Below are 56245 nucleotides of genomic sequence, written 5' to 3'. Positions count from 1 at the left end.
CATGATGCGCAGGCAACCGTTCTGGGTAAGCGGACAACTGGCCCAGCCATGCGCGATGTGCGTGCGCAGCCAGGCCGAGGCCGGGTGATGGTGGACGTGGTCGCTGTCGTGCAGTGCGATCAGCACGTTCACGTCGAGCAACGCGCGCATCAGATGCCCTCTTCGTCGCGCAGGCGGTCGATCAGTTCATTGCTGACCACCACGCCGCGTGGCGGCAGCGGATGAATGCCGTAATCGGCCAGGGGTTCGGCCACGCCGGTCGTGCCCCAGGGGGCATCGGACTGGGCGAACGCCCGCCGCGCCAGCTCGCTGATCACCTGGCCGAGTGGCTTCTTCTCGCGGCGTGCCAGCTCCTTGGCGGCAAACAGCACGTCGTCGGCGATATCGAGGGTGGTGCGCATGAGGCTTTCCCTGATGATTGATGCGTGATGCTGTCGCATCAGCTGTCCTGGAGCCTCCGCTCCCGCGGGGCAGGCGCCCGGCAATGCCAGAATGGGCCCATGACCTTGCCGATTTCCGACCCGCCCCCGTCCGTGGCCGCCCTGCTTGACCGCGCCATCGCCCGCCTCAGGCTCGCCGCGCCGGACCCGGCGCACTGGCCGCAGGCCCCTGACCTCGAGGCCGGCCTGCGGCGGCTGGCGCTGGCCAGCGATTTCGCCATCGACACCCTGTGCCGGCAGCCGGAGCTGCTGGCGCAGCTGGCCGTCGACGCGCCGCTGCCGCTGCCCGTGCTCGACCCGCTGCAGCCCAGCGCCTGGCCGGTGCAGCTGCGCCGCTACCGCGCCGCCGCCTCCACCCGGCTGGTCTGGCGCGACGTGAACGGGCTGGACGACGTCGACGCCACCCTGCGCGGCGCCACCGCCCTGGCCGAGGACTGCCTGCAGCTGGCGCTGGCCGCGCTGGAGCAGGAGTTCGCCCAGCGCCACGGCGTGGTCCGCGCCGACGACGGCAGCGCACAGCGGCTGGTGGTGTTCGGGCTGGGCAAGCTGGGCGGCGGCGAACTCAATTTCTCCTCCGACATCGACCTGGTCTACGCCTACCCGCAGGCGGGCGAGTCCGACGGCGCGCGGCCGCTGGCGGCCGAGGAATACTTCGCGCGGCTGGGCCAGCGCCTGGCGCGGCTGCTGGACGAAACCACCGCCGACGGCTTCTGCCACCGCGTCGACCTGCGCCTGCGCCCGTTCGGCAGCGCCGGGCGGGTGGCGCTGTCCTTTGCCGGCATGGACCAGTACTTCCAGCGCGAGGGCCGCGACTGGGAGCGCTATGCGTGGATCAAGGCGCGCGCGCTGGCCGGCGACATCGCCGCCGGCGAGGCCTGGCTGGAAACCCTGCGCCCGTTCGTCTACCGCCGCTACCTGGACTTCACCGCGCTCGACGGCCTGCGCGAGATGAAAGCCGCGATCACCGCCGAAGTCGCACGCAGCGACCGCTTCGACGACATCAAGCGCGGCCCCGGCGGCATCCGCGAGATCGAGTTCCTCGCCCAGGCGCTGCAGCTGATCCGCGGTGGCCGCGAACCGGCGCTGCGCGAACGGCGGCTGCTGCCGGCGCTGCAGGCGCTGGTGGAATCCGGGCAGATGGACGCGGCCGACGGCGCCGCGCTGGCCCACGCCTACCGCTTCCTGCGCCGCCTGGAGAACCGCCTGCAGATGCTGCGCGACGCGCAGACCCACCGCCTGCCGGCCGATGCCGACGACCGCCTGCGCATCGCGCTGGGCCTGGGCCATGCCGACTGGGACCAACTGCTGGTGGCGCTGGACGAGCAACGCCAATGCGTGGCCACCGAATTCGCCGCGCTGCTGGCGCCACGCCGCGGCCAGGCCGCGCCCGACGCGCTGTCCAGCTACTGGCGGGTGCTGCCCGGTGGCGGCGACGCCGAGGTGCTGGCCGCGGCCGGCTTCGCCGACGCCGCCGGCGCCGACCAGTCGCTGCGCGAGTTCGCGCAGTCGCTCGGGGTGAAATCGCTGTCCGACGCCGCGCGCGCGCGCCTGGACCGGGTGCTGCCGGCATTGCTGCACGCGGCCACCCGCTCGCCGCAGCCCGACGCCGCGCTGCGCCGCGTGCTCGGCCTGCTGCAGGCGATCCTGCGCCGCACCAGCTACCTGGCGCTGCTGGACGAACAACCCAGCGCGCTCACCCGGCTGGTCAACGTGCTGGCGCGCAGCGCGCTGCTGTCCGAACGCCTGGTGGCGTTCCCGCTGCTGCTGGACGAACTGCTGGATACGCGCGTGGCCGGGCCGCTGCCGGAGGCGCAGGAAATGCGCGACGCGTGCGCCGCGGCACTGGCCATCGACGACCCGGAAGCCGCGCTGCGCGCGCTCAACGAGGTACGCCTGGCACTGAGCTTCCGCATGGCGCTGGCCTTCCACGATGGCCGCCAGCGCGCGGTGGACTGCACCCGGCAGCTGGCGCAGCTGGCCGACGCCGTGGTCGACACCGTGCTGGCCATGGCGCACGCCGACCTGGCCGCTGCGCATGGCCAGGTGCCGGGCGGGCGCTTCGCCATCATCGGCTACGGCAGCCTGGGCGGGCTGGAACTGGGCTTCGGGTCCGACCTGGACCTGGTGTTCCTGTACGACCACCCGCCCGCGGCCGAGGAAAGCGACGGCCGGCGCCCGCTGGAAAGCAGCCGCTGGTTCGCGCGGCTGGCGCAGAAAGTGATGGCGCTGCTGTCGGCGGTCACCGCCGCCGGGCGCCTGTACGACATCGACGTGCGCCTGCGCCCGGACGGCGGCAAGGGCGCGCTGGTGTCCTCGCTGGCCAGCTACACCGAGTACCAGCGCGAGCGCGCCTGGACCTGGGAACACCAGGCGCTGGTGCGCGCCCGCGGCGTCGCCGGCGACGCCGCCCTGCTGGCCGCGTTCGAGCAGGTGCGCGGCAGCACGCTGGGCCGCACCCGCGACCCCGGCACCCTGTTCGACGACGTGTTGAAGATGCGCGCGCGCATGCGCGCCGAGCTGGACCGCAGCGATGCCGCGCGGCTGGACCTCAAGCAGGGCGCCGGCGGCCTGGTGGACCTGGAGTTCCTGCTGCAGACCGGCGTGCTGGCCGGCGCGGCGAGCGCCCCGGCGCTGTGCGGGCCGCGCGAAACCCCACGCCTGATCGACGCGCTGGCCACCAGCGGCTGGCTGCCGCCCGCCACCGCCACGGCCCTGCACGACGCCCACGCCACCCTGCTCGATGCCGGCCTGTCGTGCACCCTGGACCGGCGCCCGCGCATCACCGTGCCGACCCCGGACATCGAAAGCGCGTGCGCGGCGATCACCGCCGCGGCGGTGGCGCAGGGCCTGCCGTTCGAAGCGTAGGTACCGGGCTCGCCCGGCACGGGCTTCACCGGGAAAGCCGAATGCGGGGCGAGCCCCGCATCTACGCCGCGATCGCCATTGCCGCAGGGGCGCAGGTTGCCGATGCGTTGTGCGGGTTGGGATGGCACGACGCAGGTGCAGCCATGCCCCGCGGTACCGTAGGTGCCGGGCTCGCCCGGCACGGGGCCTCACCGGCAAAGCCGAATGCGGGGCAAGCCCCGCATCTACGCCGCGATGGTCATTGCCGCAGGGCCGCAGGTTGCCGATGCGTTGTGCGCGCTGGCGCAGGCGCAGGTGCGCCCCGCGGGACCGTAGGTGCCGGGCTCGCCCGGCACGGGGCTTCACCGGGAAGGCCAAATGCGGGGCAAGCCCCGCATCTACGCTGCGATGGTCATTGCCGCAGAGAGATTGCCGATGCGTTGTTCGCGCGGGGGATGGCACGACGCAGGTGTACTCGCCACCGCGGGACCGTAGGTGCCGGGCTCGCCCGGCACGGGGCATCACCGGGAAAGCCAAATGCGGGGCAAGCCCCGCATCTACGCCGCGATGATCATTGCCGCAGGGACGCACGTTGCCGATGCGTTGTTCGCGCGGGGATGGCACGACGCAGGTGTACTCGCCACCGCGGTACCGTAGGTGCCGGGCTTGCCCGGCACGGGGATTCACCGGGAAGGCCAAATGCGGGGCAAGCCCCGCATCTACGCTGCGATGGTCATTGCCGCAGGGGCGCACGTTGCCGATGCGTTGTGCGGGTTGGGATGGCCTGACGCAGGTGCAGCCATGCCCCGCGGGACCGTAGGTGCCGGGCTCGCCCGGCACGGGGCTTCACCGGCAAAGCCACACGCCGGGGGCAAGCCCCGCCGCCGTGAAACACGCCGCCGCGGCGCCTTACATCCGCGCCGGTGCCATCTTCCACAGCAGTGCGCGGAACGGCACCAGCAGGCACAGGCCGATGCCGAGCTTGACCAGCCAGTCGCCCACCGCCCAGCTCACCCACGGCAGCGGCGCGCCGGCGAAGGCGATGGTCCAGAAGATCGCCGTGTCCAGGGTCGCGCTGCAGCTGGTGGCCACCGCCGGCGCGCGCCACCAGTTGCCGCGGCGCAGCCGGTCGAACACGGTGATGTCCAGCAGCTGCGCGCAGATGAAGGCCATGCACGAGGCGACCGCGATGCGCGGCGTGGCGATCCACACCGACAGCAGCACCGCCACCGCGAACCCGGCCCAGGCTACGCGCCGCGCCGCCTGCGGGCCGAAGCGGCGGTTGATCAGGTTGCTCACCAGGAACGCCACCGGGTAGCTGAAGGCGCCCCAGGTCAGCCAGTCGTTGATCGGGTACTGCACCAGAACGTTCGAGCCCAGCACCACCGCGCCCATGGCCAGCACGGCCAGCAGCAGCGACAGCGGAGTGAGCGGGGCGAAACGGATCGGCGGAGTCGGGGGCATGGCGGCAGACAGGCAACGGGCGGCAACGCCAGGGGGCGTGGCCGCCGGCGGGCGGGGAAAAGTGGGTGGCGGTGCCGGAACAGGCAGGCAACAACGGGCCGGCATTGTACCGGCCGCCGGCTTTACCGCCCTTCACCCGCTGCCGGTGGCCGGGTACGGGCCTACAGCGTGGCGCTGTGGCTGTCGTCGGCCGCCTCGATGGTCGGCACGAAGGTCAGCACCGCGCCGTCCTCGGCGCGCAGCATCCAGCCGCTGCCGCGCGGGCTGGGGGTGAAGGCCACGGTCTGGCCGGGCACGAAATTGGCGGCCGGGTTGTCCTCGCGCTGCGGCCACTGCAGGCGCGCGCTGTTTGCCGGGTCGTGCGGGTCCACCAGGGTCACGCTGCGGCCGCCATCGGCGGTCGGTGCGATCGCCTTGACCTGCATGTCCGGCAGCGGCCCGGCACTGATCCGGCGGCGGCCGTCGCCTGGGGCGTCCGCCGTCCTGGACAGCTCGCTGGCGCGGTTCACGCCCGCCGCCGACAGGAACACCGGCCCGGAGACCACCATCACCGCGCTGCCGCTGACCAGCAGCACCGAGACGTCGGAGGTGTTCAGGTTGTCGCCGGCGCGTGCCGGGGCAGTGGGCAGCAGCAGGGCCAGGGCGAAGGTCAGGGCGAAGGTCAGGGCGGCAGCGGCGGGCAAGGGCTTCATGGGGGCGTTCCTGGGGTCACGGGGAAGAAGGGGCGGGCGCGGCGGCCGCGTCGCCCTGGTGGGGAATGCTCAGCTCGCGCTCCAGCGCGCCACGGTGGTGCAGGAAATCGAACACCGACTCCACCGTCACCACCGAGTAGTTGCCGGAAAGGCGCTCGCTGGCCGGGTGGTCGGTGACCGCCACGTTGTCGGCGAACAGCCGCGCGCCCAGCCGCTTGCCCAGGCCGATGTGCAGCCGCGCGGGGCGGTAGTCGTTGCGCTGCAGCCAGTCACGCGTCGCGCTGCGCCCGTCCAGCACGCGGCCCTCGCCGGCGCGCGCCATCGCCGCGGCCAGCACTTCCAGCACCCACTGGTTGGAGTTCTGGTAGTCGCTGCTGCCGGGGTAGGCCAGCATGCTGTAGCGCGGCTGGTGCAGGGCACGCGCCGGCGCGGCATCGCCGTCCAGCAACTGCGCCAGCGCCGCGCGTACCGCGGCGCTGGGAATGCCCACGCGCAGGTCGGTGCGGATGGCGCTTTCGCCCACCAGGTTCACCAGCCCCTCGCGGTACAGCGCCGAGGTACCGCCCTGGCAGCGGTTGAGCAGGTGCAGTACCTCCCAGCGGCCGGCGGCGTCGCGGCGCAGGAACGCCAGGTGGCTGTGGCGCAGCCCATACCGGCTCAGGTCCTGGCCGCCGCGCGCGGCAATGGCCACGTCCACCCCGGGCAGGGCGTCCAGGGTGTCGGCGGTGAGCGCGGCCATGTCGAACATCGCCGCCATCGTGGTGGGCGGCGGGTAGCGCGGGGCGCAGGCCGGCGGCTGCGCCAGCGCGGCCGGCGCCAGCGTGGCCAGGCCCAGCGCCAGCAGGGCGGGAAGAGGGCGGTTCATCGGCGGCGCATCCTTGCAGGGGGCACGTAAGAAAGAGTTACAGGCCAAGCCTCGCCTTCACCTCGGCGGCGATGCGCGGGGTTTCGCGCAGCGGTTCTATCGGCTGCCGCGGATCGGCCTGCAGCGCGTCCAGCCCGTCCAGCAGGCGCCCGCGCGCGCGCAGCGCGCGCTGGAAGCGCAGCATCCGCGCCTGCGCGCGCTGGCCCAGCAGCACGCCCACCGGCACCCGCGTGGCGCAGGCCTCGGACAGCAGGTTCACCGAATCGGGCGTGCACACCACCCGGTCGGCCCAGCCCAGCAGGCCGGCATACGGGTTGCTGCCGTCGCCGCCGTCGCTCCAGATCACCCCGGGCACGTCGTCGAACGCGCGCAGCAGCGCCTGGGTCACCGGTCGCGGCGTGCGCCGCGAGGTGGTGGCCAGCACGCTGCCGCCCTCGGCGCGGATGCGCGCGGCCAGTTCGCGCAGCACCGGCACGATCTCCGCCTGCTGCCACGGCGCATGGTCGGTGGGGCCGCCCACCAGCAGCGCGGTGCGCGGCCCGGGCAACTGCTCGAAGCTGGCGAACGCGGCGCGGCCGCAGGCCAGCCAGTCGTCGGTCACCGGGTTCAGGCTGCCCAGCAGGGTCAGCACGTTGCCGCCGCGCAGGCGGTCATGCTCGGGCACCACCACCAGGTCCCAGTGGCGGGCATTGATGCGCGGGTCCAGGATCTGCACCGTGCGCGTGCCACGCGCGCCGAGCACCCGCAGCGCGCCGGCGGCCTGACGGCCGCAGCCGATCGCCAGCGCCGGCGCCGGCCCGGTGGCCAGGCGTTCGAACGTTTCGCCAAAGCCGCGCGCGGCGCCGGGCAGGGTGCGCGGCGCCAGCCAGCGCCACGGCGCGCGCGGTGCCAGCTGCAGCCGCTGCTGGCCGCCCAGGCGCAGCGCCGACGCCAACGCCACGGCCTGGCGCACGTTGCCGGCGCGGCCGTCGGTGATCGTCCAGGGAAGCGTCGATCGTTTCGCGTGTGGCATTAATTCGTTTCAGTCAGGCCGGGTGTTGCAACAGTCACGACGCCCTACACTGCGGCCTCTGCTGCGCTGGCATTGTCCGGGGCTTGCCCGTACAAGGCCACGACCGTAGCCAATCCATCACGGAGTTTCCATGTCTGATGTTCTTGCCGATGCCGCGCTCGACCAGCTGTTCCGCACCGCGCGCACCCAGAATGCCTTCCAGGACCGCCCGGTCGAGGACAGCCAGCTGCGCGCGCTGTACGACCTGCTGAAGTGGGGCCCGACCGCGGCCAACTCCACGCCGGCGCGCTTCGTGTTCGTCAAGTCCGCCGAAGCCAAGCAGAAGCTGGCCCCGGCGCTGTCCGAAGGCAACCTGGCCAAGACCCTGGCCGCGCCGGTGACGGTGATCGTCGGCTACGACGAGGACTTCCACGAAAAGCTGCCGTACCTGTTCCCGCACACCGACGCCAAGTCCTGGTTCGACGGCCCACGCGAAGGCCGCCACGAGGCCGCCTTCCGCAACGGCAGCCTGCAGGGCGCCTACCTGATGCTGGCCGCGCGCGCGCTGGGCCTGGACGCCGGCCCCATGTCCGGCTTCGACAACGCCAAGGTCGACGCCGCGTTCTTCGCCGGCACCGCCATCAAGTCCAACTTCCTCGTCAACCTGGGCTATGGCGATCCGTCCGGCGTGTTCCCGCGCCTGCCGCGCCTGTCCTTCGACGAAGCCGCGCGTATCGTTTGACCGCTCCACCCGGCGCCGTCACGCGCGCGCCGGCATGCTGAAAAGACCGTTCCCGCCTTCCCATTCCGCATCCCAGGAGACACCCATGTCCACCGTCACCAAGCTGCTGCTCCCGCTGGCCCTGGCCGCCGCCATCAGCGCCTGCTCCAAGCCGGCCGATACCGCTGCCCCGGCCGCCCCGGCCGACACCACCGCCGCCGCCCCGGCCGAAGCCGCCGCCGCCCCGGCCGCGCCCGAAGTCGCCCCGATCCAGGTCGCTTCCGGTACCTACAAGCTCGACCCGACCCACACCGACGTGCTGGTGCAGTGGACCCACATGGGCTTCTCCAACCCCAGCGCGCACTTCGGCAACGTCGACGGCACCCTGGTCTACGACGCCGCCGACGTCACCAAGTCCAGCGTGGAAGTGACCCTGCCGCTGTCGGGCCTGAACGCCTTCACCGCCAAGTTCGACGAACACCTGCGCAGCGCCGATTTCTTCGACGCCGCCAAGTTCCCGACCGCCACCTTCAAGAGCACCAAGGTCGAAGCCGCCGGCACCAACAAGCTCACCGTCAGCGGCGACCTGACCGTCAAGGGCACCACCAAGCCGGTCACCCTGGACGTCACCATCAACGGCGCCGGTGAGCACCCGATGCTGAAGCTGCCGTCGGTCGGCTTCGACGCCACCACCACGCTCAAGCGCAGCGACTTCGGCGTGGGCGCCTACGCCCCGGCCGTGAGCGACGAGGTCAAGGTGCGCATCACCACCGAAGCCTCGATCCCGAAGGCCGAATAAGCCGCCGGGCACCTGGCCCGCACGCAGTACGCACAAGGCCCGCCAATGGCGGGCCTTGTGCTTTTCATCGCGGCCGCCGCGGCGCCGCGCCGCGGGCGCGCCGGTGGCTCAGCGCAGTGCCTGTAGCCACGCCAGCACCGCCTCGCTGGGCGACTGCTTCGGCTTCAGCGCCAGCCCGCTGGCCTGCACGAAGGTCTGCGCCACCTGCGCCAGCCGCTGCCGCGCGATCAGCATTACCTGCTTTGCGGCCGCCTGCTGCTTGCGCAGCTGCACGATATGGATCGACGGCCGCCCGGCCGGCGCGTACTTCTGGTCGCGGCGCAGCACGTCGGCCACCTGCGCCACCTCGTGCTCGGCCTGCAGCAGCTGCTGCTGCGCCTGCACCAGCGCCCGCAGCGGCGCGCGCAGCGCCTGCGGCTGCGCAAACCCGGCCAGCAGCGTGTCGCACTGGCCATCGTCGGCCACGCGTGCCTGCAGGGTATCCATCACCGCCATCGTCAGCTTGCCCACGTTGCCGCCTGTTCCGTCATGACCGGGCGCGATTGTCGCATCGCCCATGCGCAAAAGGCCCGCCGGGGGCGGGCCTTTGCTCGTTTGTCGTTCGTCGCGGGTCGGGCCGCGCGGCGCCTATTCGCAGCGCACCGCGGTGATGGTGTTGCCCGCGTCCAGGAACACCCGCAGCCGGTCCTGGCGGATATCGCGGCTGACGATGGTGGCCGGGCCGATCGGATTCACCAGCCCGGCGCCGCTCTCGCGCGCCAGCCGGCGCATGTTGGCCTCGTTGCCCGGTTGGCCCACCGCCCACTGCAGCTGCGTGTCGCTGCAGCGGCCGTCGCCGGCCACCGTCGGGCCGGGGGTGGACAGGCAGCCACCCAGGCCGGCGGCGAGCAGCACGGCGGTGGCGGGAACAAGCAGCAGGTTCAGCGGGCGCGGGGTCATGGCAGGCAACCGGATCAACTGCCCGCAGCATAGCAGCGGGCGTCCGCGCCGGCGTCGTGGCGCGGGCGGCTCAGTCGGCATCGCCGGGGTGCGCCTTCCAGTACCCGGTGGCGCGGATCCAGTCGGCCGGCACCTGCAGGTGCCCGGTAAAGAACTGCCGCATCGCCCGCGCGCGCCGCGATTCCAGCGCGATCCAGTAGAACGCATCGCCGTCGGGCACTTCGAAATCCACCAGCGCGTCCTCCAGCAGGGTGCTGCTGGCCGCGTCCACGCCATTGCGCTCCAGCCACGACACCCGCACCTGCGCGGCGCTGGGCAGCGGCTGCCGGTCGGCCTCCTCGGGAATCTCGACCAGCACTTCGGCCTGCGCGTGCTCCGGCAGTTCCGCCAGGCGCCGGGCAATGGCCGGCAGCGCGGTCTCGTCGCCGATCAGCACATAGGCGTCGTAGTCGTCGGCTACCTGGAATGAACCGCGCGGCCCGGCCACCACCAGCGCATCGCCCGGCTGCGCACGCAGCGCCCAGCCCGACGCCACGCCGTGGCCGTGCAGCACGAAATCCAGCACCAGCTCACCGGCCGCGGCGTCGTGCAGGCGCGGGGTGTAATCGCGGCTGGGCGAGGGCGCCAGCCCGTCCGGGTAGCGCGGGCCCTGCGCGGTCAGCTCCGGCAGCACGAACGCGCCCTGCGCATTGGGGAAGAACAGCTTGACGTGGTCGTCCGGCCCCGGGCTGTCGAAGCCTTCCAGCTCGGCGCCGCCCACCACGATGCGCTGCATGTGCGGGGTCAGGCGCTCGCTGCGCAATACCTGCAGCTGGCGGAAACGCGGGGTGAGGCGAAGGGTGCGGTTTTCGTGCAATGACATGGGCATACCTGGGGGTCGGTGGGCGCTGTGCGCCGGGGTGACCTGGCGGGAGGCGTCTGGCTCGGTCGTGGGGAAACAGAAAGATCAGGCGTCGGCGTCGCCCTGGCGTACCAGCGCCGCGGCCTGTTCCAGCAGCGCGGCCACGCGCCCGGCATCGACGTCCTGCCAGCGGCCGCCGCGCAGCACCAGCGCCTTCTTGAGCCGGTGCATCGCCTCGCGTACCGGCGGCGGCAGGTTGGCCTTGGTGATGGCGCGGGCGCTGTGGTGGGCGCGCAGCTGCGCCGCTTCCACCTCGGCCTGCCGCAGCTTCAGCTGCGCCTGGCCGAGGGCGGTAATGCGGTAGCGCCGGCGGCCGCCGTCTTCCTCGGCCACCACCCAGCGCTGCTTCTCGAAATCGGCCAGCAGCGGGTACACCGAGCCGGCACTGGGCGCATACACGTGCATGAACATCTCACCGACCTGCTGGATCAGCTCATACCCATGCCGCGGCGCCTGCCCCAGCAGCGACAGCAGCAGCAGGCGCAGGTCGCCACGGCCGAGCGGGCGCGCGTTGGGGCGTTTACGGGCGGTAGGCGGCGGCGCAGACGGCATGATTTCGATATATCGAATTTGGTCGTGACGATATATCGAAAACCACCCTGTCGCAAACCGGCCGCGACAGCCAGCGCCTGGCCGCATCGCACCGCCCGTCGCATTCACGGAGCAAGGAGGCGCAAACGCCCGTAGGTGCCGGGCTCGCCCGGCACGGGGTTCGCCGGGAAGGCCCCATGCGGGGCAAGCCCCGCATCCACGAAATGCGCGGCTCCCCACGCGGCAAGCGCCGCATTCACGGGCCAAGAGAGCGGGCAAACGCCCCCGTAGGTGCCGGGCTTGCCCGGCACGGGGCTTCGCCGGGAAAGCCCCATGCGGGGCAAGCCCCGCATCTACGGTGCCGGGCTCTCCGCGCGGCAAGCGCCGCATTCACGGGCCAAGAGAGCGGGCAAACGCCCCCGTAGGTGCCGGGCTCGCCCGGCACGGGGATTCACCGGGAAGGCCCCATGCGGGGTAAGCCCCGCATCTACGGTGCCCGGCTCCACGCGCGGCAAGCGCCGCATTCACGGGGCAAAAGAGCGGTCAAACGCCCCCGTAGGTGCCGGGCTTGCCCGGCACGGGGTTCGCCGGGAAGGCCCCCATGCGGGGCGAGCCCCGCATCTACGAAATGCGGGCCCCGGCGGGCAAGCCCCGCATCCACGGGGAACACGCTGTTCCGTGGCGCTGCGTGTCGCCACGGGTGCCTGGCCGGCACTGCATCAACGCGGGCGCGCGGCCGCTCCACGGGCAACGCGCCGCAACAAGGCGCACAGGGCGTTGCACCTGTCCGCCGCTGTCCCGCGGGCGGCCAACGCACTGTCGCGCGTTGTCCGCCAGACACCGCCGCCGGCACGCCCATACGCAGGCGTAGCCAGCTTCGCAGGCGGGCGGGTGCGCTACACTTTGCGGCTCAAAACTACTGAACAAGCGCGCGCGTGCGTGCCGTACCTGGGAGCGCCAATGAACTGGTTGAATGAAGTGCTGCACAACGACCCGAACCCCCTGGAAACCCAGGAGTGGATCGAGTCGTTGAAGGCCGTTATCGATGTCGAGGGCCCCGAGCGCGCGCATCAGTTGCTGGAAGGCATGGTTGAGCTGACCCGTCGTTCGGGCGCGTTCCTGCCGTTCTCCCCCACCACCGAATACGTCAACACCATCGAGCCGCAGCTGGAGGCCAAGAGCCCCGGCAATGCCGAGCTGGAATGGCGCATCCGTTCCATCATCCGCTGGAACGCCATGGCCACCGTGGTGCGCGCCAACCGCAAGCCGGGCGACCTGGGCGGCCACATCGCCTCCTTCGCCTCCGGCGCCACGCTGTATGACGTGGGCTTCAACCACTTCTGGCGCGCCCCGAGTGAAAACCACCCCGGCGACCTGCTGTTCATCCAGGGCCACAGCGCCCCGGGCATCTACGCCCGCGCCTTCCTGGAAGGCCGCATCAGCGAGCAGCAGCTGGACAAGTTCCGGATGGAAGTGGACGGCGGCGGCCTGTCGTCCTACCCGCACCCGTGGCTGATGCCGGACTTCTGGCAGACCCCCACCGTGTCCATGGGCCTGGGCCCGCTGGCGGCCATCTACCAGGCGCAGTTCATGCGCTACCTGGAAAACCGCGGCCTCATCGAGAAGTCCGACCGCAAGGTGTGGTGCTTCATCGGCGACGGCGAGAGCGACGAGCCCGAAACCCTGGGCGCCATTGCCCTGGCCGGCCGCGAAGGCCTGGACAACCTGATCTTCGTGGTCAACTGCAACCTGCAGCGCCTGGATGGCCCGGTGCGCGGCAACGGCAAGATCATCCAGGAACTGGAAGGCGTGTTCCGCGGCGGCGGCTGGAACGTCATCAAGCTGCTGTGGGGCTCCTACTGGGATCCGCTTCTTGCCAAGGACACCAACGGCGTCCTCAAGAAGCTGATGATGGAAACCGTCGACGGCGAATACCAGAACTGCAAGGCCTTCGGCGGCGCGTACACGCGCGAGCATTTCTTCGGCAAGTACCCGGAAACCGCCGCCATGGTGGCCAGCCTGTCCGACGACGACATCTGGCGCCTGAACCGCGGCGGCCATGACCCGCACAAGGTGTACGCCGCCTACCACCAGGCGGTGAACACCAAGGGCATGCCCACCGTCATCCTGGCCAAGACGGTCAAGGGCTACGGCATGGGCAGCGCTGGCGAGGCGCTCAACCCCACCCACCAGACCAAGAAGCTGGACGACGAAGCGGTGCGCCACTTCCGCGACCGCTTCAACATCCCGGTCACCGACGAACAGCTCAAGGACGGCCAGGTGCCGTTCTACCACCCGGGCCCGGATTCGCCGGAAGTGCAGTACCTGCAGGAGCGCCGCGCATCGCTCGGCGGCTACCTGCCGCAGCGCCGCCGCAAGGCCGACAAATCCTTCAACGCGCCCAAGCTGGAAACCTACGAGCGCCTGCTCAAGGATTCGGGCGAGCGCACCTATTCCACCACCATGGCCTTCGTGCAGACGCTGAACATCAGCCTGCGCGACAAGGAACTGGGCCCGCGCCTGGTGCCCATCGTCGCCGACGAAGCCCGCACCTTCGGCATGGAAGGCCTGTTCCGCCAGATCGGCATCTACGCCCCGTACGGGCAGAAGTACAAGCCGGTCGATGCCGACCAGCTCATGTACTACCGCGAAGACCAGAGCGGCCAGGTGCTGCAGCAGGGCATCAGCGAGCCGGGCGCCATTGCCTCGTGGATGGCCGCCGGCACCAGCTACTCGGTCAGCAACGTGCCCATGCTGCCGTTCTACATCTACTACTCGATGTTCGGCTTCCAGCGCGTGGGCGACCTGGCCTGGCAGGCGGCGGACATGCGTACCCGCGGCTTCCTGCTGGGCGGCACCGCCGGCCGCACCACGCTCAACGGCGAAGGCCTGCAGCACGAAGACGGCTTCAGCCACATCGTGGCCGGCGGCATTCCCAACGTGCGCAGCTACGACCCCACCTTCGGTTACGAAGTCACCGTGATCCTGCAGCATGGCACCAAGGCCATGATGGAAGACCAGGTCGACGAGTACTACTACATCACCCTGATGAACGAAAACTACACCCACCCGGCCATGCCGGAAGGTGCAGCCGACGGCATCATCAAGGGCATGTACCTGCTCACCGACGCCGGCAAGCCCAAGAAGGGCGAACTGCGCGTGCAGCTGCTGGGCAGCGGCACCATCCTGCGCGAAGCCATCGCCGCGGCCGAACTGCTGGACAAGGACTTCGGCGTCACCGCCGACATCTGGTCCTGCCCCAGCTTCAACGAGCTGCGCCGCGACGGCTTCGACGTCGAACGCTGGAACCGCCTCCACCCGGAAGCCGAACAGCGCAAGCCCTACGTCACCCAGCTGCTGGAAGGCCGCCAGGGCCCGGCCATCGCCGCCACCGACTACGTGCGCGCCTACGCCGACCAGATCCGCGCCTTCGTGCCGATGACCTACTCGGTACTGGGCACGGACGGCTTCGGCCGCTCCGACACCCGCGCCAACCTGCGCCGCTTCTTCGAAGTGGACCGCTACTACATCGCCCACGCGGCGATTGCGGCGCTGGCGAAGGACGGCAAGATGACCGCGAAGGACGTGGCCCGGGCGATCAAGCAGTACAACATTGATCCGGAGAAGGCGAATCCTGTAGGGGTTTGAGTGACCGTTAGTGAGTCTAATAGGCGGCTGTGAGGCCGCCTATTTTTTTGAATAAATGCAAGGTACGCAGAACTAAGGACGTGACATGGATAATCAGCTTCTTACGCTCTCAAAGATATTCACAGAACGCCTCTTTAGGATTCCTGATTATCAGCGCGGTTACGCTTGGGGTGAGAAACAACTCAGGGATTTTTGGAGTGATCTTGATCAATTGGAAGATGGGCAAAATCACTACACGGGCGTTCTTACCTTGGAGAATGTGCCCGTTGAGGTTTGCGAAAAATGGGGCGACGATGCGTGGATCATTAACAGCAAAAAGTTTGAGCCTCTATATGTGGTGGATGGGCAGCAAAGACTAACTACATCGATAATATTGATTCAGGTCATATTGGAGAATATCGATGAGTCGATACGTATAAATTACAATACGAAAGAGGAAGTGCAGAAGAAGTTTATCTTTGACTCAAAGGATGGCGGGATTTCAAGGTCGTATATATTTGGCTACGAAAAAGATAATCCTAGCTACGAATTTCTTAAGTCAAGAATTTTTTGTGAAAAAATAACTAGTGGCGATCTGCAAGAGACTATATACACGCAGAATCTGCAGAGGGCGAAGGATTTTTTCCAAGAAAAACTGAATGGCTCCTCTGTGGCGCTATTGGAAGATTTGTACAAAAGGGTTACTCAGAATCTCTTATTCAACATATTCACAATATCATCAGATGTTGATGTGTGTGTTGCATTTGAGACAATGAATAACAGGGGTAAGCCTCTCTCTTACTTAGAGTTGTTGAAGAATAGGCTTATCTACCTTTCATATAAAATTCCAGTGGAGGATTATGAAAGGGCAAGGCTTCGGTCGGCGATAAATGACTGCTGGAGAGCTCTGTACCACTCGTTGGGAAGGAATAAATATAAGCCGCTGGATGACGATAGTTTTCTTTTCTCTCATTACATAATTTATTTCGGAAGAGATATATTGGATGTTGAGGCGGATATTTATGTGGTGCGTAGAAGGATTAGTAAGATAGATTACCCTGCGGACCTCTTGGGGAGGAGGTTCGTGGTGAGGAATGTGTTTTTGAATGATGGTGATCCTAGTAAGATCACGCTCGGCTACGTCTTTGATTACGTTAGTTCTTTGCAAGAGTCGGTTGAGGTTTGGTACAAGATCCTTAATCCTGAAGATTCTGGCTACTCGGAAGATGAGAAGAAGTGGCTAGACAAGATGAATCGGATAGGGTTTTATCCTTTCCTTCCCTTGACGCTGGTTGTTTTTCGGCTTCCTGTCAGCTCCGAGCATAGAGTTGCTTTTCTTAAAGCGCTTGAGCGATTTTCTTTTTGTATATCAATCGCTACTAAATATTACAGTAAGGGAAGTTTGATTCACTATAGAAGTGACTTTATCAAGATGGCGCTGGATATGGCTGATGATGCAAAAAATGGAACAGCCGTTGGTGCCGTGGAAAAGGCCACAAAGCATGTAGTGGAGATGACCAATGCATACCTGAAGGCGGCAAATTTTAGGCGTGATCTTGTTGCTAACTTCAAGACTGGCGGGTTTTATGCATGGGATAACATTAAGTATTTCTTGTATGAATATAACCTTAGTCTGCAGGAGCGAAGTAAGACAAATAGGGATAAGATCGATTGGGATGCTTATAATGAAGATGTAAGTGACTACATAACTGTTGAGCATATATACCCTCAGCATGCTAGGCATCAGTACTGGGTGACTCGGTTTGGTAAATATCCTCAAAAAAGGAAGGAGCTTTTGAGAAATTCTTTGGGAAATCTTCTTCCGCTATCTAGGCCAAAGAATTCAAGTCTCTCTAATCGTCCTTTTGATGAGAAGGTAAAGAGGAATGATGGATCCGTTGTCTCGTACGCTTTTGGTTCATATGCTGAAAATGAGGTTGCTCAAGCGCCTGAGTGGACTAGCGCTCAAATCCTGAGTCGAGGGTTGTCGCTCCTTGCTTTTATGGAGAAACGCTGGGGGCTAAGCTTGGGGGATGAGGGTGATAAGAAGGCGTTATTGGGGTTGGATTTTCTGTAGTGAATCCATGAGTGGGCTCGGTTAATGGGGTCGAGCTTTGTGGTCTATTTAGTTATTTGTAGAAATAAACTAATGTGCAGTGAGGAGTTGCGCTGATTTCTACGTTGGCTCCTGATGCAATAAGTGATCTGTCAGATTTCAGGAGGTGGTGGTGTAGGAAGTCATCGCGTCTTTGCTGATCTGCTCGGATCACGGTTGACATCGATTCAATGTAGTATCACTCTCGCCCCCAAGGAGCGTCGAAACTCCTCAGAGAGCGGTACCCACCTCCGTCAAACCGGTGGGTTTTTTGTGCCCAATCCTCCGGGCGCAAGCCGACGCACTGCCTGCGTCGGGAGGGCGGCTAATACAACACCCTTCGGGGAAATACGCCCGCCGGCTCTCTGCGGTTTCGAACCTCCCGACATCCCGTCGCCTTCGGGCGGCGGTACTTGGCGTATTCCAGGAGGGCGTTGCCATGTACACCGCACCATCCCCGCCGGCCCACGCGCCGGGCTACCTGTTGCCCGAGGGCGCGCACGCCCTGCTACTTGAAGTGGGCGACGTCATGCAGCGGCTGGCCGCACTGGCGGCCACCGAGCAGGCCAACCACGACCTCACCGCGCACTTGCTGTGCCAACCCGGCGTGCTGGCGCAATGCCTGCGCAGCCTGTCCGCCCGTATCAGCGTCGCCCTGCGCGAGTGCAGCGGCGTGGCCCAGTCCGCGTGCGACGCGCAGGAGGCCCCATGAGCCGCCGCCGTGCTTCTGCCACCTCGCGCGCCAAGCGCCCGGCCCGCCGCGATACACGCACCCTGGCCCAAACGCTACTCGATGCCTTGCCACCCCTGCCGCCGCCCGACCTGCAACCCGATCCGCTCCCCACCCGCCGCGGCCGCCTGAGCGCACCCCGCCGCCCACGCCAGCCCCGCCAGTGCACCGTCAGCTGCACGTACTACCCTGGCGCCCACGGCCATGGCGGCGACCAGCCCGTCCCGCACCTGCGCCTGAGCGGCCTGTGGCTGGAGCAACTGGGCTTCGCCATCGGCGCCAAGCTGCGCATCACCGCGCAGGAGGGGCGGCTGGTGATTGAGTTGCCGGCGTGATCAGCGGTGTGCCGGGGTGGAGGGTCGGCGCCATCCACCTGGCCACGCGGATTGGTGAGCCATGGGGGGTCAACTGACAACCTTGTCCGCACAAGGAATGCCGCCGCCGGTAGGCTGGGCCCCAGGTGGACCTTTCCGGATGACGAGACCCGGTGGGCGGCGATATAGCAACTGAAACCTGCTACAGCCAACGCATGAATATCGCGCCCCTACTGCAGAAGGTGCTATCTCGAAAGCTTCGTTCTGCGTAATGATGCTTCCAATGGCACGGGTCTCGTTGGCGGCCGTTACCTGAAGCAGATGCGTTGTTCTGGCCGGGAACGCACGTAAGCCCGGTCACGGCAGCCAAATGCAAAGGCGCCCTCGAGGCACCGAAGAAAAATGCTCGGCGTTTGAGAGACGGAGGCGGCAATGCGGTTGCGCTACATCGCTTTCATGGCTCTGCTTTGCAGCCCGCTGCTTGCATGGGCGCAGACAGCGCATGAACTTCGTGAGTGGGAAGCCATCAAGGCTAGAGCATTCGAGCGCCTACCTGGCACCGTGCTTTCGTACGCGAGCTCAATCGGCTGCAACGTCTCGTTCAATCCAAACAACATAGTGCGTTGGAAGGAGGAACCTGGGGTGAGGTACATAGCCTTGGTCACGCTCGACGTGGGCTGTTCCGGCGGTTCCAGAAGTTGGAGGTCGATAGTTCTGGGCATACGGCAAGGAGCAAATGCAGCGCTGCTCATCCATCCAGACTATTCCCTGCCAACGCTCACTTCGAACGCGTTCCCGCAGATGATCGACTCCATTTCGGCTACATCGCACGGCGTCCGGTTTGCGGGGCGTGTCCCGCAAGGGAATGACAGCGCGAACAGTCCGTCAAGGCGTGTAGAAGGAACCATCGGGTGGAACGGAAAGGGGTGGGACGTTCGGCGCTGATAAAGGCCCGCTCTTACCCAGAGCAGCCAGAAGCCACCAGCGATCGGCGCGCTGTCCATTCTCCATCAGCGCAATACACGGCCGCCTGAGCGCGCCGCCGCCGCCCACGCCAGCCCCGCCAGTGCACCGTCAGCTGCGTGCACTAACCCGGCGCCCACGGCCAGGGCGGCGACCAGTCCGTCCCGCACCTGCGCCTGAGCGGCCTGTGGCTGGAGCAGCTGGGCTTCGCCACCGACGCCAAGCTGCGCATTACTGCGCAGGAGGGGGCTGGTGATTGAGCTTCCGGCATAACTTAGGGGGCGTGTCTTTCAACCAAGATGACCCGGACCTAGCAGCCGATAGCAAAAGGCATATCTCAACACTATGCAGAGAGGTTCTATCCGCTGTGTGCGTGCGGAGCTTTAGTGTAGAAGTGGCTTGCAAGCACACTAAAGCTGGCTGTACGGAGGCCGATATGTTGTAGAGCCATGCTATGAGGTTGAGATGGGAACGGAACTGGCATATAGCGAGCAGTTTAACGATGTTGTCAACGCCGAGCGTGCCTACGAGCTTTATTGGGCTAATGTGATCACTGACAAGCGGGCGTTCCTTTGTTCGGAGTATGAGAGCGGCTGCCCCGCAAGATATACCTGCGCGAACATGGATACCGAGCAGCTTCAGTTGAAGCAAGTGCCACATTTTCGTAATCAAACCGGCAGCATGCCCCACATGAATGGCTGCCCGAATTTATTCGAACAAGAAGGAAGAGAAAGAGGTAGCGATGTAGGGCAGGCATCTGAGGCTGGCCAACCAGCCCCTGATCGATTTCTACTAACACGCCCAGCGGGCCACTTCGCAATCCGTGAGCGCGTGGTGGCAGGTGGTATTGGGGTGGGGTATGGGCACAACGAGGATAGAGGAGGTGGAGGCAAGCGTAGTCGGGGTGCTGAGCTCTATTCGCTGGCCGGACTGGTTTCGCGCTGGTTGAAGGCCCGTCGGGACAATGTTGATAGCAAGCTGATCATCAGTGCAGGTACGCAGGGCCCGATGACTTACCGAGAGATGTTCGAGAACTTCTTTGTGAAGCGTCCCTCTCTCTCCGGCGAAAAACGAGTGTATTGGAGCAAGGCGTGGATTAATGTGACCCCCAGGGGTCATCGAATAAGGTTTTGCACATCGGTCAACGCAATCAATGGTCAGGAATTGGAATATCCCATCTTTCCCTCCGCAATGATCTGGGAAAATGTGCTGGCCGAATCGGAGATGAAGAAGCTGCATACCAGGCGGCTCATTAGATTTTCTGATACTAAAAAGCCATGTGTTGTATTTATCTACGGCGCCCCAAAGCTACAGGAGAGAGATGGCAGGAAGTTCATTAATTTCGAGGTGGGGAGTCTGGATCACCTGGATGTGCAAGGGGTTGACCTATTTGAGAGGATTCGGCGCGCTAAGAAATAGAGTGGGCATAATCCAATTTTTAGCTTGACGTGTGTGACGATCTAGTCTTTGCACATGCTAGGCATGTGCGCGCAACATTCCAGAGCGGATCACCAGCAGGCTGATGGCGCTGTATCGAGACAAGGACGTCAGTCACGATCACTCCAGTTGCAGTCTACGTTAGTGCCTCCCGTAGGATTCCGTTCCAGCTACTTGGTAGGCTCAGATCATTTAGCTACCCTGTAGCTCGCAATCGAATGGGGAAGTCATGAAGCGGTTTCGTATGGGGGATCTGTACCGGTATGCACGCCCCACGCTGCCCGAGGAGCCGGTGATTGATGGGCTGCCTAACTTCCACTACGTCGTCGCGGCCCCCGGGCAGCCTACGCTGCAGCTGGAGCGGGGAATCAACGCCCCTAGCGCCACGCGCGCTGTAGACGGGGAGCGGCTTGCGGTCATCTTGCTCTCTAGTAATGAGCACAAGCGCGGCTCGGCAGAGAACCCGTGGCACGATACCTTGGCGCCGGACGAGGGTTTCGCCAGGTACTTTGGCGACAATAAGCTGCCGGATGTTGACCCCGGTACGACGCTGGGCAACCGTACATTGCTGCGTCAGTTCGATCTTCATACATCGCCGGACCGTGCCAAGCGCGAGCGTGCAGCCCCTATTCTCCTGTTTCGCTCCTCGCGTAAGGGGTTCAAAGAATTTGCAGGGTTGGGGCTGATTACCGGTGCTCAGCGGGTTACGCAGTTCTCCGAAAAGAACGGCGGCTTCTTTACCAACTATCTGTTCGACCTGGCCATTTTGTCCTTAACAGAAGAGGACGAGAGCTTGGCGATGTTCTGGATCAGCAGTCGCCGCAATTCCAAGCTGGAAGCGGTGGTTGCCAATGAACGTGCGCCGAAGGCTTGGCAGCAATGGGTGAAGTACGGAAGCCCAGAGATCGAGCGCATTAAGCGGCGTGTTGCGCGCTATCACATAGTGCGCAGGCAGGACCAAGTGATGCCGGCGAGCTCGACAATCGGCAAAACGTTGGACACCGTGTATCGCTTCTATGAATGGAAGAAGCACCGATTCGAGGCGCTTGCTAGTCTCGCTTGTGAGTCCATGGTCCGCGGTACAGGCGCTGGCTACAGGCGTGGGTGGCTAACCCGTGGAACGGGGGATGGGGGCTTGGACTTTGTGGGCCGTATCGACATCGGCGAGGGCACTTGGGGAACGAAGCTAGTGGTGCTGGGACAGGCCAAGTGCGAAAAGGTCGACACGCCGACCGGCGGTGTTCATATCGCCCGCACCGTGGCAAGGCTGCGCCGTGGCTGGGTGGGCGCTTATGTAACTACCTCGTTTTTCTCCGAGGCGGTGCAGCGTGAGGTGCACGACGATCAGTACCCCGTCATCTTGCTCAACGGTGCGAGCTTGGCCGGCGAAGTGGCCAAGATGCGGCTTGCGGGCGGCTTCGCAACCGATCAGCAGTTTTTGGAGCATGTGGATGCGGGGTACGAAGACCAAGTGAGCAGCCGGCGGCCAGAAGAAGTGCTTTGGGATTAATCGCCGTAGCAGCTCATCAGGCAACCGCAGCCATGCCTTCGAAAGGTGGCGGGCATTGGCTGGTGAATCACAGTTGCGTAGGCGACATCCAGTCAACGTCTACCCGTTGCAGATCGTAGTCTTCCCCGTACTGCAGAGCGGCGTCGTGCGGGCGAAGGTCTGCATAGCGGGCCAACTCTGTCTCACCCATGCCAGCTTCTGCATGGTCAATCAGAAAATAACGCTTCAACGCGGTATCAAAGTCCTGCAGCCAATTCGGATCAACGTTGCATTTCATGTCGGCTTTCCTGTTGGCGATGCGACGATTGTGTCCGTTGTCATCTCGGTGGCTGCGACGAGCTGTAGGCTATCCGGCGCTATCTGCTGTTGCATGTCAGAAGCACCGCGCGGCCGTGTCGTGCATGTGATGCGTGGCTGTGGACCCATGCTGTTGGGGTAAATGCGGAGGCTTTCCAAGAGCGTGCCATTGTTGCTGATGACGTGGACAATCCAGCGCAGGCGGGCCACCTCGTAAGCGGTGTGGCGTTCGATCTAGCGCCTCGTCTGGCCGAGCTGTCGTTCCCATCAATTGCAGTGCGCGCCATACGCTGGCCGGTTGCCGCTGGCGACGGCTTCGGCCTCCGTGGCGTACCGGCCTTGCCTGGTGGCGCCGTAGTAGCGCGTGCCGGGGCAGTGATAGACATGCGAGCCGGTATTGATCCAGACGCGCGTGGCGGCGGCGGGCGCGGCGTGGGTGGCCGATTGCGTGAGCTGTTGGATGACCTGTTGCCTGCCGGCTGCGGCCTCGCCGGGTGTGCAGGTGCGGCCATAGGCGGCGCGGTACCCATGCTGCGCTGCCTCGCGCTCGGACATGAAGCGGCCGCGTTTGGTGGCACCGTAATACTGCCCACCGGGGCAGTGGTAGACGCCGGTGCTGGTGTTCACCCAGACGTCGGCGGCTGTCGCCGGCAGGGCCCAGGCCAGCAGGAATAGCAAGGCCAGTAACAGGGCGAGCTGCTTTGGTTGGTTCGTGTTGTCAGCCATGTCCCTGCCTGTCATCGCAAAAGGGGCACCGCAACAGTCGAAGAAACACTATTTGTGGCTACTCGCCGTCCTGTGCATTGGCTTCGGCCAGCAGAAGTTCGTAGGCTTGCACCCGCGCGCGGAGGTGCACCAGGTACCAGGAAAGTGCATAGGCGACGAGAATCCAGAAAGCGAACGCACCTTGCACGAGGGTGATGTTGGCAAACGCGTTCCAGTTGCCCCAGCGCCAGTCCTTGAACTGCAGGTACAGCGCCACAAGCAGCGGCAGTACCCCCAGCCGTTCCATTCCACCGGTGAACAAGCCCAGGCGCTCATGCATGGTGGTTCGCCGGTCACGGATGTAGCGCAAACGCCGCCGGCGCTGGTCCAGCGGAAAAGCGCGCACCTGCTGGATCAGTTGCTGGTACCGCGTATATCCATCCTCGATCTCCCGCGCGTGTTCGCGGCGAGCGTCCCAGAACTGGCGCCAATCCCGACGTATCTGCAGGCACGTGGATGTGCCAAGCCCCAAGACTTCCACGGCGAGACCCGACAGGGCGGCGATAACACCGGCCTGCCCGGATAGAACACTGCCCAGCAACATGCCCAGCCCGGCACCGGCGACGCCGACAATCAGCGACCAGCGTTCCCAGGGGCCGGCTTTGGTGCCACCCGTTCGCGCCAGGTAGTCATCCAGTGCCGCGTTGAGCGCGGGGAAGGTGAGCCCCTGCAGGGCTATTGCCGCATCGACCGTGGGCGCCACCGTTGCGGTAGGCGTATTGGGTGCTGCTGGCGCGGGAACGGTATCCATACGATTCCTGGGGCATGAGCTGCCCCACACCATGCCCGATTGCCCCGGGTGGGTCGAGGTCTGCACCACGTTGCCCATGCGCGCGGCTGCACATGAGGCTGTCGCGGGCGGGTCGGTACGGCCTGGGTGTGGACCGGTTTCTTTACGATTCCCGGTCGATAAATCCGGGACGAGGCCCCTGTAACATCCTGTTTCGCAAGGAATAGGCGGGAGGAGTGCAGGCGGTTTCTTTACGATTCTGAAACGAAAAAGCCTGCGCAGCCGCCGTCACACGGAGCGCCATCCCCTGCTTTCCGCCCGATCGCCGTGCGCCGGTGGGGCGATGCGCACCAGAATGATGCCCAAGGGGCGTACGTCGCTGTTCTGGAAACTCGGCTCTGATCCGTATCTCCCGATGAGTGTTCAAAGAACGCCTGCGCATGCCGATAGTAATTGCGGCACTGCACGCAATGCGTGCCGCCACCATGGCGCGCGGCCTGTGAGCGGATACGTTCACTGCAACGAACGTTGCGTGCCGGCAGTTGAGCCACTCACCACTCGAATCTGCCCCCGGTTTTGTCCCTCCAACTTCGAACTACCCGATGATCGCAACCCTCCTGGTCGGCATGCTCTGCGTCCACCTGCTGTGCTTTGCCGTGATGTTCCTGCTCATCAGCCGGCGCCTGGAAGGCGACCGGATGGGGATGGAAGTGTTCGCGCTGGGCAACCTCATGCTGGGCGGGGCGTATGTGCTGCAGTTGCTGGAGGGTACGCAGGGCTGGGGCTGGATGAGCGTGACCAACCACATGCTCACGCTGTGCGCGCCGGTGGCGTATTGCGTGGGTGGGCTACGCTTCTTCGGGCGTTCGGCGCCGCTGCTGCGGCCGTTGCTGGCCGTGGCGCTGGGCTACGTCGCCCTGCAGGGGCTGGCGCAGGCGGTATGGGGGCCGGTAGGGCGCTATGCCCTGCTCGCGGCCACCTGTGCGGTGCTGTTCGCCGGCATGGTGCTGGTGCTGCTCCGTGGCATGCGCAGCTTCGCGCGGGATCTACGTGGCGAGATGGTGTTGTTCGTCTGCCTGATCAGCGGCATCAGCGTGCTCAACGCCATGAAGTTCGCCAGGCTGCTCGGCGGCGGGCTGGAGGCACTGCGCATGGACAGCCAGTTCCAGATGGTCTTCTACGTCTACATGTGTTCGCTGGCGACGATTCTGCCGCCGTTGATCGTGTGGCTGGTGTTGCGGCGCATGAGCGATGCGCTGCGTGCCGCGGCGGCGCGCGACCCGTTGACGCAGCTGCTCAACCGCCGCGGCCTGGATGCGGCGCTGAACACTCACTTCCGGCGCGGGGCTGGTACCGCGCATCTGCTGCTGATCGATATCGACCACTTCAAGCGCATCAACGACACCCATGGCCACCACATTGGCGATGCCGTGCTGTGTGGCGTCGCCGACGCCCTGCGCGGGGCGGTGCGCAAGGGCGACCTCATATGCCGGCTGGGGGGTGAGGAGTTCGCCGCCATCTGCCTGGAGTCTGACGGCGCGTCTGCGCTGCAGGTGGCCGAGCGTGTGCGCAGCGCCATCGAGCAGAAGTCCATGTCGCAGGGAGCGCGCCGGAATGGGGTGCATTGCACGGTGACCATCGGCGTGTCGCACGGCTTCATCGGGGAAGCCTCGCTGGAGCAGGCCATGCGCCAGGCCGACGTCGCCCTGTACCGCGGCAAGAGCGCTGGCCGCAACCGCATCGAGCTGCACTGCGAACTGGAGCACTGAGTGCGGCCTCCCTTGGAGCGCCGGTAGCCTTCCCTGTGCCAACCCTTGCGGCCTGCCGCCCGCCGGCGGCCACCCGTGCTTCGATGGCCGCCGGCAAACGAGGGCGTTTGACGGGGTCAGGGAAACGATGCCGGCGCGTGCTCCCGAGCCCGCTTCTGCTCTTTCTTCCACGCATGCAGGCCGGTGGCCGCCAGCGCCACGAACACCAGGTACAGCGCGGCGGTGGCGTGCAGCGCTTTCACCAGGTACATGCCCACGTAGACCACGTCCACCACGATCCACAGCCACCACGCCGCGGCGTGGCGGCGCGCCTGCCACCACTGCGCCACCAGGCTGAGCGCGGCAAGCATGGCGTCCAGCCAGGGCAGGGCGGCGTTGGTCCAGGTGTGCATGGCCGCGCCCAGGGCCAGGCCGAAGGCCACGCCCACGGCCAGGTCGCGGGCGCCGGCTTGCATCGCCAGCGGGGCGATGGCGACGCGGCCGTCGGGCTTGTCCTGGCGGTGCCAGGTGGCCCAGCCGTAGCCCAGGAACGCGGCGAAAGCGCCCTGCAGCAGCATGTCCGAATACAGCCGCGCCTCGAAGAACACCAGCGCGTACAGGCCCACCGACACCAGCCCCACCGGCCAGGCCAGCATGCGCCGCTGCGCCATCAGCCACACGCCCAGGGCGCTGGCGATGACCGCCGACCATTCCAGCAGGGCCGGGTTCATAGCGCGAAGCTCACCGTCAGCCGCGCCTGGCGCGGGGCGCCCGGGAACAGGTAGTAGTCGCCCGAGCTGCTGCCGGTGTCGCGCCAGTAGAAGCGGTTGAACACGTTGTCCACGCTCAGGTTCCAGTCCAGCGTGCGGCCGTGCAGTTCATGCCGGAAGCGCAGGCCGGCATCGACCACGCCGTAGGCGGGGGCGCGCACGCGGCCGTCGGCGGTGGCCACGTTGGAAGACGCGAAGCGCCAGCCGCCGGTCACGCCCAGCCCGGGCACCCACGGCAGCGCGTAGTCGGCATGCACGCTGGCGCGGGTGGTGGGCACGTTGATCAGCGAGTGGCCTTCGTAGGCCGGGGTGCCGGTGCCGCGCGCCCGCGCCCGCAGCACGCTGGCGCTGGCGCTGAGCTGCAGGTTGTCGCCCACGCGCCCGCGCGCGCTCAGTTCCAGCCCGGTGTGGGTCTGTTGGCCTTCCTGCACGAAGGTGTAGCCGTAGTCGCTCGCGTCCGGTTTGGCGTACTGGAACGGCCGGCTGATGCGGAACAGCGCCGCGCCCAGGGTCAGCGCGTCGGTGGGCGTGTACTTGGCGCCCACTTCCAGCTGGCGCGACAGCACCGACGGCAGGAAGCTGCCTTCGTTGCTGGTCCAGAACGGCGCTTCCTGGCCCAGGGCGATGCCGCGCACGTAGCTGGCGTACAGGTTGAGCTGCGGGTTGGCACTCCAGATCAGCGCGGTCTGCGGCAGGAAGTGCGATACCCGGCTGTCGCGCTCGGGGTTGCCGCGCTTGTCCCAGGCGCGCTCGTCCAGGCGCACGAAGCGGCCGCCGGCCAGCCACTGCCAGTCGTCGGCCAGCTGCATGCGGTCCAGCACGAACAGCGCCTTCTGGCGGCTGTCCACGCGCCGCACGGAGCGGCCCGGCTGCAGCGGCGAGGGCTCGAACTGCGGCACCGCGGGGTCATGGATGTTGCCGGTGCCGACGTATTCGTTGACGTTGCGGCGCTTGTCCACGCTGCGGTGGAAGTAGTCGGCGCCGAGCACCAGCTGGTGCCCGACCACGCCGGTGGCGAAGCGGCCGCGCAGTTCGGCGCGCAGCTGCTGGTTGCGGCGGGTGTCGTCGGGGCTGCGGTAGTCGTAGATGTCGTAGTCGCCGTTGGGCGCGAAGTAGTTGCCCGGCACGCTGCCGTCCCAGCAGGCTTGGGCGTAGTAACAGCCGTAGGCGAAGGCGACGTTGTCGTCGATCACCGAGCGGCTGTGGCTGGCCGACACGCGCGACTGCCACGCCGGGCTGAAATCGTAGGTGTGCAGTGCGCTGAGGTTGGTGCTGTCGATGCCCACCGGCTTCTGCCAGCGCTGGTAGCCCAGCATCTGCGTGCGGTCCACGTGCTGCGGCAGCGCGCTGGCGCCCAGCAGCTGGTAGCCCGAGGCCGAGCGCTGCGCGCTGGCTTGGTAACTGGCGTCCACCTCCAGCTTGCCGCGCTCGCCGATCAGCCAGTCGGTGGCCAGCGCGTAGAAGTTGCGGCGGCCATCGGCATGGTCGATATAGGAGTGGCTGTTGTCCCAGGCGGCATTGAAGCGCACGCCGATGCGCGGCGTCAGCCAGTGGCCCATATCGATGGCGGCGTAGCGTGAGCCTTCGGCGTCGGTGCCCAGGGTGACGTTGCGCACCTCGGCCGGGCGCTTGCCGACGTAGTTGATGACGCCACCCGGGGCGATCACCCCGGCGGCCAGCCCGGCCTCGCCCTTGAGGATTTCCACCTGCTGCACGTTCTCCAGCGCCAGCCGCTGTTCGCCGGCGATGCTCAGGCCGTTGAAGCGGTAGCCGGTGGCGGTGTCCAGTGCGAAGCCACGGATGGCGACGTTCTGGTAGTAGCCCACCGGCGCGTAGCTGTCGCCCAGCGAGGCATCGTTGTCGGCCAGCTCGGACAGCGTGCGCACCACGCGGCGGTCGAGCAGCCCGCGGTCCAGCACGCTGATCGAGGCCGGGGTGTTCTTCCAGTCGCCACTGCCGAAGCTGTTGGACTGCGGCTCCTTTGCGCCGGGTTGTTTGGCCTGCACACGCACGGCAGCCAGCTCGGTGGGCGAGCGCTCGGCGGCGGTGTCCAGGGCGTGCGCGTGCAGCGGCAGGGCCGCGGCCAGCGCGGCGGTCAACAGCGAAAGGGAGGGGCAGCGGTTCATTCGTTTCGTCATCAGCCGTGGGGGGAGACGAAGCGAAGGCGCGCACGCGCGACCGGCCACGAAGGCGGTGTGCCTGCTGCTCAAAGCTCCCTACGCCGGTGCAAACCGGATCAGGTTCCAAGGGACTCTCTCAGCCTGGACAAGCCCAGGCACCCCCGCTTCAGGCGCGTATTTGACCACAAATAGCGCGGCTTGGCCCGTGGGTGGGGTGGGGATGCTTGCGCGCATGGGGCCTCGCACCTCGTAGATGCGGGGCTCGCCCCGCATGGAGCTCTCCCGTCGAAGCCCCGTACGTGCAGCCAAGGAGCTGGAAAGCTCTGCCATCGGACTGGACGCCGCCGCCAGCGAGTTGGACGCAGTAGAAGCGCTCCGGCGGACTGCGGGCTTGCTCACCGGCAGAAATCGGCCAGGAGCGGTCGTTCAGAACACCTGAGTTAAGCCGGACCGATTTGTGGCCGAGGCGAGGTGATAATGTGCCACGCATTGACGCGGCCACGAAGCGATCTCGGCCTGAACGAATTGTTAGCGTCCACTTAGCTTTAAGGCAATTAAGGCAAGCGGGAAGAGCATGAAGAACACCCAGAAGGCACGCATTACGGCGCGGTCATTCTTGGAGAGGCTATTGGCTGCGGGTGAGAACGCCAAGCGCCAAACTCCACGGTAGAACCGCAGCCACCAATCCACTTGCACAATTCCTACGCTTTTAAGCACTTGAGGACTGGAACGCTCAAGTTTCAGCGCTGCCGTATGTACGAGCAGCGTAGTTGCGCCGAGTACCACTGCGATTACGGCGGAGATGGCAATCAGCAGGAATGTCATGATGTGGGCGCTAACGCCAGAGTTAAGGCGAGCCGCAAAGCGGCGTCGCCTTGAACGAATTGTTAGGTGGCAACCGCGCGCCACCTGTCCGGTGAAACACCAAACTGAAACTTTGCTTGGGCGAATGCTTCAGTGAGTGAGCTGTGCCAAGTGTCTCCATTGAATGAAGCTCCACCAGTTGACGAATTACTGATGAGAAGGAAACCCGATGAGTCGTGGACTATTGTCAAGCGAACAGGAACGACTCCGTTGTCAGTGATAGCAACGAAATCGTCAATCTCCAAGACTTCGCCTTGCATCATTGCCACCTAATCCCTGAATCAAGCCGCACCGTGAAGCGGCGTCGGCTTGAATGAATTGTTAGCTGTTATTGCCGGAAGGCAACTGCTTGTCATACCAGGCTTCTGAATGTACGTCTTTCTTGGCCGCGACTATCAAGGACTCTAGCTGCGCAACGGCTATACGAACAGGACGGCCATATACTGTCAGCTCCAGTGCCAGTGACTCATCCGCCGGATCAGCTACAAAGCTCGCGAAGTAATGTTTTTCCCCGGAGATATCACAAGAGAGCTCAAGCTGCATTCCCTCCCCATGCATCCCGGCCCATTGGGTACTGATTGTTGGATAAGATGCTGAACTGTTGCTCATAACGGCTAACACCTGGATTAAGCCGCACCGCGAAGCGGCAGCGGCTTGAATGAATTGTTAGGTCGCATCATCAGGCTCCCAGCGGAGATAGACAAGATGCTCCAATGGTGCGAGTGAAATGGGAAAAGGTGCAGCCACATGCTCCTCGTCCAATTCCCAAGAATCAGGAAAGTCACCGATGACTTCCGCTGCAGCATATGAGCAACTCTTTTGCGCTTGGCCTTTGGCTTCTCCGTCGTACTCGAAGCGCAGCCGAACAATGCGCGTGGTTTCATCCGCCTCTATGGAAGCTTGGCGCAGCTGCGGATGGACCTCGCCCCATAGGCCGCGGACCAGTGACAGAACTAAAGCTTGACGTGATGTGATGTTACTCATACGGCCAAACTACCTAATATACGGACCCACGGGTCCGGTTATGCGACTTGTCTACAAAGCACCGTATGGCGAGCTTTTCTCTTGCGATACCTCGATCTTAGGGTGGCTTGGTTCGGCTAACAAGCCAGCGTATAGCCGGACCCACTGGCGGGCTCAGTTATCACGGCAAGCTCGTTCCGGTAGCAGTACAGATGTCCGCCCTGGGCCGCTTGCCGCCGGCGCAGTGAAAGGACGCCCTACTCAGTTCGTCGGTATCGCCGGCCGGTTCAACCGGCGTCGGTGTTCGACCAACTCGACTGGGGATGTCCAGCCAACCGGCATTCCATGACCTTGTGCCGGGCAAGCCCGGCACCTACGGGTGTGGGTTCCCGCGGCGCCGCGCTCCATGGGGCAGGTTTGCCTTGCATGGTCCGTACTCCGTAGATGCGGGGCTTGCCCCGCATCCGGATTCAGGCGGCCGCGTGCAGCGCCGCCAACAGCGCCTGGCCTTCGGTGCTGCCGAACCATTGCGCATGGCCGAGCAGGAACGGTTGCCAGGCCACGTCGGCGTTGGCGGTGGAGCCGGTGACGCCTTCGAAGTACTCCACTTCGGACAGCGCGAAGTCCAGGTGCACCACCGGCAGCAGGTCGGCCAGCAGGTGCATGCGCGCGGCGGACAGCGGTAGCAGCTGGCGGTAGCCGTCGAGCAGCGCCAGTGCGATGTCGATGCGCACGGCCTGCGCGCCGCGTTCCAACTCCAGCCAAGCGACCGCATTGCGCTCGATGGCGGTGGCCAGGTCGAACAGCGCGCTGGTGGGCGAGGCCAGGCCGAAGTCGAGCACGGTGCTCACCGTGTCGCCCTGCCAGAGCAGGTTGGAAACGTGCCAGTCGTTGTGCGCCCACAGCCGCGGTTCGTCGCGCAGGCGCTCGGCCAGGCCCGCATGCCAGGGCAGCACGATCCCGCGTAGTTGTTCCTCCCACGGAATGCGCGCCAGGTAGCGGGCAAGGCCGGGGCGGTTGTACAGGTCGGCCTTGAGTGCGGCGATGGGGTCGTGGCTGCGGATCAGGTCGTCGCGCGCCACCAGCAGGTGGGTGCCGCGCTGCGGGGCGTGGTAGCGGGTGGCGGCCTGGTGCAGGCGCGCCAGCATGCGCCCGGCGTCGCGTGCCTGGGCGACGTTGGTCAACGGTGTCCATGACACCGCGTCGCGGTACAGGTCCTCGCCGTTGCCCGGTGTGTGCAGTTCGTAGGTCCAGCCGTCGTGTTCGACCGCGGTGGCGCCGTCGTGGTCGCGCAGCACCTGCACCACCGGCACGCCGGCGGCGGCCAGGTGCGCGATGAAGCGGTGCTCCTCGCCCAGCGTGGCGGCGTCGCGCACGCTGTGGTGGTGGCGCTTGACGAACACGCGCCCGGCGGCGGTTTCCACCAGCGCCGCGGCCGACAGCGGCCGCGGGCTGTGCCACTGCGCGGCGGTCGCGCCGCGCAGCTGCGCGAAGCGCCCGGCCAGCCACGCGATCTCGCGCGGGGCGATGGCGGGCCAGTCGGCGGGCACCTCGTCGTTGTTGAGGCCCTGGACGCGGTGGGAGCAGGCGGTCATGGCGGGATAAACCGGTGATGCGGGGCGGTGCGGGGCGACAGGGTAGCGTGCGGCACGCCAGCGGGCGCGTGGGTGGCAGGGGAAGCGCTGATGCGGAGCCGTCGGGCAAGTGCGCTACGTGGCGTAGGAAATCGCCGCCCGGGACTGTAGGGAAACGACGCGCCGCAGTATCGGCGATCAGCCTTTGCCGTGCTTCCCGCGCCCGTACTGCTTGATCAATTCCGCCAGCGCGTCGTCCTCGGCGAAGAAGTACGCCACCGGCAGGTCGAGTACCTCGGCGATGCGCTGCAGGGTCTGCAGGTCGGGCTGGTGGACGCCGGTTTCGTAGCGGTTGACGCGGGTGCTGGCGACGAAATCGTCCAGTCCGGCCTTGATGCCGAGATTGCGCTGCGAGATGCCATAGGTCTCCCGCGCTTCGCGCAGACGCACGCTGTAGACGGGGAGCTCTCTCTTCTCGGACAAGGCCGTGTACATCCCGGGCTTCGGTGCATGGAAGCTTCCGGAAGGGCGCTTGACACCGATACTACGTTAAACGTAGTGTGCGCACCGGGTTAATGAATGAACGCAATGCGTGCATGACGCTTCCGCTCCCTCGGCGGAAGCGCGGGCGGCAACGCAACCGCGCCGCGACGGCGCGCACACCGCCGCCGCACAGGGCCACGGGAAACACCACCTGCAATTCGCCCGCACCGCCGGTGCGCGCCGCTGCCATGGCGCGCGGCCGCCTGTGCGCCGGCATCGCGTGCCCGCCGCACCGGCCACCGTCCGGGCTGCGGGACAGCAGCACCGAGTACCCACCATGGAAACCAAAGGACGCAGCATGAAGACCCGCGCTTTACGCAACGCCATTTCCATCGCCCTGTTCGCCACGCTCTATGGCCAGGCTGGCACCGCCCCGGCGCGCGAGGCAGGCGCGGCCCGCGCCGTGCCGGGCGCAGGGCAGGGCGCCACGCCGCGGCAGGCGCCGCCGGTGGACGAGGATGCAGGGCAGGGCGCCGGTGCGCCGCGCGCGGCCGCCGCGGCGGCGACACCACCGGCCGACGCGACGACCGAACTGGAGACGGTGACCGTCACCGGCACCCGCATCCGCGGTGGCACCACGCCCTCGCCGGTGATCGCCATCGACAGCGAGCAGATCCGCCAGGAGGGTTTCAGTACGCTGGGCGAGGTGGTGCGCAGCCTGCCGCAGAACTTCAATGGTGGGCAGAACCCGGGGGTCGTCAGCGCGACCGGGTCGGGCAACCTCTACAACCAGAACGCGGGCGGTGGCTCCAGCCTCAACCTGCGTGGGATCGGCCCGGACGCGACGTTGACGCTGCTCAATGGCCGCCGCCTGGCCTATGGCGGGTTGATGCAGGCGGTGGACATCAGCGCGATTCCGCTCGCGGCCGTGGAGCGCATCGACATCGTCGCCGATGGTGCGTCCGCGATCTACGGCTCGGACGCGGTGGCCGGTGTCGGCAACGTGGTGTTGAAGCGCGACATGGACGGCGGCGTGGTCAGCGCGCGCTATGGACGCGCCGGCGACGGTGGCCTGGACACGCGCGAGTACGACGCGACCGCCGGCGCGGTGTGGAACGACGGTGGCCTGATCGCCACCTATCGCCATACCCGCATCGATCCGATCAATGCCAGCGAGCGGTCGTATACGCAGCACATGGCCCGGCCGTTCGTGCTCTACCCCGGTGGCACCACGCGCAGTGCGCTGCTGAGTGGCTACCAGTGGCTGGGCGAGAGCACCGAGCTGCGCCTGGATGCGCTGCGGACCGAGCGCGACCAGGTCTATTACCAGACTGGCCGGGGGCTCTACTACGACCAGCGGTCGGACGGCACGGCATGGTTCCTGGCACCGTCGCTGGAGATCGGCCTGGCGCACGGGTGGACCCTGCAGGCCGGGGCCGTGCGTGCGCGCGACCAGAACACCGGGCGGGCGTGGCTGGTGGCCAACGGCGGCGGCACGCCACGGCTGGTATCGGGGGTGTGCCGCTGCAATGAAAGCCGCTCGTATGAAATCAGCGCGGAGGGGCCGCTGCTGCAACTGGGCGCGGGCGAGGCCAGGCTGGCGGTCGGCGCGGGCTATCGCAGCAATGAGTTGGTCAACCGGAATCTCCTGGCCGGTACCCAGGTGCACAGCGAGGACAGCAGCAGGTTTGCCTACGCGGAAACCAGTGTTCCCCTGATTGGCGCCAGCATGGCGGTACCGTTCGCGCGGCGGTTGGAACTGACGGCCGCCGCGCGGATGGAGGACTACGACAGCTTTGGCCGGGTAACCACGCCCAAGCTGGGCCTGATCTACGCGCCCGGCCGCGACGTCACGCTCAAGGTGTCTTGGGGCAGGTCGTTCAAGGCGCCGACGCTGAACGAGCGCTATGGCAACCTGGTGGCGTACCTGGTGCCACCGTCGATGATCGGCGGTACCGGCTATGGGGCCGATGACGCGGTGCTGCTGTCCTGGGGCAGCAACCCGCGGCTCGGTCCGGAAAGGGCGACCACGCGCAGCGTGTCGCTGGCGTTCCATCCGGAGCACGTGCCCGGTTTGCAGGCCGACCTGACCTGGTTCGACATCGACTATCGCGAACGCGTGGTGCAGCCGTTCGCGGCCTTCGGCCAGGTGCTGAGCGACCCGGCGGTGGCCGAGTTCCTGGATTTCGCGCCCACGCGCGAACAGCAGGCCGCCCTGCTGGCCACATACGCCGGTGGCTTCTACAACTGGACCGGCAAACCCTACGATCCGGACACGGTGGTGGTGATCGGGCGCGGCGAATACGTCAACGCCAGGACGCAGCGGATCCGGGGACTGGACCTGTCCGGGTCGTACGGGCGCGCGCTGGGCCGGGGCCGCCTGGACCTGCGTGGTTCGGCGAGCTGGCTGGACAGTGCCCAGCAGAACACGCCCGGGCAGGCAGCGTTCGACCTGGCGGGGACGATCTTCTATCCGGCCAGGGTGCGCGGCCGCCTGGGGCTGGTGTGGACCGCCGCTGGGTTCACGGTGTCCTCGTTCGCCAATCACACCGGTGGCGTGAGCTACCCGGCACTGCGCCAGGACCTGGCTTCGTTCAACACCTTCGACCTCGCCCTGCAGTACGCCACGGCGCGCCGCGGCGGCACCGGCCCCGGCTTCGAGATCGGGGTGTCGGTGCAGAACCTGTTCGATCGCGCGCCGCCGCTGTACCGGCCGCTGGCGCCGACCGACGTGCCGTACGACTCGACCAACGCATCGGCGATCGGGCGTTACGCCAGCATCACCGTATCCGCGCACTGGTGAGCCGGATGGCGCCTGGCTCCATGGGGAGAGTCCAACAATGCATCCATTGATGAAGCGGGCCCGCTGCCTGGGTGCGCCGGCGGTGGCAGCGCTGCTGCTCAGCGCAGCGGCGAATGCGCAGGGCGTGTCACCCCGCCAGCTGGTGGAAGTCGCCGACCTCGGCGAACTGGCGGTTTCACCCGACGGCAGCCGGGTGGCGTTCCGGCTGCAACAGCCCTCGGTCGAGCGCAATACCCACGACACCACCTGGTATGTGCAGCCGCTGGACGCCAGCGCACCCGCGCGCAGGGTGGGCGAGGGCGGCCAGCCGTTGCGCGAATCGGACGGGGCATCGCTGGCGCCGGCCGGGGTGACGTGGTCGCCGGACGGCCGCTTCCTCTACTACCGGGCCCTGCTCGACGGTCGTGTCGCGGTCTGGCGTGCCCGCGCCGACGGTTCCGGGGCGCGCGCGGTGACACGCGACGCGGCAGACGTGCGTGGCTTCCGGCTGGCCGCCGATGGGCGCTCGCTCCACTACCGCGTGGGTGCCACCCGGCAGCAGGTGCGCGATGCCGAGCAGGCCGAGTACGACAACGGCATCCATATCGACGCAACCGTCGCGCTGGGCCAGCCGCTGTACCGGTCCGGACGCCTTGATGGGCGTGCCGCCACGCAGCGCCTGCACGGCGGCGACGTGATCCGTTCGCCGTTGCTGGCCGGTGTTGCCGACCGCTGGCTTGCGCTCGACCTGGCCACGGGGAACGCACGCGAGGTGAGCGGCGGGGCGGCGCCGCCTGTGTCGCCAGCGCATGCGCGGGTGGCGCCGTTCAAGGCCTGGAAGCTGGCCTGGGACGCGCACGCCGCCCGCGTCGCGATGCTGGTCCACGTGACCGAGTGGCAGGGGGTGGGGCCGCGGCCGGAGGTGGCATTGTCGGTGCTGGCGGCGGGCAAGGGCGCGCGGCCGGTGCAGTGCCGCGACCCGCTGTGTACCGGCAAGCCGATCACCGCCATCCAGTGGCGTCCGGGGCACGATGAGGTGCTGTTTACGGTGACCGACGCGGACGACAGCCAGGCCCAGTCCATTTTTCGCTGGAACGTCGCGTCCGGCCGCGTGCTCCCGGTGGTGCGTACCTCCGGGCTGATGAACGGCGGGCGTGGGGTCCCCGGCACCTGCGCCGTGTCGGCGGCGGCGTTGGTGTGCGTGGCCGCCGACGCCCGCCATCCGCCCCGGCTGGAACGGGTCGACCTGGACTCGGGCGACCGGCGCGTGCTGTTCGATCCGAATGCGGCATTGGCGGCGGACATGGCCAGCGTGCCGGTGCAGCGGCTGCACTGGCAGGACGCGGCAGGGCGCCGGTTCAACGGGCTGTACTTCCCGGCCCGGCGCGCCGCCGGCCAGCCCGCGCCGCTGTTCCTCACCTACTACCGGTGCTCGGGCTTCGTGCGTGGGGGAGTCGGCGACGAGTGGCCATTGGCGACACTGGCGGGCCATGGCATATCGGCGCTGTGCATCAACGCGCCCCCCAGCGTGCTGGATGCGGTTACCCGGTTCGAGATCGGCCGCTCGGCGATCGAGAGCGCCATCGCGCTGCTGTCGTCACGCGGCGAGATCGAGCCCGGGAATGTCGGCATGGGCGGGCTCAGCTACGGCACCGAGGTGACATTGTGGATGGCGATGCACTCGCATACGGTGTCCGCCGCTTCGGTCAGCAGCATCGCCTTCTCGCCGCTTGCCTACACGCTGATGAGCCTGTCGGGCGAGCCGTTCTTCTCACGTCTGCGCACCTATTGGCAGCTGGGCGATCCGGCGGCGACACCCGCGCAATGGAAACGCCTGTCGCCGGCGTTCAACCTGGACCGGATCCACATCCCGGTGCTGATGCAGCTGCCGGAGCAGGAATACCTGCATACGCTCGACTATGCGGTGCCGCTGATCCGTGACCGGCGCGCGGACCTGTACGTGTACCCCAACGAAGCGCACCAGAAGTTCCAGCCCCGGCACAAGCTGGCGGTGTATGAGCGCAACCTGGACTGGTTCCGCTTCTGGTTGCAGGGCTTCGAGGACCCGCAGCCCGCCAAGGCGGGGCAGTACGCGCGCTGGCGGATGATGGCGGACAGGCGGGGCGCGGCGTCGCCGGGGCAGGCGCCCGACTAGGATTGCCGGCGCACCCAGTTCTCCACCGCGCACAGGTCCAGGATGCGCCCGATCGCACGGTCGCGCGGGCCCGGCCCCCGCGCGAAGAACCGGTCCAGGGACGGACCGTCGACGATGCCCTGCGCATGCAGCACGCCCTCCCGCAGGTAGGCGTGCAGGCGTGGCGCGTGGCGGGCATGCAGCGCACCGATGTACGCACTGAACGATCCTTTGCTGCGGCGTGCCAGGATCGCGTGTGGCAGCATGCCCGCATAGGCCTGGCGCACGATGGAACGGTTCTGCGCGCCGGCGATCCACATCCAGCTGGGTGCCCGCAATGTCGCCTCCATCACCGGCTGCGACAGCAGCGGCAGCCGCAGGTGCGCATGCATCCCGCGCGGCGCGGAATCGCGGTAGATCTGGGTCGCTGCGAGCGCGAAGATCCGCTCGCGTTCACCCGGAAGGGCGCGCCCGGGCATGTCCAGCCACGGGTGCGGGTCGGGCGCGCATGCGGCGGGCCCGGGCGCGAGGAAGGCATCGGCCATGGTGCAGGCCGGCGCGGGCGGCCGCATCAGTTTGCGCAGGGCAAGCCGTGCGGCCTTCCAGACCGTGCACTGGTGCAGTCCGGCCAGGTCGTGGATGGCACGCAGTGCCTGCGCCGCCCCTTTCTGCCGCAATGCATCCGCCGCCGGTGCCGCGGAGGTCAGGTAGCAGAAGACGGTGTCGCCCCCGCCACCGGAGAAGAAGCTGGCCGCACCGTGGCGGCGCCGGGCCTGCGCCATGATCGTATCGGTGACGTGCTGCAGCATCCCGACCCGCGGCGTCGTCGTGCACGGATCGATGTCGAAATCATGCGTCGCCGATTCCAGGCCCATGGTCTGGGCGTCCAGCGGTGCGTCGATGAGCGCTGCCACCTGGCGGGCGTAACGGCGCTCGTCAGCGCCCGGTACCGGCGTCACCAGGGTGCAGCACGCCACCTCGGCGCCGCTGTCCTTCAGGCCGATACCGACCACCGAGGAATCCAGCCCGCCGGAGAGTTCCAGCAGGATCGAGCGGTCGATGCCGGCCCAGGCGCGGGTCGCCATGTCGACCGCGGCACGAACCGCTTTGGCCGCTTCGTCGGCGCAGGCATACGGCGGTTCCCCGGTCACCACGTCCCAGGGCGACCAGGCGACATGAACGCTCGTGCGTCGTCCGCGTACCTCAAGCCGGGTGCCGGGGAGCAGTTCGTGTGTGCCCGCCAATGCGGTCCGCGCGCTTTTGATGTCCGGATAACGCAGCCGATGGCCGATGGCGTCCCAATCCACGCGCCGGCGATAGCCGGCCAGTTGCACGGCCAGCCCGACGTCCGACGCGACGAACCCCTGGCCGCCATCGATGTGATGGATGCAGGGCATTCCGCCTTCCGGGTCACGCTGGAAGCTGATGTCGCCGGCCTGCGCGGGATCCGCCTGGACGATGAGGTAGGCGCCCCAGCAGTCCTGCAGGATGTGCCGGCGCAGATCCGCGGGGCTGCGGCAGTCCGGAAGCTGCGCCGCATGGGTGATCGGCAGGCCCGCGCGCGAGAACACGTGGCCCAGGATCAGGCCCTGGCCCGCCAGCGGGATCACCGGCGTGGTGGCGCAGACATGCAGCGTGCAGCCGGCCGCCAGCCGGTGGCGCTGCATGCCGGACGGGAAGTGCCGGCGCACCGCGTCATCGAGCGGCTGCGCAGCATCGCCGGTGGCCGGGTGCAGCAGGGCGATGTACCGGTACGCCATCACACCACCCGGATCGGCGTGTGCGCGCAGGCGTTGCCGACGGTGTCGTTCAGTACCAGGTGTCGTACCTGCACCCAGCAGTGCGCCGACAGGGGGGTGGCCACCACCCCGAACACCAGGTGCGCGAACAATCCACGCCTGGCCAGGAAGCGGACCAGGGCGATCGAGTCGGGCAGGCAGCGGGTCGCGGCGGGATGGTAGAGGCGGGGAATGCGGAAAGCCGCGGATGCCTCGCACAGCCGGTGCTGCAGGGCATGCGACAGTCCGCTGTCCTGCACGTGCGCACGCGCGTCACGATAGCGGGCCATGGATGCCAGCGTGTCCTTCAGCGTGCGGTACCGCAGCTGCAGCTGCACCGAGCTGACATCGCTGAAGGCGCCGAGGGCCGCACCCGCGCGGACCGCTTTGCCGTGCGGCATCGGTTCCATCGCGCTTTCACGCGGGGCATCGATGGCGGTCGACGCCGGCTGCGCGCCGTCTCGCGCCACTGCCGGCAGGAGCCCGCGCAGGCACCCTGTATCGGACGCCGACGCTGTGGCGCCGCGCAGGTGCGCGAGAAAGGCACATTCCAGTGCGTCGGAAAGGCGGAAATAGCGGTCCGCCGCCAGATCCAGGAACAGCGGGCGGCCGTCGATCAGGCAGTAGGACAGATCCGGGTCGATGCAGCGTGGCATGGCGGGCGCTCCGGCCGAAGAACAGGGCGCACCTCGCGGTGCGCCCTGCTTCCTACTCTTCCGAAATGCCGGGGACCGGCTCGCCGCCCATCGGCTCGTTGCCCTGCAGGATGCCCTGCGTCTCCACACTGGCGACGCCGAGCACGATCACATCGTCCGCGTGCATGCGGTGGTTGTCGTTGCTGTTCATCTTTGCCTCTCCTGCGGTTGCGTCATGGCGGTTTCCATGACGACAGCCAGCCTAGGAGCCGGGAAATTTGATTATCAAATGATTATTGCGTTGCTAAACGATGATTGTCCGAAGACGTGCAGCCGGTCATGCAATGCGCCGCTTCCCTGTGCGGTGCATGGGCGCCGCTGCTCCGGCATGCGCCGGCCGGCACTGCCGGCACCATGCACCGGCGTGATGGCATGCGCGCGGGCGGTGGTGCATGGGCGACGGTTACGGCTGCTGGTCGCGACGGTCGACCAGCAGCGCCACGATCCGCGGCACCAGTTGCCTGCGGCGTGCGTGATACGCGCGCAGCCCGGCCCGCAGCGCCGCCATGTCGCGCGCCTGCCAGTGGCCGCCGAGCCGCGCCAGTTCCTCGTCGGGCTGGTCGATGAGGCCGCGTTTGGCGCGACGCACCGGCGCGAGCCGGTCGTTGGCCTGTTTCACCGCATGGTGCAGCGGGCGGAATCCGGGCGCGCGGGCGATGGCGTCGAACAGCTGCCAGGTGCCCTTCACCGGGTCGCCGTGGGGACCGCCAGGCAGGTACGGCAGTGCTTCGCCGGCGCCCACCGCGGGCGGTGCCTCGACCTCGCAGGCCATCAGCAGCAGGCGTTCCATCCAGTCGTAGAGGTCGCGCAGGGCGACTTCGGTGAGCAGCGGCACATGCAGTCCGTCGCGGGCGTGATCGTCGATCAGCCCCTCACCGACCAGGCGGTACAGCGCGAACCGCACCGGCGTGGGACTGATGCTGAATTCCTCGGCCAGCGTGCCCGGATCGATCCGCTGCCCGGGCAGGTAACGCCCCGACTGCAAGGCCCGCCGGAGCTGGCGGTAGAGCAGTGCGCTCTTGGAGCGGTTCGCACGCATGGGCGGACTCCCTGTCTGCGTATGGCGTCCTTCTCGCGGTCGATGGTACAGGAAGTGCCCGCGCACGCCGCCACGGGCGTGCCGCTGCGTGGCGTGAGCGGCATGTCGCGATGCGCGCCAGGGCGCCGGCGGCTGGCATGATGCGCGCATGCCGCCCACCCTCGACCAGCTCCGCCGCTATGCCGTGGCCCGCTCGCTGTTCGCGCCGACCACGCTGATGCGGGCGATCACCAAACTCGGCTTCGTCCAGGCCGATCCCATCCGTGCGCCGGCACGCGCGCAGGACCTGACCCTGCGCCACCGGGTCAGGGACTACCGTGCCGGCGAGCTGGAACGGCGCTATCCGCGCCTGCCGCTGGAAGAGGATTTCTTCGTCAACTACGGCTTCCTGCCGCGCGCGCACCAGGCGCTGATGCATCCGCGGCAGGCGCGCGTGGCATGGACTCCGGCACGCTGGAAGCAGGCGCACGCGGTGCGCGCGTTCGTCGCCGCGCACGGTGCGGTGCATCCGCGCCAGGTCGATGCCCATTTCGCCCACGGCAAGACCACCAATGGGTTCGGCGGCGCGTCCAACGCCAGCACCCAGCTGCTCGACGGCATGCACTACCGCGGCCTGCTGCGGGTGGCGCGGCGCGATGGCGGTACGCGCGTGTACGCCGTGCGCGAGGACGCCCCGCCGGTGGCGGCGCAAGAGATCCCCGCGCGGCTGGATGCGTTGCTCGACCTGATCGTGAATACCTACGCGCCGCTGCCGGCCGCCAGCCTGCGGCAGCTGGTCGGCTACCTCGGCAACGGCGTGCCGCAGTGGCGCGATGCGTGCCGGCCGGCGCTGCTGCGCGCGCGGCAGCGCCTGCAGTGCGCGCGCGTGGACGGCGTGGACTGGCTGTGGCCTGACGGTGAGCGCGCCGAAAGCCGGCGTTGGCAGCCGGATGAGGACGCGCGCCTGCTGACGCCGTTCGACCCGGTGGTGTGGGACCGCCGCCGCTTCGAACAACTGTGGGGCTGGAGCTACCGGTTCGAGGCTTACACCCCGGCGCCGAAGCGCAAGCTCGGCTACTACGCGATGCCGTTGCTGTGGCGCGGGCAGGTGATCGGCTGGGGCAACCTGTCGGTAGTGGCGGGCGCGCTGCAGGCGCGGCTGCACTATGTCGCCGGCCACGCGCCGAAGGACACCGCGTTCGACACCGCGCTGGAGGCGGAGCTGGCGCGGATGCGGGTATTCCTTGGCCTGGAGGGCTGAACCGCCGTTGTTTCCCCGGCGCTCACGTTTGTGTCCGCGCGCATCACGCCCGGGCACACCCCGCTGACCGGCCGCAGCGCACGCTCGATCCGCGGCAGGTGCCGCGATGCGCGAGGAACTCCCATGGCCCACACCCGTGACAGCACCGGCCAGGTGCAAGCGCCGTCGCGCCCCGCTGGCGGCGGCCCGCGCACGATCCACCCCGCACGGCAGGCGGCGCGGGGGGCGGCAAGCGTTCCGGCCACTGCCATGCGCGCGCTTGCCGGTCGTCGCGCAGGCAGGGGGCGGCCATGAACAAGCGCCATGTATTCAGTGCGCCCGGGCTGGCGCTGGCCGAACAGGCGATGGCGGCCGCGCGCAGCGCCGGCGTGGACAACGACGCCATCCTGCTGGTCGCGCGCGCCGACATCGAGAAACGCGCGATTCCGGATACGCGCAAGATGGCCGATACCGACCTGATGGCGGCGGTGGGCCGTGGCGCCGGTTACGGCGCCGCCACCGGGCTGTTGGCCGGACTGGTGGCCGTTGCCGTGCCGCCGCTGGGCATCACCCTGGCTGGTGCCGCGGCGGTGGGCGTGGCCGGTGCGATGGTCGGCAGCCTGGCATCGGCACTGCTGGGGGCGAGCGTGCCCGATCCGGTGCGCCAGGCCTTCGACGATGAAGTCCAGGCCGGCCACATCCTGCTTGTGATCGACGCCGAACCGGAGGTGCTCGACGTGGCCGGCGCGGCCATCGTGCGCCTTGGCCTGCGCCCGCTGCCCTACGAATCCACCTCGGCGCTCAGCTGACGCCCCGCGCCGGCACGCCCGCGCATGTGCCCATGCGCACTCGACGCCAACGCGGTTGTTGCCTATGGTCGGCGCTTCGCCAATCGAGGGGAGCGGGCAATGCGCGTTGGGCTTGTGCTGGGAATGTGGCTGCTGGCCGGTTGCCTGCAGGCGGCCGAGCCGGTGGCGACGGTACGGGTGGCGTTCGACCGCGACGGCGTGACCGCCACGCAGGTGCAGGGCATGGCCGACATCGCCGCCGGGCGCGCGGTCAGCGCCGACGATCCGGTGCGCATCGCCTCGATCTCCAAGCTGGTCACCGCGCTGGGGGTGATGCGCATGGTCGAGGCCGGGCAGCTGGAGCTGGACGCGGATGTGTCGCGCTGGCTCGGCTGGCCGCTGCGCCACCCGCAGTTCCCGGACACGCCCATTACCCTGCGCCTGCTGCTGTCGCACCGCGCCGGGCTCACCGATGCCGCCGGCTACTACGCCGTGCCGCTGGGCGCGCCGCTGCGCACCGTGCTGGACGACCCGCGCGCGTGGGACACGGCGCACGCGCCGGGCACGTACTTCCGCTACGCCAACATCGATTTCCCGCTCATCGCCGCGGTGATGGAGAAGGCCAGCGGCGAACGCTTCGACCGGCTGATGCAGCGCCTGGTGCTGCAGCCGCTCGGCATCGCCGCCTGCTACAACTGGGCCAGCTGCGACGACGCCAGCGTGGCGCGCGCGGTGGTGCTGTACGACGAAGCGCACCGGCCGGTGCGTGACGACAACCGCGGCCGTCGCCCCGATTGCCCGGTGGTGGCCGCGGCCGATGGCAGCTGCGACCTGGGCCGCTGGCGCGCCGGCGACAACGGTGCGTTGTTCGCACCGCAGGGCGGGCTGCGCATTTCCGGCAACGGCCTGGCGAAGATCGGGCGGCTGTTGCTGGGGGGGGGCGAAGTGGACGGCGTGCGCCTGCTGCGCGCCGACTCCGTGCGCGAACTGGCACGCCCGCAGTGGACCTACGCCCCCGGCGACGGCATGACCACCGAAGAGGACGACAGCGGCCAGGGCGGTGACGGCTTCTTCTGCCGCTATGGCCTGGCGATGCAGACCCTGGCCACGCCGGTGAAGGGCTGCCGCGACGATCCGTTCGGCGATGGCGTGGCGCGCATCGGCCACTCCGGCTCGGCGTACGGGCTGCTGTCGGGGCTGTGGGTCGACCCGGCCAGCGGCACCGGCGTGGCGTTCTTCGCCACCGGCCTGCCGGAAGCGCGCAAGGGCGAGCACTCGGCGTTCTCCGCGGTCGAGGAGCGTCTGCTCAAGCCGTGAGGCGCGGGGGCGCCGCGCCGCACGCTCAGGCGGGGCGGGCGCCCGCCAGGTGCGCGGCCAGCTGGCTGATGCCGCCCACCGCCAGCTCCACCCAGATCGCGAGCAGCGCGCACAGCAGGGCGATGCCCAGCGTCCACCGCTGCCCCCTGCCGCCGAGCCGGGGCGCGATACAGGCGTAGCCCAGCCCGGTGGCGAACAGCAGGGCGCCCATCACCACGAAGTCCAGCGGGCCCCAATGCCAGCCTTCGCCGGCGGGCGCGTGGCGGTCGCGGAGGGTCAGGGCCAGGGGGACGAGCAGCAGCAGGCCGGTGCCGACGGCCGGGCGGATCACGCGGTGCTTCATGGCGGTACTCCACAAGGGAAGGAGGAGCCCGCAGCATCGGCCCGTTTCGCGGCGCCTCGATGGGGGCGCGGCGAAGTCACGGTGAAGTCCGCCCGCGGTCATCGCCCCGCCGGCGCTGTCGGCGCAGTGCGGCGCGCATCAGGCGCTGGAAGGTGGGGCATTGCAGGTGGTCGGCGTGACGGCAGCCTGCGGCATGGCGCAGGCCATCGCGCAGGGCCTGCAGCCGGGTGATGCGCCGCTCCAGCGGGTCGGCCTTGCGCAGCAGCTGCGGGCGATCGATGCCGGGCATGGCGCCGTCGCCGAGCATGCTGCCGATCTCCTCCAGCGGGAACCCGGCCGCGCGCCCCAGTGCGATCAGCGACAGGCGCTGCAGCACCGAGGTCGCATAGACGCGCCGCAGCCCGTTGCGACCGATCGGCTGGACCAGGCCGCGGGTTTCGTCATAGCGCAGGGGGACGCGGCGATCCCGCTCTGCCGTACCACCTGCCCGATGTCGATCTCCTGCACGCTTGACCTCAAGTCGGCTTCAACGTCGAGACGGATGGAAACAGGTTTGCGCACAGGCGGGAAGGGCGATGGACGGTGGGGGAGTCATGCTGCGGGTCGTGGTCATGGGCATCGTCGCCACCGCGGCGACCGATCTGTGGGCGGTGCTGCTGCGCCGGCTCGGGCGTCCCACCCTGGACTACGCGCTGCTCGGCCGCTGGATCGGGCACTGGCGCGCCGGGCGCTGCCGCCATGCCGCCATCGGCGACGCCGCGCCGGTCAGGCATGAGCGCATGCTGGGCTGGTGCGCGCATTACGCCATCGGCGTCGGCATGGCCGGGACGCTGATGGCGATGCCGGGCAGTACCTGGCTGCGCCAGCCGACGTTGGGCGCGGCGCTGGGGTTCGGCGTGGGCAGCGTGCTGCTGCCCTTCCTGATGATGCAGCCGGCGTTCGGCGCCGGCATCGCCGCCGCGCGCACGCCGCGGCCGTGGCAGGCGCGGCTGCAGAGCCTGGCCACGCATGCCGTGTTCGGTGCCGGACTGTTCGCCGGGGCCGTGATATTCGACAAATTTATTATTTAAATCAATGGTTTGAATAAAATAGACATAACGCTGCTAGCCTGTTCCCGCCAATCATCTGGGGAACCCCATGACCATCGGATCGCAGTCGGACATCGACGGCCTGCAACGTATCGGCCGGCTGGTCGCGCGGGTGCGCGAGGAAATGCTCGCCGTCGCCTGCCCCGGTATGACCACCGGTGAGCTCGACCTGATCGGCGAGCGCCTGCTCGCCGCGCACGGCGCGCAGCCGGCGCCGCGCCTGACCCTTGGCTTCCCCGGCGCGACCTGCATCAGCGTCAACGAAGAGGCCGCCCACGGCGTGCCGGGCGCGCGCGTGCTGGCCGCTGGCGACGTGGTCAACGTGGATGTCTCCGCCGAACTTGGCGGCTACTTTGCCGACACCGGCGGTACCCGCGTGCTACCCACGGCCGCGGCGCGCGACCTGCGCCTGTGCCACGCCGCACGCAGCGCACTGGCCAACGCGCTGAAGGTCGCGCGTGCCGGCCAGCCGCTCAACCGGATTGGTGCGGCGATCGAGCGCACCGCGCGCCAGGCCGGCTTCCGCGTGATCGAGAACCTGGGCAGCCATGGCGTCGGCCGCGCGCTGCACGAGGAACCGGACCACATTCCCGGCTACCACGACCCGCACGACACGCGGCGGCTGCACGAAGGCATGGTCATCACCATCGAGCAATTCCTGTCCACGCGCAGCCGCATGGTCGAGGAAGGCGACGACGGCTGGACCCTGAGCGGCGCGCCCGGCAACCGCTCCGCGCAGTACGAGCACACGCTGATCGTCACCCGTGGCGAGCCGATCGTGGTGACGTTGCACTGAGCGCGCGTGGCATCGACACCCCCTGCACGCACCGGCGGCCAGGGTGGTGGCATGTCCCCGCACCCCCGACCGGCATGAACGCGTCGCCGCTGCGTACCCCCGATGGTCGTTACTTGGTGGTGCGCGGCCGCCTGTGGCGCGCCACCAATCCGCATCTGCCGGAGGAACAGCGGCAGGCGGCGGTGCGTGAGCTGATGGCCGCGCGTCGCGAGGTCGGCCGCGCGCGCCGCGCCGGCGACCCGCAGGCGCTGGCGCGTGCCGGCCAGGCGGTGGACGCGGCCAAGCGCGTGCTGGGCGAACGTGGCCCGGTGTGGTGGAGCGATGGCGCCCCTGACTACAACCGCCACCTGGCCAAGAACACGCCCTATGCGGCGTGGCATGCGCGGGTGACCGCCACCGCGGACGCTTGAGCAGCCGCGCCGCGCCGCGGGCACGGCACCGGAGAAGACCACACCCCGTAGGTGCCGGGCTTGCCCGGCACTTGTGCGGTGTGGCTCGGCCGGTATCGGGATACGGATGGACGACGCGTGATCAGCGCGGATGCCCGCCACACACCGTAGGTGCCGGGCTTGCCCGGCACGGCGCCCTCGCCCAGCACGGCGCCATGCAAAAAACACGCGGGGCGGGGTGGGCTCGCCCGGCACGGCGCGGTTCGGAAGGGCGTGCAGAAAAGCATGCGGGGCAAGCCCCGCATCTACAGGACGGTATGCCATGCAGGCGCCGGGCTTGTGCGGCGTGGCTCGGCCGGTATCGGAACACGGATGGACGACGCGTGATCAGCCCGATGCCTGCCACACACCGTAGGTGCCGGGCTTGCCCGGCACGGTGCCATGCAAAAAACACGCGGGGCGGGGTGGTCTCGCCGGCACGGTGCGATGCGGGATGGTGTGCAGAAAAGCATGCGGGGCAAGCCCCGCATCTACGGGTATGTCAATGCGGGTGCCGGGCTTGTGCGGCGTGGCTCGGCCGGTATCGGAACACGGATGGACGACGCGTGATCAGCGCGGATGCCCACCACACCGTAGGTGCCGGGCTTGCCCGGCACGCCGCCCTTGCCCGGCACGCCGCCCTTGCCCGGCACGGTGCCATGCAAAAAACACGCGGGGCGGGGTGGGCTTGCCCGGCACCGTGCCATGCAAAAAACACGCGGGGTGGGATGGTCTCGCCCGGCACGGCGCGATGCGGGAAGGCGTGCAAAAACATGCGGGGCAAGCCCCGCATCTACGGGGCGGGGTGGGCCTGCCAGTCGGCCTGGCCGGCGGCCAGGGTCCAGCCGATCAGCTCGGTGGTGGTCCGTGCCAGCGCGGTCTCGAACGCGGTGGCCACGCTGGGCACCGCGGTGTCGGCGGCGGGCTCGGTGACCAGGAAGGTGCGCGAGGCCACCACGCGCTGGTCCAGGCTGTGGATCAGCTTGGCATTGAGCTCGATGGTCGCCGCCGGGCGTGCGTTGCCGGCGTAGTCCGCCTCGAAGCGGCGCAGGTCGATGGCCAGCTTGTAGTCCGAGCGGATGCCGGTGGCGATGCGCGCCACCGCGCCGATCCGGCCGGAGTCCTCGAAGCCGCGCAGCAGCGCGTCCTCGAGCATGTCGGTGGCCGGTTGCGACCAGGTGGCGCCGCGGTAGACCTCCAGTTCGCCGGGGGTCGGGCGCACGTTGATGCGCGGGCTGTCCACCAGCCGCGCGGCGGCGGGCTTGGCCACGGCCAGTTGCCAGTCCACCCGTGGCCACGAGGCGTCCACCGCGACCCGCGCCTGCGGCGCGTAGATGGTGATCGGGTGGCGGTCGCCGCTGGCCAGCACCGAGCAGCCGGCCAGGGCCAGGACGCAGAAGGGGGCGAGTAGTCGCATCGACGGGAAGCGCTTCATTTGGGTTCGAACTCCTTCGGTGCATCGCGGCCGAGCAGGTAGCGCGCCGGGTTGTTCTCGAGGCGGTCGCTGACCCGGCGCAGGTCACGGATCAGCCCGCGCAGTTCGGTCAGGGTCGGGCCCAGCTGGGCCAGGCCATCGTTGGCGAAGCTGTTGATGGCCGCGCGGTTCTCGCCGAGGATCGCGTTGGCGTTGCCCGCGGCCGAATCGAGCTTGGCCAGGCTGGCGTCGAGCTTGTCCAGTGTGGCCGGCAGCTGCCGCACCACGTTCTGGTCCAGGTGCTGGAGGGTACCGTTGGCGGTGGCCAGGGTGGTGTTGAGGTTGCGCGCCGCGTCGCGCGCTTCCACCAGCAGCGCCTGGGTGCCCTGGTCACGGTCGGCCAGGCCGCCGCTGACCGTTTCCAGGTGCGCCAGGGTGTTGGAGATGCGCTCCACGTTCTCGTCGCTGAGCAGCTGGTCCATGCGCTCGACCACGCGGTTGGCCACGTCGGTGATGTTCTGCAGCGCCGAGGGCGAGGTCTGGATCGTCGGCACCTGCTCGCGGTTGACCGTGGTCAGCGCCGGCGCCTGCGGGCTGCCACCGCTGAGCTGGATGATGGCCGGGCCGGTGATGCTGGTGATGGCCAGCTTGGCGCGGGTGTCGGTCTTGACCGGGGTGGTCGAGTTCAGCCGCAGCTTGGCGATCACCTTGCGCGGGTCATCCGGCGCCAGCGACAGGTCGGTGATCGAACCGACCGAAATGCCGTTGTACTGCACCGGGCTGCCGACCGACAGGCCGGTCACCGCTTCGTCGAACACGACGCGGTACTCCTGCCAGGTGCGGTCGGACGAATACTTGGCCGCCCACAACCCGAAGCCGAGCAGGGCCAGCGAGACGATGAGGGTGAAGGCGCCGATCAGGACGTAATGGGCTTTGGTTTCCATGGGGTCACGGCCGGGAAGGGGGAGCGGGGAGCAGCGGACGCCGGTGCGCGGCGGCGTCCGGCCGGTGCGGGGATGAAGACTGCCGCAGGGCGGTGAAGGCGAAGCGATGGTGGCGGTTCATTCGCGCCCCCCGGCTTCGCGTTCCCCGCTGCCACGCGCGGCGCGTGCGCGCGGGCCGTGGAAGTATTCGCGGATCCACGGGTGGTCGAGGCGTTCGATCTCCGGCAGTGGCGCGTTGGCGACCACCTTGTGGTCGGCCAGCACCGCCACCCGGTCGCAGATGGCGTAGAGCGTGTCCAGGTCGTGGGTGATCAGGAACACGGTCAGGCCCAGCGCTTCCTGCAGGGTCTTGATCAGGCGGTCGAAAGCGGCCGCGCCGATCGGGTCCAGCCCGGCGGTGGGTTCGTCCAGGAACAGCAGCGGCGGGTCCAGCGCCAGCGCGCGCGCCAGCCCGGCGCGCTTGCGCATGCCACCGGACAGCTGCGAGGGCAGCTTGTCGAGCGCATCGGCCGGCAGCCCGGCGAGTTTCACCTTCAGCAGCGCCAGTTCGTAATGCCAGCGCTCGGGCAGCTCCGGGTGGTGCTCCTTGAGCGGCACCTGCACGTTCTCGCCGACGGTGAGCGAGGAAAACAGCGCGCCGTCCTGGAACAGCACCCCGGTGTTGCGCTCCACATGCAGGCGCGCGGCCGGTTGGTCCGAGCGTGCGTCCACGCCCAGCACCTCGATCTGCCCGGCATCGGGGGTACGCAGGCCGAGGATGGAGCGCATCAGCACCGATTTGCCGGTGCCCGAGCCGCCGACCACGCCGAGGATCTCGCCGCGGCGCACGTCCAGGTCCAGCCCGTCGTGCACGGTCTGGTCGCCGAAGCGGTTGACCAGACCGCGCACGCGGATGGCCAGTTCGTCGCCGCCGTGCCTGTCCCTAGAGGGAATCGCCATCGTGCCGCCCCCTCACCAGTCCATGTGCATGAACCACAACGCGGCCAGCGCGTCGAGGATGATGACCAGCGAGATCGTCTGCACCACGCTGGAGGTGGTGCGCTCGCCCACCGACTGCGCCGTGCCCTGCACCTTGAGCCCTTCCAGGCAGCCGATCAGGGCAATGATCAGCGCGAACACCGGGGCCTTGGACAGCCCCACCAGCAGGTGCCGCAGCTGCATGGTCTCGTGCATCCGGGCGATGTACATCTGCGGCGGGATGCCCAGGTCGAACGCGCCCACGGTGACGCCACCGGCCAGGCCGGCGACCATGGCGATGAAGGTCAGCAGCGGCAGCGTCACCACCAGCGCCAGCACCCGTGGCAGCACCAGCAGGTCGATCGGGTCCAGGCCCAGGGTCTGGATCGCGTCGATCTCCTCGCGCGCCTTCATCGCCCCGATCTGCGCGGTGAACGCGCTGGCGGTGCGCCCGGCCAGCACGATGGCGGTCAGCAGCACGCCGAACTCGCGCAGGAACGCGATGTTGACCAGTTCCACCACGTAGATCTCGGCGCCGAAGTCGCGCAGGATGGTCGAGCCGAGGAAGGCGACCACCGCACCCACCAGGTAGGACAGCAGCGCGATCAGCGGCACCGCGTCCAGCCCCACCTCTTCCATCTGGTGCACGGTGGCGGTCAGGCGCAGGCGCCGTGGCTGCCGCAGCAGGCGCGCCAGCTTGGCCAGGTTCTCGCCGAAGAAGCCCACCAGCACCACGATGTTGCCGGCGATGGCATGCACCGAGCGGCCGAGCCGTTCCAGCGCCGCGGCCACGCCGTAGTCGCGCTGCGGTGGCGGGCGCTCGTCGGCGACCTCGTCGATGGTGCACACCAGCGCGCGGTGCTCGTCGCGGAACAGCAGCGCATCGTCGCTGAGCCCGGCGCTGCGCGAGTAACGCAGCAGCTGCAGCACCCCGGCCGAGTCGAGCTGGTCGATGCCGCGCGCGTCCAGCCCGCGCACCGGTGCCCGGATGTCGCCCAGCACCTGGGCCGATTGCAGGGCGGTGGACAGGGTCCAGCTGCCCGACAGCCGGAGTTGGCCGTCGACGTCCGGGTCCATCGCGCAGTGGGGCGGTTCGGCGTTCTTCATGGGGGCGTCCGCCGCCGAGCATACCCTGTCACCCCGTCGCGGGCCCATGAAGCGATCAAGCCGGCGCACTTCCGGGTGATACTAATGCGCATGTCCGCCGAATCCATCGCCTCCGTTTCCATCGTCCCCGGACGCGCAACCTATGCGCAGCGCGTGGCCTTCGTCACGGAGATCGCTGGCCGCCTGCATACCTACGGCACCACCGCGCAGCGGCTGGAAGCGGCGGTGGTGGCGCTGGCGCAGCGGCTGGACCTGGATTGCGAGCCGTGGTCCAACCCCACCGGGCTGATCCTCAGTTTCAGCGACCCGACCCAGGCGATCGGCTCCAGCGACATCACCCGCGTGGTGCGCTTGGACCCGGGCAGCAACGACCTGCACAAGCTGACCCTGGCCGACCAGATCGCCGACGCGGTGGCGAGCGGGCAGATGAGCATCGCCCAGGGCCATACCGCGCTGCGCCGGCTCGACAAGACGCCGACCTGGCGCGACAACGCGCAGATGCTGCTGTCTTTCTGCCTCGGCTCGGCCGGCGTGGCCGGCATGTGGCGGCTGCCGTGGCTGGACGTGGTCACCGCCGGTTTCACCGGCCTGCTGATCGGGCTGATGCTGTTCTACACCGACCGCCGCGTGGCCACCCGCGAGGCCAGCGACGCGCTGGCGGCGATGCTGGCCGGTTTCGTCGCGGTGCTGGTGGCGACCTTCATTGGTCCGTTGAACCAGAATTCGGTGATCATCGCCTCGCTGGTGGTGCTGCTGCCGGGCATGGCGCTGACCAATGCGGTCAATGAGCTGGCCAGCCAGCACTGGGTATCGGGCACCGCGCGTTTCGCCGGTGCGCTGACCACGATCATGAAACTGACCGTGGGCGCGATGATCGCGGTGACCATCAGCGACCTGATCGGGCTCGATCCGCTGGTGCGCGGCTCGCGCCCGCAACCGGAATGGGTGGAATGGGCCTCGGTGATGCTGGCCGCGTTCGCCTTCGCGATGCTGTTCCGCGCCTCGCGCCGGGATTATCCCTGGGTGATGGCCGCGTCGCTGGCCGGGTATGCCATTTCCCGTTATGGCGGGCAGCAGTGGGGCGGGCCGGCGGGGATATTCCTGGCGGCGATGATGCTGACCGCCGCCGGCAATCTGTTCGGTCGCGTGGTGCAGCGCCCGGGGGCGATCATCCGCCTGCCCGGCATCATCATGCTGGTACCCGGCAGCATCAGCCTGCGCGGGGTATTGAGCCTGATCCAGCAGCAGAACGTGAATGCCGGTGAATCGGCGCTGCTGACGGTGCTGAACGTGGTAATGGCGCTGGTGGCGGGACTGCTGTTCGGCAACCTGCTGGTGCCGGCGCGGAAGAATCTTTGAGCGAGGAGTGAGTGAAGAGGAGTGAGAAGTGAGAAAAGGCAGGAGCAAAAGCCGTCATCTCCGCGAAGGCGGAGATCGCTCTTGCTTCTTCTCACTTCTCACTCCTCTTCACTCACTCCTTGCCAATTAAAGAACGCCGGCATATGCCGGCGTTCTTTAATTGCCATCTTCCCGCCCTGATCACTTCTGGATCAGGAATTCCTCGACCTTGCGGCCGCCGGCGGTGTATTCGGCGAGCCAGCGCGGCTGCTTGCCGCGGCCGGTCCAGGTATTGGCGGCATTGGCCGGATCGCGGTACTTCGGCGCGACCTTCACACCCTTGCTGGCGCTCTTGGCCGGGGCCTTGGCGGCGCGCGGGGCGCGGCTGGCCTTGGGCGCGCCGGTGCCGAACAGTTCCTCGATGGTGTAACCGGCCTTCTGCGCGGTCTTGACCAGCTGCGCGCGGACCTTGGTGATGGGCTGGCGCTTGGCGACCACGCTCTTGCGCTTCTGCGCGTCGCGGATCAGGGATGCCAGTTCTCGGGCCGACAGGCCGCTGAGGTCAATACTCATCGAATCGCTACTCCGGATAATGGGGTGGGTATAGCCGATCCGTGGCAGCACGCAAAGCATAGCGGCTGTTTCACGGTAACGGCAACGATAATCTGGGCGCTGTGTTGATTACATGAGAAAAGGCCGGGTTTTGACCCCGGCCTTTTCCATGGCGCACTTCCCCGTGCGTCACCCTTCGCGCGGCTTTGCCGTGGGAAACGGCTGCCGGGCCGTTGTTTCATGTCACCCGGCGATTTTCCGCAGCAGCCCGGCCTTGTCCAGGTTCTCGGCCTCGCTGGCCGCGCGCGCGCGGTATTCGTAGGTGCCCGCGGCCAGCCCGCGCTCGGAAACCACGATGCGGTGGGGGATGCCGATCAGCTCCATGTCGGCGAACATCGCGCCGGGGCGCAGCCCGCGGTCGTCCAGCGCGGCGTCGATGCCGGCGGCCTGCAGTTCGGCCAGCAGCGCTTCGGCGGCGGCGGTCACCGCGGCGTCCTGTTTCGGGTTGATCATGCACACCACCGCCTGCCACGGTGCCATCGCCACCGGCCAGATAATGCCGGCGTCGTCGTGGTTCTGTTCGATGGCGGCGGCGACGATGCGCGACACGCCGATGCCATAACAGCCCATCGCCATTACCGTGGCCTTGCCGTTCTCGTCCAGCACCGTGGCCTTGAGTGCTTCGGCATATTTGCGGCCGAGCTGGAACACGTGGCCGACCTCGATGCCGCGCGCGAGTTTCAGTTCGCCGCCGTCGCGGGCGCGGTCGCCGGCGACCACGTTGCGGATATCGGCCACGTCCGGTTCGGGCAGGTCGCGGCCCCAGTTCACGCCGGCGATGTGGAAACCGGTTTCGTTGGCGCCGACCACGAAATCGGCCAGCGCCGCCACCTCGCGGTCGGCGACGATGCGGATCGCCTTGCGCGGGTTGAGCGGGCCGAGGAAGCCGGGTTCGCTGCCGAGGTACTCGGCGATCTCCGCCTCGCTGGCCATGCGGTGGTCGGCCAGCCCCGCCACCTTGCCCAGCTTGATCTCGTTGACTTCGTGGTCGCCGCGCACCAGCGCCAGCACGAAGGTGCCGTCGGCGCTCATCACCGCGACCGACTTGACCGTGCGCGCCAGGGCGATGCCCAGCAGCGCGGCGACGTCCCCGCAGGTTTTCTGGGTCGGGGTCTCGACCTTGCGCAGTGCCTCGGTCGCGGCCGCGCGCGGTGCCGGGTCGGCGGCGACGGCGGCCTCGACGTTGGCGGCGTAGTCCGAGCCGGTGGAGAACGCCAGCGCGTCCTCGCCGGAATCGGCGATCACGTGGAATTCCTGCGAGGCGTCGCCGCCGATCGCGCCGGAATCGGCCTGCACCGCGCGGAACTCCAGCCCCAGGCGGGTGAAGATGCGGGTGTAGGTGGCCTTCATGTTTTCGTACTCGGCCACCAGGCTGGCGTCATCCAGGTGGAAGGAATACGCGTCCTTCATCAGGAACTCGCGCGCGCGCATCACCCCGAAGCGCGGGCGGATCTCGTCGCGGAACTTGGTCTGCACCTGGTAGAAATTGACCGGCAGCTGCCTGTAGCTGGACAGCTCCTGGCGCGCGAAGTCGGTGATCGCTTCCTCGGCGGTAGGGCTGTAGCAGTATTCCTGCTCCTTGCGGTCCTTGATCTTCAGCAGCTGGCCGCCGAACTTTTCCCAGCGCCCGGTTTCCTCCCACAGCTCCCTGGGCTGGATGGTCGGCAGCTGCAGTTCCACCGCGCCGGCGCGGTTCATTTCCTCGCGGACGATGCCCTCCACCTTGCGCAGCACGCGCAGGCCCAGCGGCGACCAGGTGTACAGGCCCGAGGCCAGCTTGCGGATCATGCCCGCGCGCAGCATCAGCTTGTGGCTGACCAGCTCGGCGTCGGCGGGTGTTTCCTTGGTGGTGTGCAGGTGGAAACGGGAAAGGCGCATGGGGTGGCTTCACGGAACGGCGGACCGCCTATTCTGCCAGAAGCCCAGGCGCCGCAAGGCCCGGGGCGTCGCCTACTTCTTGCAGTAGGCGGCCGCGGCGGCCTCGGCCAGCTGCTTCTGCGCGCTGCGCTGGGCGTCGTCCAGCTGGGTGTCCGGCTTGCCGTCGCCGTTGGTGTCCTGCATCAGCGGGCCGCTGCCCTTGAGCAGTTCCAGGTTGTGCCGCGCCGCGGTGCACTCCGGCGCCTCGTCGGCCTTGGCCGGCTCGGCCGCGGCCACCGGCTCGCCGGAGGTGGTGATGCGGCGGGTCTCGTACTTCTGTCCGGCCGGCGGGCGCTCGGAGTACTGGGTCACGCCATTGGCGTCTTTCCACTTGTACAGGTTGCCGGTGCCGGCAACGGCACCACCGGCGGCGCCGGCCAGGGCCAGCAGGCAGCAGAAACGGGGCAGGGCGCGCATGGCGACTCCGGTCGCTTGACGGGACAGAACCCGATTGCAGCACCCGGTGACGCGGCTGGCAAGTCGATTAAACTGGCCGCATGGACCAAACCAGACCGCCGCCGCGCTCGCGCAGCATCTACCTGCTGCCGAACCTGTTCACCACCGCCGGGCTGTTCGCCGGCTTCTACGCGATCATCGCCGCCTCCAACGGCGACTTCGTCAACGCCGCCGTGGCGGTGTTCGTGGCCGGGGTCATGGACGGGCTGGACGGCCGGGTGGCGCGGCTGACCGGCACCAGCAGCGAGTTCGGGGTCCAGTACGACTCGCTGGCCGACCTGGTCAGTTTCGGCATGGCGCCGGCGCTGGTGATGTACCACTGGTCGCTGTCCTCGCTGAAGTTCGACGGCGAGGTGCTTGGCCGCATCGGCTGGCTGGCGGCGTTCCTGTACGCGGCCTGCGCGGCGCTGCGCCTGGCGCGTTTCAACACCCAGGTGGGCACGGTGGACAAGCGCTGGTTCGTGGGCCTGGCCAGCCCGGCGGCGGCGGGATTGATGATGTCCTTCGTCTGGGCGTTCGCCGACGGCAGCCTGGGCTGGAGCGGCGAGGAGCTGCGCTACGTGGCGCTGGCGGTGTCCATCGTCGCCGCGCTGCTGATGGTCAGCCGCATCCGCTTCTGGAGCTTCAAGGGCGGCAGCGAGAAGGGCCCGCGCTCCGAGCGCGTGCCGTTCATGGTGCTGGCGCTGGTGCCGATCGTGATCGCCATCATGGTGGTGGACCTGCCGCGCACGCTGTTCGTGGTCGGCGTGCTGTATGCGCTGTCCGGGCCGCTGATGTGGCTGTGGCAGCGCTGGCGGCAACCGGCCAGCAGGGTGCAGTGAACGCGGCCGCGTCCACGCCGTTGTGGTCGCCGCAGCAGCAGGCGTGGCTGCAGGCGATGGGCTATTCGGTCTACCTGGAAGGCGGCGCGCTGGAC

At 67.8% G+C, this 56245-nt stretch carries 52 protein-coding genes, 2 pseudogenes and 1 riboswitch (1 of these 55 cut by a window edge); of the genes and pseudogenes, 21 read left to right on the top strand and 33 right to left on the bottom strand.

Annotated features, from left to right (window positions below; genetic code table 11):
- Together MKP15_RS07945 and MKP15_RS07940 are read right to left on the bottom strand one after the other, a co-directional pair.
- A protein-coding gene (locus MKP15_RS07945; RefSeq protein WP_240212350.1) for a TA system VapC family ribonuclease toxin crosses the window boundary here: on the bottom strand, positions 1-150 show its start. Its footprint begins 279 nt before the window's first position; the window shows 150 of its 429 coding nt (coding positions 1-150); its start codon is at positions 148-150; its stop codon lies off the left edge, out of view.
- Entirely contained in the window at positions 150-401 is a 252-nt protein-coding gene (locus tag MKP15_RS07940; protein WP_054667729.1) for a hypothetical protein, read from the bottom strand. Before MKP15_RS07940 ends, MKP15_RS07945 begins: the two co-directional genes overlap by 1 nt.
- 99 nt (positions 402-500) lie before the next feature.
- Between MKP15_RS07940 and glnE the strand changes: the two genes are divergently transcribed.
- The gene (glnE, locus tag MKP15_RS07935) at positions 501-3305 is read left to right on the top strand and encodes a bifunctional [glutamate--ammonia ligase]-adenylyl-L-tyrosine phosphorylase/[glutamate--ammonia-ligase] adenylyltransferase (RefSeq protein ID WP_240212349.1); all 2805 of its coding nucleotides are present in this window, start codon (positions 501-503) and stop codon (positions 3303-3305) included.
- Between the two features lie 888 nt (positions 3306-4193).
- On the opposite strand, the gene MKP15_RS07930 is transcribed toward glnE, so the two are convergent.
- The 4 genes from MKP15_RS07930 to MKP15_RS07915 all read right to left on the bottom strand — a co-directional run bounded on the left by MKP15_RS07930 (position 4194) and on the right by MKP15_RS07915 (position 7317).
- Positions 4194-4748: a queuosine precursor transporter gene (locus tag MKP15_RS07930; protein ID WP_104939684.1), complete on the bottom strand. Its 555-nt coding sequence runs from the start codon at positions 4746-4748 to the stop codon at positions 4194-4196.
- Between the two features lie 161 nt (positions 4749-4909).
- Positions 4910-5440, bottom strand: coding sequence for a hypothetical protein (locus MKP15_RS07925; RefSeq protein WP_240212348.1), 531 nt, complete (start codon positions 5438-5440; stop codon positions 4910-4912).
- A 16-nt stretch (positions 5441-5456) separates the two neighbouring features.
- The gene (locus MKP15_RS07920) at positions 5457-6305 is read right to left on the bottom strand and encodes a DUF2145 domain-containing protein (RefSeq protein WP_240212347.1); all 849 of its coding nucleotides are present in this window, start codon (positions 6303-6305) and stop codon (positions 5457-5459) included.
- A 37-nt stretch (positions 6306-6342) separates the two neighbouring features.
- Entirely contained in the window at positions 6343-7317 is a 975-nt protein-coding gene (locus tag MKP15_RS07915; protein WP_054667719.1) for a mitochondrial fission ELM1 family protein, read from the bottom strand.
- Between the two features lie 130 nt (positions 7318-7447).
- On the opposite strand from MKP15_RS07915, the gene MKP15_RS07910 reads away from it, so the two are divergent.
- Both MKP15_RS07910 and MKP15_RS07905 read left to right on the top strand, forming a co-directional pair.
- A complete protein-coding gene (locus MKP15_RS07910) occupies positions 7448-8038 on the top strand; it encodes a malonic semialdehyde reductase (RefSeq protein WP_054667717.1) in 591 nt (196 codons plus the stop codon).
- A gap of 85 nt (positions 8039-8123) precedes the next feature.
- The gene (locus tag MKP15_RS07905) at positions 8124-8816 is read left to right on the top strand and encodes a YceI family protein (protein WP_240212346.1); all 693 of its coding nucleotides are present in this window, start codon (positions 8124-8126) and stop codon (positions 8814-8816) included.
- Between the two features lie 108 nt (positions 8817-8924).
- Here the strand turns inward: MKP15_RS07905 and MKP15_RS07900 are convergent, their stop codons facing one another.
- The 4 genes from MKP15_RS07900 to MKP15_RS07885 form a co-directional block, all read right to left on the bottom strand.
- A complete protein-coding gene (locus MKP15_RS07900) occupies positions 8925-9326 on the bottom strand; it encodes a hypothetical protein (RefSeq protein WP_054667716.1) in 402 nt (133 codons plus the stop codon).
- 117 nt (positions 9327-9443) lie between these two features.
- Positions 9444-9755: a hypothetical protein gene (locus tag MKP15_RS07895; RefSeq protein ID WP_104939681.1), complete on the bottom strand. Its 312-nt coding sequence runs from the start codon at positions 9753-9755 to the stop codon at positions 9444-9446.
- 70 nt (positions 9756-9825) lie between these two features.
- Complete coding sequence (locus tag MKP15_RS07890; protein ID WP_240212345.1) at positions 9826-10617, bottom strand: siderophore-interacting protein; 792 nt, start codon at positions 10615-10617, stop codon at positions 9826-9828.
- Positions 10618-10701: 84 nt separating this feature from the next.
- Positions 10702-11208 carry a helix-turn-helix transcriptional regulator gene (locus tag MKP15_RS07885; RefSeq protein WP_240212344.1) on the bottom strand — a complete coding sequence of 169 codons (507 nt, stop codon included), beginning with the start codon at positions 11206-11208 and terminating at the stop codon, positions 10702-10704.
- Between the two features lie 939 nt (positions 11209-12147).
- Between MKP15_RS07885 and aceE the strand changes: the two genes are divergently transcribed.
- From aceE to MKP15_RS07850, 7 genes and pseudogenes are all read left to right on the top strand, one after another.
- Positions 12148-14835: a pyruvate dehydrogenase (acetyl-transferring), homodimeric type gene (gene aceE / locus MKP15_RS07880; protein ID WP_240212343.1), complete on the top strand. Its 2688-nt coding sequence runs from the start codon at positions 12148-12150 to the stop codon at positions 14833-14835.
- A gap of 85 nt (positions 14836-14920) precedes the next feature.
- Positions 14921-16891, top strand: a complete 1971-nt coding sequence (locus tag MKP15_RS07875) for a DUF262 domain-containing protein (protein WP_240212342.1) — start codon at positions 14921-14923, stop codon at positions 16889-16891.
- A 457-nt stretch (positions 16892-17348) separates the two neighbouring features.
- Positions 17349-17621, top strand: a complete 273-nt coding sequence (locus MKP15_RS07870; RefSeq protein ID WP_240212341.1) for a hypothetical protein — start codon at positions 17349-17351, stop codon at positions 17619-17621.
- Positions 17618-17974, top strand: a complete 357-nt coding sequence (locus tag MKP15_RS07865; RefSeq protein ID WP_240212340.1) for a SymE family type I addiction module toxin — start codon at positions 17618-17620, stop codon at positions 17972-17974. The genes MKP15_RS07870 and MKP15_RS07865 overlap by 4 nt, the downstream gene beginning before the upstream one ends.
- 1022 nt (positions 17975-18996) lie before the next feature.
- Positions 18997-19189, top strand: a pseudogene (locus MKP15_RS07860) (SymE family type I addiction module toxin); the annotation flags it as partial.
- A gap of 192 nt (positions 19190-19381) precedes the next feature.
- Positions 19382-20335, top strand: a complete 954-nt coding sequence (locus MKP15_RS07855) for a hypothetical protein (protein WP_240212339.1) — start codon at positions 19382-19384, stop codon at positions 20333-20335.
- Between the two features lie 247 nt (positions 20336-20582).
- Positions 20583-21863, top strand: a complete 1281-nt coding sequence (locus MKP15_RS07850) for a restriction endonuclease (protein WP_240212338.1) — start codon at positions 20583-20585, stop codon at positions 21861-21863.
- Positions 21864-21930: 67 nt separating this feature from the next.
- Here the strand turns inward: MKP15_RS07850 and MKP15_RS07845 are convergent, their stop codons facing one another.
- The 3 genes from MKP15_RS07845 to MKP15_RS07835 form a co-directional block, all read right to left on the bottom strand.
- Complete coding sequence (locus tag MKP15_RS07845; protein WP_240212337.1) at positions 21931-22140, bottom strand: hypothetical protein; 210 nt, start codon at positions 22138-22140, stop codon at positions 21931-21933.
- Between the two features lie 287 nt (positions 22141-22427).
- Positions 22428-22886: a hypothetical protein gene (locus MKP15_RS07840; RefSeq protein ID WP_240212336.1), complete on the bottom strand. Its 459-nt coding sequence runs from the start codon at positions 22884-22886 to the stop codon at positions 22428-22430.
- Between the two features lie 58 nt (positions 22887-22944).
- Positions 22945-23676 carry a hypothetical protein gene (locus MKP15_RS07835; protein ID WP_240212335.1) on the bottom strand — a complete coding sequence of 244 codons (732 nt, stop codon included), beginning with the start codon at positions 23674-23676 and terminating at the stop codon, positions 22945-22947.
- 581 nt (positions 23677-24257) lie between these two features.
- On the opposite strand from MKP15_RS07835, the gene MKP15_RS07830 reads away from it, so the two are divergent.
- Positions 24258-25424 carry a GGDEF domain-containing protein gene (locus MKP15_RS07830; RefSeq protein ID WP_240212334.1) on the top strand — a complete coding sequence of 389 codons (1167 nt, stop codon included), beginning with the start codon at positions 24258-24260 and terminating at the stop codon, positions 25422-25424.
- Between the two features lie 116 nt (positions 25425-25540).
- Here the strand turns inward: MKP15_RS07830 and pnuC are convergent, their stop codons facing one another.
- The 7 genes from pnuC to MKP15_RS07795 all read right to left on the bottom strand — a co-directional run bounded on the left by pnuC (position 25541) and on the right by MKP15_RS07795 (position 32177).
- On the bottom strand, positions 25541-26134 hold the full coding sequence (gene pnuC, locus MKP15_RS07825) for a nicotinamide riboside transporter PnuC (RefSeq protein ID WP_240212333.1): 594 nt from the start codon (positions 26132-26134) through the stop codon (positions 25541-25543).
- Complete coding sequence (locus tag MKP15_RS07820; RefSeq protein WP_240212332.1) at positions 26131-28299, bottom strand: TonB-dependent siderophore receptor; 2169 nt, start codon at positions 28297-28299, stop codon at positions 26131-26133. The genes pnuC and MKP15_RS07820 overlap by 4 nt, the downstream gene beginning before the upstream one ends.
- Positions 28300-28369: 70 nt before the next feature.
- Positions 28370-28466, bottom strand: a riboswitch (TPP riboswitch).
- 355 nt (positions 28467-28821) lie between these two features.
- Complete coding sequence (locus MKP15_RS07815) at positions 28822-29118, bottom strand: hypothetical protein (RefSeq protein ID WP_240212331.1); 297 nt, start codon at positions 29116-29118, stop codon at positions 28822-28824.
- A 360-nt stretch (positions 29119-29478) separates the two neighbouring features.
- Entirely contained in the window at positions 29479-29766 is a 288-nt protein-coding gene (locus tag MKP15_RS07810) for a hypothetical protein (protein ID WP_240212330.1), read from the bottom strand.
- A gap of 57 nt (positions 29767-29823) precedes the next feature.
- Positions 29824-30141 carry a hypothetical protein gene (locus MKP15_RS07805; RefSeq protein ID WP_240212329.1) on the bottom strand — a complete coding sequence of 106 codons (318 nt, stop codon included), beginning with the start codon at positions 30139-30141 and terminating at the stop codon, positions 29824-29826.
- A gap of 449 nt (positions 30142-30590) precedes the next feature.
- Positions 30591-31715, bottom strand: a complete 1125-nt coding sequence (locus tag MKP15_RS07800) for a phosphotransferase (protein WP_240212328.1) — start codon at positions 31713-31715, stop codon at positions 30591-30593.
- Between the two features lie 177 nt (positions 31716-31892).
- Positions 31893-32177, bottom strand: a complete 285-nt coding sequence (locus MKP15_RS07795) for a helix-turn-helix transcriptional regulator (RefSeq protein ID WP_233996229.1) — start codon at positions 32175-32177, stop codon at positions 31893-31895.
- A 337-nt stretch (positions 32178-32514) separates the two neighbouring features.
- Between MKP15_RS07795 and MKP15_RS07790 the strand changes: the two genes are divergently transcribed.
- Positions 32515-34980 carry a TonB-dependent receptor gene (locus tag MKP15_RS07790; protein WP_240212327.1) on the top strand — a complete coding sequence of 822 codons (2466 nt, stop codon included), beginning with the start codon at positions 32515-32517 and terminating at the stop codon, positions 34978-34980.
- A 49-nt stretch (positions 34981-35029) separates the two neighbouring features.
- A complete protein-coding gene (locus tag MKP15_RS07785) occupies positions 35030-37114 on the top strand; it encodes an Atxe2 family lasso peptide isopeptidase (protein ID WP_240212326.1) in 2085 nt (694 codons plus the stop codon).
- Here the strand turns inward: MKP15_RS07785 and MKP15_RS07780 are convergent.
- The 4 genes from MKP15_RS07780 to MKP15_RS07765 form a co-directional block, all read right to left on the bottom strand.
- On the bottom strand, positions 37111-38853 hold the full coding sequence (locus MKP15_RS07780) for a lasso peptide isopeptide bond-forming cyclase (RefSeq protein WP_240212391.1): 1743 nt from the start codon (positions 38851-38853) through the stop codon (positions 37111-37113). The two genes, MKP15_RS07785 and MKP15_RS07780, sit on opposite strands and share 4 nt — an antisense overlap.
- Positions 38853-39527: a lasso peptide biosynthesis B2 protein gene (locus MKP15_RS07775; protein WP_240212325.1), complete on the bottom strand. Its 675-nt coding sequence runs from the start codon at positions 39525-39527 to the stop codon at positions 38853-38855. Before MKP15_RS07775 ends, MKP15_RS07780 begins: the two co-directional genes overlap by 1 nt.
- Positions 39528-39579: 52 nt before the next feature.
- Complete coding sequence (locus MKP15_RS07770; protein WP_240212324.1) at positions 39580-39717, bottom strand: benenodin family lasso peptide; 138 nt, start codon at positions 39715-39717, stop codon at positions 39580-39582.
- Positions 39718-39969: 252 nt separating this feature from the next.
- A complete protein-coding gene (locus tag MKP15_RS07765; protein WP_240212323.1) occupies positions 39970-40605 on the bottom strand; it encodes a GntR family transcriptional regulator in 636 nt (211 codons plus the stop codon).
- A gap of 148 nt (positions 40606-40753) precedes the next feature.
- Here MKP15_RS07765 and MKP15_RS07760 point away from each other — a divergent pair, with 148 nt between their 5' ends.
- The 3 genes from MKP15_RS07760 (at position 40754) to MKP15_RS07750 (ending at position 43929) form a co-directional block, all read left to right on the top strand.
- A complete protein-coding gene (locus MKP15_RS07760; protein WP_240212322.1) occupies positions 40754-41845 on the top strand; it encodes a crosslink repair DNA glycosylase YcaQ family protein in 1092 nt (363 codons plus the stop codon).
- Positions 41846-42135: 290 nt separating this feature from the next.
- Positions 42136-42633: a hypothetical protein gene (locus MKP15_RS07755; protein ID WP_240212321.1), complete on the top strand. Its 498-nt coding sequence runs from the start codon at positions 42136-42138 to the stop codon at positions 42631-42633.
- A gap of 99 nt (positions 42634-42732) precedes the next feature.
- Entirely contained in the window at positions 42733-43929 is a 1197-nt protein-coding gene (locus MKP15_RS07750) for a serine hydrolase domain-containing protein (protein WP_237723631.1), read from the top strand.
- A gap of 25 nt (positions 43930-43954) precedes the next feature.
- On the opposite strand, the gene MKP15_RS07745 is transcribed toward MKP15_RS07750, so the two are convergent.
- Both MKP15_RS07745 and MKP15_RS07740 read right to left on the bottom strand, forming a co-directional pair.
- Positions 43955-44272 (bottom strand): hypothetical protein, encoded by a 318-nt coding sequence (locus MKP15_RS07745; protein ID WP_240212320.1) that lies wholly within the window; start codon positions 44270-44272, stop codon positions 43955-43957.
- Between the two features lie 76 nt (positions 44273-44348).
- Positions 44349-44648 (bottom strand): MerR family DNA-binding protein, encoded by a 300-nt coding sequence (locus MKP15_RS07740; RefSeq protein WP_345778725.1) that lies wholly within the window; start codon positions 44646-44648, stop codon positions 44349-44351.
- Positions 44649-44865: 217 nt separating this feature from the next.
- On the opposite strand from MKP15_RS07740, the gene MKP15_RS07735 reads away from it, so the two are divergent.
- The 3 genes from MKP15_RS07735 to MKP15_RS07725 all read left to right on the top strand — a co-directional run bounded on the left by MKP15_RS07735 (position 44866) and on the right by MKP15_RS07725 (position 46566).
- Complete coding sequence (locus tag MKP15_RS07735; protein ID WP_240212319.1) at positions 44866-45342, top strand: DUF2938 domain-containing protein; 477 nt, start codon at positions 44866-44868, stop codon at positions 45340-45342.
- A 67-nt stretch (positions 45343-45409) separates the two neighbouring features.
- Positions 45410-46156 (top strand): type I methionyl aminopeptidase, encoded by a 747-nt coding sequence (gene map, locus MKP15_RS07730; RefSeq protein WP_240212318.1) that lies wholly within the window; start codon positions 45410-45412, stop codon positions 46154-46156.
- A gap of 74 nt (positions 46157-46230) precedes the next feature.
- Positions 46231-46566: a hypothetical protein gene (locus MKP15_RS07725; protein ID WP_240212317.1), complete on the top strand. Its 336-nt coding sequence runs from the start codon at positions 46231-46233 to the stop codon at positions 46564-46566.
- 811 nt (positions 46567-47377) lie between these two features.
- Here the strand turns inward: MKP15_RS07725 and MKP15_RS07720 are convergent.
- The 4 genes from MKP15_RS07720 to MKP15_RS07705 form a co-directional block, all read right to left on the bottom strand.
- Positions 47378-48019 carry an ABC-type transport auxiliary lipoprotein family protein gene (locus tag MKP15_RS07720; RefSeq protein WP_240212316.1) on the bottom strand — a complete coding sequence of 214 codons (642 nt, stop codon included), beginning with the start codon at positions 48017-48019 and terminating at the stop codon, positions 47378-47380.
- A complete protein-coding gene (locus tag MKP15_RS07715) occupies positions 48016-48942 on the bottom strand; it encodes an MlaD family protein (RefSeq protein ID WP_104939653.1) in 927 nt (308 codons plus the stop codon). The genes MKP15_RS07720 and MKP15_RS07715 overlap by 4 nt, the downstream gene beginning before the upstream one ends.
- 117 nt (positions 48943-49059) lie before the next feature.
- Entirely contained in the window at positions 49060-49881 is an 822-nt protein-coding gene (locus MKP15_RS07710; protein ID WP_161615468.1) for an ABC transporter ATP-binding protein, read from the bottom strand.
- A gap of 12 nt (positions 49882-49893) precedes the next feature.
- Positions 49894-51006 (bottom strand): ABC transporter permease, encoded by a 1113-nt coding sequence (locus tag MKP15_RS07705; RefSeq protein ID WP_104939652.1) that lies wholly within the window; start codon positions 51004-51006, stop codon positions 49894-49896.
- Positions 51007-51111: 105 nt separating this feature from the next.
- Between MKP15_RS07705 and MKP15_RS07700 the strand changes: the two genes are divergently transcribed.
- A complete protein-coding gene (locus MKP15_RS07700) occupies positions 51112-52365 on the top strand; it encodes a threonine/serine exporter family protein (protein WP_240212390.1) in 1254 nt (417 codons plus the stop codon).
- Positions 52366-52548: 183 nt separating this feature from the next.
- On the opposite strand, the pseudogene MKP15_RS07695 reads toward MKP15_RS07700, so the two are convergent.
- From MKP15_RS07695 to MKP15_RS07685, 3 genes and pseudogenes are all read right to left on the bottom strand, one after another.
- A pseudogene (locus MKP15_RS07695) lies at positions 52549-52917 on the bottom strand (H-NS histone family protein); the annotation flags it as partial.
- 222 nt (positions 52918-53139) lie between these two features.
- Complete coding sequence (locus MKP15_RS07690) at positions 53140-54834, bottom strand: proline--tRNA ligase (RefSeq protein WP_240212315.1); 1695 nt, start codon at positions 54832-54834, stop codon at positions 53140-53142.
- 72 nt (positions 54835-54906) lie between these two features.
- Positions 54907-55290 carry a DUF4124 domain-containing protein gene (locus tag MKP15_RS07685; protein ID WP_104939649.1) on the bottom strand — a complete coding sequence of 128 codons (384 nt, stop codon included), beginning with the start codon at positions 55288-55290 and terminating at the stop codon, positions 54907-54909.
- An 80-nt stretch (positions 55291-55370) separates the two neighbouring features.
- Here MKP15_RS07685 and pssA point away from each other — a divergent pair, with 80 nt between their 5' ends.
- Positions 55371-56150, top strand: a complete 780-nt coding sequence (gene pssA, locus MKP15_RS07680; protein ID WP_240212314.1) for a CDP-diacylglycerol--serine O-phosphatidyltransferase — start codon at positions 55371-55373, stop codon at positions 56148-56150.
- The last annotated feature ends 95 nt before the right edge of the window (positions 56151-56245 follow it).

Origin of the sequence: Stenotrophomonas sp. Y6 (genome assembly GCF_022436665.1) — a bacterium.
GTDB classification, from domain to species: Bacteria; Pseudomonadota; Gammaproteobacteria; order Xanthomonadales; family Xanthomonadaceae; genus Stenotrophomonas; species Stenotrophomonas acidaminiphila_A.
Note: the sequence above shows the minus strand (reverse complement) of the source record. Positions and strands in the feature narration are given on the sequence as shown.

Bases quoted from the DNA above. Each gene is read 5' to 3' on its own strand.
- MKP15_RS07940 (WP_054667729.1), bottom strand. From the start codon at position 401: ATGCGCACCACCCTCGATATCGCCGACGACGTGCTGTTTGCCGCCAAG.
- glnE (WP_240212349.1), top strand. From the start codon at position 501: ATGACCTTGCCGATTTCCGACCCGCCCCCGTCCGTGGCCGCCCTGCTT.
- MKP15_RS07930 (WP_104939684.1), bottom strand. From the start codon at position 4,748: ATGCCCCCGACTCCGCCGATCCGTTTCGCCCCGCTCACTCCGCTGTCG.
- MKP15_RS07925 (WP_240212348.1), bottom strand. From the start codon at position 5,440: ATGAAGCCCTTGCCCGCCGCTGCCGCCCTGACCTTCGCCCTGACCTTC.
- MKP15_RS07920 (WP_240212347.1), bottom strand. From the start codon at position 6,305: ATGAACCGCCCTCTTCCCGCCCTGCTGGCGCTGGGCCTGGCCACGCTG.
- MKP15_RS07915 (WP_054667719.1), bottom strand. From the start codon at position 7,317: ATGCCACACGCGAAACGATCGACGCTTCCCTGGACGATCACCGACGGC.
- MKP15_RS07910 (WP_054667717.1), top strand. From the start codon at position 7,448: ATGTCTGATGTTCTTGCCGATGCCGCGCTCGACCAGCTGTTCCGCACC.
- MKP15_RS07905 (WP_240212346.1), top strand. From the start codon at position 8,124: ATGTCCACCGTCACCAAGCTGCTGCTCCCGCTGGCCCTGGCCGCCGCC.
- MKP15_RS07895 (WP_104939681.1), bottom strand. From the start codon at position 9,755: ATGACCCCGCGCCCGCTGAACCTGCTGCTTGTTCCCGCCACCGCCGTG.
- MKP15_RS07890 (WP_240212345.1), bottom strand. From the start codon at position 10,617: ATGTCATTGCACGAAAACCGCACCCTTCGCCTCACCCCGCGTTTCCGC.
- MKP15_RS07885 (WP_240212344.1), bottom strand. From the start codon at position 11,208: ATGCCGTCTGCGCCGCCGCCTACCGCCCGTAAACGCCCCAACGCGCGC.
- aceE (WP_240212343.1), top strand. From the start codon at position 12,148: ATGAACTGGTTGAATGAAGTGCTGCACAACGACCCGAACCCCCTGGAA.
- MKP15_RS07875 (WP_240212342.1), top strand. From the start codon at position 14,921: ATGGATAATCAGCTTCTTACGCTCTCAAAGATATTCACAGAACGCCTC.
- MKP15_RS07870 (WP_240212341.1), top strand. From the start codon at position 17,349: ATGTACACCGCACCATCCCCGCCGGCCCACGCGCCGGGCTACCTGTTG.
- MKP15_RS07865 (WP_240212340.1), top strand. From the start codon at position 17,618: ATGAGCCGCCGCCGTGCTTCTGCCACCTCGCGCGCCAAGCGCCCGGCC.
- MKP15_RS07855 (WP_240212339.1), top strand. From the start codon at position 19,382: ATGGGAACGGAACTGGCATATAGCGAGCAGTTTAACGATGTTGTCAAC.
- MKP15_RS07850 (WP_240212338.1), top strand. From the start codon at position 20,583: ATGAAGCGGTTTCGTATGGGGGATCTGTACCGGTATGCACGCCCCACG.
- MKP15_RS07845 (WP_240212337.1), bottom strand. From the start codon at position 22,140: ATGAAATGCAACGTTGATCCGAATTGGCTGCAGGACTTTGATACCGCG.
- MKP15_RS07840 (WP_240212336.1), bottom strand. From the start codon at position 22,886: ATGGCTGACAACACGAACCAACCAAAGCAGCTCGCCCTGTTACTGGCC.
- MKP15_RS07835 (WP_240212335.1), bottom strand. From the start codon at position 23,676: ATGGATACCGTTCCCGCGCCAGCAGCACCCAATACGCCTACCGCAACG.
- MKP15_RS07830 (WP_240212334.1), top strand. From the start codon at position 24,258: ATGATCGCAACCCTCCTGGTCGGCATGCTCTGCGTCCACCTGCTGTGC.
- pnuC (WP_240212333.1), bottom strand. From the start codon at position 26,134: ATGAACCCGGCCCTGCTGGAATGGTCGGCGGTCATCGCCAGCGCCCTG.
- MKP15_RS07820 (WP_240212332.1), bottom strand. From the start codon at position 28,299: ATGAACCGCTGCCCCTCCCTTTCGCTGTTGACCGCCGCGCTGGCCGCG.
- MKP15_RS07815 (WP_240212331.1), bottom strand. From the start codon at position 29,118: ATGACATTCCTGCTGATTGCCATCTCCGCCGTAATCGCAGTGGTACTC.
- MKP15_RS07810 (WP_240212330.1), bottom strand. From the start codon at position 29,766: ATGAGCAACAGTTCAGCATCTTATCCAACAATCAGTACCCAATGGGCC.
- MKP15_RS07805 (WP_240212329.1), bottom strand. From the start codon at position 30,141: ATGAGTAACATCACATCACGTCAAGCTTTAGTTCTGTCACTGGTCCGC.
- MKP15_RS07800 (WP_240212328.1), bottom strand. From the start codon at position 31,715: ATGACCGCCTGCTCCCACCGCGTCCAGGGCCTCAACAACGACGAGGTG.
- MKP15_RS07790 (WP_240212327.1), top strand. From the start codon at position 32,515: ATGGAAACCAAAGGACGCAGCATGAAGACCCGCGCTTTACGCAACGCC.
- MKP15_RS07785 (WP_240212326.1), top strand. From the start codon at position 35,030: ATGAAGCGGGCCCGCTGCCTGGGTGCGCCGGCGGTGGCAGCGCTGCTG.
- MKP15_RS07780 (WP_240212391.1), bottom strand. From the start codon at position 38,853: ATGGCGTACCGGTACATCGCCCTGCTGCACCCGGCCACCGGCGATGCT.
- MKP15_RS07775 (WP_240212325.1), bottom strand. From the start codon at position 39,527: ATGCCACGCTGCATCGACCCGGATCTGTCCTACTGCCTGATCGACGGC.
- MKP15_RS07770 (WP_240212324.1), bottom strand. From the start codon at position 39,717: ATGAACAGCAACGACAACCACCGCATGCACGCGGACGATGTGATCGTG.
- MKP15_RS07765 (WP_240212323.1), bottom strand. From the start codon at position 40,605: ATGCGTGCGAACCGCTCCAAGAGCGCACTGCTCTACCGCCAGCTCCGG.
- MKP15_RS07760 (WP_240212322.1), top strand. From the start codon at position 40,754: ATGCCGCCCACCCTCGACCAGCTCCGCCGCTATGCCGTGGCCCGCTCG.
- MKP15_RS07755 (WP_240212321.1), top strand. From the start codon at position 42,136: ATGAACAAGCGCCATGTATTCAGTGCGCCCGGGCTGGCGCTGGCCGAA.
- MKP15_RS07750 (WP_237723631.1), top strand. From the start codon at position 42,733: ATGCGCGTTGGGCTTGTGCTGGGAATGTGGCTGCTGGCCGGTTGCCTG.
- MKP15_RS07745 (WP_240212320.1), bottom strand. From the start codon at position 44,272: ATGAAGCACCGCGTGATCCGCCCGGCCGTCGGCACCGGCCTGCTGCTG.
- MKP15_RS07735 (WP_240212319.1), top strand. From the start codon at position 44,866: ATGCTGCGGGTCGTGGTCATGGGCATCGTCGCCACCGCGGCGACCGAT.
- map (WP_240212318.1), top strand. From the start codon at position 45,410: ATGACCATCGGATCGCAGTCGGACATCGACGGCCTGCAACGTATCGGC.
- MKP15_RS07725 (WP_240212317.1), top strand. From the start codon at position 46,231: ATGAACGCGTCGCCGCTGCGTACCCCCGATGGTCGTTACTTGGTGGTG.
- MKP15_RS07720 (WP_240212316.1), bottom strand. From the start codon at position 48,019: ATGAAGCGCTTCCCGTCGATGCGACTACTCGCCCCCTTCTGCGTCCTG.
- MKP15_RS07715 (WP_104939653.1), bottom strand. From the start codon at position 48,942: ATGGAAACCAAAGCCCATTACGTCCTGATCGGCGCCTTCACCCTCATC.
- MKP15_RS07710 (WP_161615468.1), bottom strand. From the start codon at position 49,881: ATGGCGATTCCCTCTAGGGACAGGCACGGCGGCGACGAACTGGCCATC.
- MKP15_RS07705 (WP_104939652.1), bottom strand. From the start codon at position 51,006: ATGAAGAACGCCGAACCGCCCCACTGCGCGATGGACCCGGACGTCGAC.
- MKP15_RS07690 (WP_240212315.1), bottom strand. From the start codon at position 54,834: ATGCGCCTTTCCCGTTTCCACCTGCACACCACCAAGGAAACACCCGCC.
- MKP15_RS07685 (WP_104939649.1), bottom strand. From the start codon at position 55,290: ATGCGCGCCCTGCCCCGTTTCTGCTGCCTGCTGGCCCTGGCCGGCGCC.
- pssA (WP_240212314.1), top strand. From the start codon at position 55,371: ATGGACCAAACCAGACCGCCGCCGCGCTCGCGCAGCATCTACCTGCTG.